Here is a 57,671-nt window from a genome sequence, read left to right as displayed (position 1 = left end):
GGCATTGGCGACGCGTTCCGCGCCGCTTCCCCGGCGCTGTCCTTGATGGACGCAAAGGAGATCCTTCCGCCCGTTCTGATAGCTCGATGACGGACCACGCGCCGCCCCGGCGCAAATTTTTGACACACGACGTCGACGCGGCCACCCACGGTCGGCCTAAACCATCCCTTGACATTGGTTTTTCGTTCGCTCTTCAATAAAACGAAAAAATTGAAAGAGGAGGGAGGGCGAAATGTTGCTCACACCGCGTCAGGATGAAATCGTCGCGCTGGCGAAAGCGAACGGGCGAGTGCTGGTCGACGAGCTGGCATCGCGGTTTTCCGTCACCCCTCAGACGATCCGCAAGGACCTGAACGACCTCTGCGATACCCGTGTTCTGACCCGCATCCACGGCGGCGCGCTTTTTCCAAGCGGCAATGAAAATGTCAAATACGAGGCTCGGCGGGCGATTGCTTCCGTGGAGAAACAGGCGATCGGGGCCGCTGCCGCCGCTCTCATTCCCAACAATTCGTCGCTTTTCATCAACATCGGCACGACCACGGAGGCGGTGGGCGAAGCGCTGGCGGATCATCACGAACTGATGGTCATCACAAATAATATAAATGTTGCCAACAGGTTACGCGTTTTCCCGGGTATTGAGGTGGTGATTGCCGGTGGTGTCGTGCGCGGCTCCGATGGCGGCATTGTCGGCGAAGCGGCCGTGGATTTCATTCGCCAGTTCAAAGTGGATTTCGCCGTCATCGGCGTGTCCGCCATCGATGAGGACGGCGCCCTGCTGGATTTCGATTTCCGCGAGGTCAAGGTTGCGCAGGCAATCATCTCCAACGCGCGCCATGTGATTCTGGTATCGGATTCGCTCAAATTCGAACGGACGGCCCCTGTCCGCATCGGCCATCTTTCGCAGGTTCATACCTTCATCACCGATCATTGTCCGATTGATTCCATCCGCGGCATCTGCGCCGATCACGATGTCCGGCTGATCGAAACGGAGGCCCGCGGCACCTGATCCACGGGCTGTCGGAATTTCGTTTGACATTCGTTTTGTCTTCGAATTAGATGGTCGTGCTTTTAATATATCGATGAGGAGAGCGTCGATGAAAGCGCGGGAGGGTGCATGTCTGACGAGGCAATTCACGATATTTTCGTGATCGGCGGCGGTATCAATGGCTGCGGCATTGCGCGCGACGCCGTCGGCAGGGGCTATTCCGTCGCACTTGCGGAAATGAACGATTTCGCCTCCGGTACGTCGTCTGCTGCAACCAAGCTCATTCATGGCGGCCTGCGTTATCTCGAACATTACGAGTTTCGCCTGGTGCGCGAAGCACTGATGGAACGCGAGGTTCTGTGGGCCATGGCGCCTCACATCATCTGGCCCATGCGTTTCGTGCTGCCCTTCCAGAAGGGCGGTGTGCGTCCGGCGTGGCTCGTGCGTCTCGGGCTCTTCCTTTACGATCATCTTGGCGGTCGCAAGCTTCTGCCCGCCACCCGCTCGCTCGATCTGCGCCGTGATCCGGCCGGAAAGCCTTTGAAACCGATTTTCGCCCGGGCTTTCGAATATTCCGACGGATGGGTCGATGACGCCCGCCTGGTTGTGCTGAACGCCCGTGATGCCGCTGACCGTGGCGCGTTGATCCTCAATCGGACGCAGGTGGTTTCCGCGCGCCGCGACGGCGCGTTCTGGCGGGTCGAGACGAGAAATGCCGCCGGAGAAACGCAGGTCCACTGGGCGCGGATGTTGGTGAATGCCGCCGGTCCATGGGTCGACAGGGTTCTGTCGGCGACCTTCGGCAAAAACAACGTTCACAATGTTCGCCTCGTCCAGGGCAGCCATATCATCGTGCGCAAGAAGTTCTCCGATCCGCGCGCCTACTTCTTTCAGAATCCGGATGGCCGCATCATTTTCGCCATCCCTTACGAACAGGATTTCACCCTGATCGGCACGACGGATCGCGACTATACCGGTGACCCCCGGGCTGTTAAGATCAGCGACGCGGAAATCAGCTATCTCTGCAGCGCGGCGAGTGAATATTTTGCCGAACCGGTGAAGCCGGCCGATATTGTCTGGACCTATTCCGGGGTGCGGCCGCTTTTTGATGACGGCGCGTCAAAAGCGCAGGAGGCGACGCGTGATTATGTCTTGAAGACCGAGGGGACCGACGGCGAGGCACCACTTCTCAATATTTTCGGCGGCAAGCTCACCACTCATCGGCGACTCGCCGAACATGCTCTTGAAAAGATCGGCGATGCGCTGGGAACAAAGGGAGCCCCATGGACAGCGGGTTCTCATCTGCCGGGCGGAAATTTCAATGTAGAAGCTTATGCTGCGAAGGTTTCTGCGCTGCTATCGCGTTATCCCTTCATGGAAAAGCGTCATGCGGAGCGGCTTGTACGCTGCTACGGCACCGATGTGGCGGCGATGATAGGCAATGCGACAGACGCGTCGGCGCTTGGGCGGCATTTCGGCGGCACGCTCTATGAAGCCGAAGTTCGCTGGCTGATGGCGCGGGAATGGGCGCTGACGGCGGAGGATATTCTGTGGCGCCGTACCAAGCAGGGGCTTTTTTTGACCCCCGACGAGGTGCGTGGGTTGGAGGACTACATCGATGACATTGCAGGTGGACGATTGAAGGCAATCTGACGATCCGGACAAAAGCGGAGGAGGCTTTGGATCACCATGCTTGAATTGCGAAATGTCTCGAAGATGGTGGGCGGTGACTATCATATTCATCCCACGGATCTGACGTTGCAGCGCGGAAGCCTGAACGTTCTGCTTGGACCGACGCTTTCGGGCAAGACGTCGCTCATGCGGCTTATGGCGGGGCTGGACAAGCCAAGCAGCGGCTCGATCCTGGTCAACGGCGAGGATGTGACCGGCTGGCCGGTCCAGAAGCGCAACGTCGCCATGGTGTACCAACAGTTCATCAACTATCCGGCGCTCAGCGTTTACGAAAACATTGCCTCGCCGATGCGGGTTGCGGGCAAGGATCAGGCAACCATCGACCGGGAAGTCAGAAAAGCCGCGGAGCTTCTGAGGCTGACGCCCTATCTCGACCGTACGCCGCTCAATCTTTCCGGCGGCCAGCAGCAGCGCACGGCACTTGCCCGCGCCATCGTCAAGAACGCCACTCTGGTGCTGCTCGATGAGCCGTTGGCCAATCTCGACTACAAGCTGCGCGAAGAATTGCGCGAGGAGCTGCCGCGCATTTTCGCGGAGTCGGGCGCGATCTTCGTTTATGCCACCACAGAGCCGTCAGAGGCGCTGCTGTTGGGCGGCAATACGGCAACACTCAACGAGGGCAGGGTAACCCAGTTCAGTCGCACCATCGAGGTTTACCGGCGCCCGGTGGATATTGTGACGGCGGAAATTTTCGCCGACCCGCCGCTCAACACCATCGAGGTCATCAAGATGGGTGGAGCCTTTACCCGTGCTGATCGCGCAGTTGTCGCGGTGCCGGCGCACCTTGCCACCATGCCGGATGGACCTTTGACCATCGCTTTCCAGCCGCATCATCTTTTCCCGCAGGCGAAGGGTGAAGCACGGCAATCCATACGGGCGCGGACGCTGATCTCGGAAATCGCCGGGTCGGAAAGCTTCGTGCACGTGGAATTTTCGGGCCGACGCTGGGTCATGCTGGCGCATGGCATCCACGACATCGAACCGGACAGGGATATCGAGCTGTTTCTCGATACAAGCCACCTGATGGCATTCGACGCAAATGGCCGCGCTATCGGCGAAGCGGCGTAAGGGGGATCGGTCATGGCACGTATCACGCTCGATCATATCCGCCACGCCTATAACGCCAAGGCGCAGGCTGCCGGCGATTATGCGCTGAAGGAGGTTCATCACGAATGGGTGGATGGCGGGGCCTATGCACTTCTCGGTCCCTCCGGTTGTGGTAAGACCACGCTGCTCAACATCATTTCTGGCCTGCTGCGCCCCTCCGAAGGCCGTATCGCGTTCGACGGAACAGACGTCACGGATTTTGCGACTGAAGATCGCAATATCGCCCAGGTGTTCCAGTTCCCGGTCGTTTACGACACGATGACAGTTTACGACAATCTTGCTTTTCCGCTGCGCAACCGGCATGTGCCGGAGGCCGAGGTCGACCGCCGCGTGCGGGAAATCCTTGAGATGACCGACCTTTCCGGTATGGCCAAACGCAGGGCCCGCGGGTTGACGGCGGACCAGAAGCAGAAGATCTCGCTGGCGCGCGGCCTCGTACGCTCCGACGTCAACGCCATTCTCTTTGATGAGCCGCTGACGGTCATCGATCCGCATATGAAATGGGTGCTGCGCTCGCAGCTGAAGCGCCTGCATCGCCAGTCCGGTTTTACCATGGTCTACGTCACCCATGACCAGACCGAAGCGCTGACCTTCGCCGACAAGGTGGTGGTGATGTATGACGGCCAGATTGTCCAGATCGGCACGCCGGCTGAGCTTTTCGAGCGGCCGGGGCATACATTTGTCGGTTATTTTATCGGCTCGCCGGGCATGAATGTTCTGCCCGCCAATATCGAGGGGACGACGGCTGTAGTCGGCGGCCTTGGTGTGCCGCTGGCAGGTGCGCCGACGATCGCATCGGGGCAGCGCATCGAAATCGGCATCCGCCCGGAATTCGTCCGGCTGGAGCGCGGCGGCATGCCCATCACTGTCGATAAGGTCGAGGACATCGGCCGGCAGAAGATCGTGCGTGCCCGGTTCGCCGGCCAGAAACTCGCGATCGTCGTTGCGGAAGACGAGGAAATCCCGGCGGAGGCCGGTGTGCGCTTCGACCCGGCCGCCATCGGTGTTTTCGCCGATTCCTGGCGTGTAAAGATGGGGGCCTGACCATGGAAAAAAGCTGGAACAACAAGGCATGGTTCATGGTGCTGCCGGTGCTGGTGCTGGTCGCCTTCTCCGCCGTCATTCCGCTGATGACCGTCGTGAATTATTCGGTGCAGGACACCTTCGGCAACAACCAGTTCTTCTGGGCGGGAACGCAATGGTTCGAGGAAATCCTGGCGTCGGACCGGTTCTGGGATGCGCTGGGGCGCAACCTGCTATTCTCCGGCATCATCCTCGCGATTGAAATTCCGCTCGGCATCTTCATCGCACTCAAAATGCCGAAATCCGGCCTCGGCGTGCCCGTTTGCCTCGTCACCATGGCACTGCCGCTGCTTGTGCCGTGGAATGTGGTCGGCACCATCTGGCAGGTCTTCGGGCGCAGCGATATCGGGCTGCTCGGTTATTATGCCAATCAGCTCGGGCTCGACTACAACTATGTCAACGATCCCGTCGATGCCTGGATTACCGTCGTCATCATGGATGTGTGGCACTGGACGAGCCTTGTCGTGCTTCTGTGTTATGCCAGCCTGGTTTCCATTCCTGACGCCTATTATCAGGCGGCAAGGATCGATGGCGCGTCGCGTTTTGCGGTGTTCCGGTTCATCCAGCTGCCGAAGATGAAACGGGTGCTGCTGATCGCCTTCCTGCTGCGCTTCATGGACAGTTTCATGATCTATACCGAACCCTTCGTCGTCACTGGCGGCGGCCCGGGCAATTCCACAACCTTCCTGTCCATAGATCTCGTGAAGATGGCACTTGGCCAGTTCGACCTCGGCCCGGCAGCGGCCATGTCGCTGATCTACTTCCTCATCATCCTGCTGTTATCGTGGGTGTTCTATACCGTGATGACCAGCCACGACGCGGAGACCTGAGTCATGAGCGCCTCCAATGTCACGACCGGCGTGGAACGTAACGGCTTGGTCTCCGGCTCGTCGGGCGTTGCCACGTCGGCAAGACCCAGCTTTGCCGCAACGGCGCGCTCACGCCGCCATCACGGGCCATCCCGGTTTTCCTGGCTGGTGCCGACCATCTACATCCTGCTTCTGCTCGTGCCGATCTACTGGCTTATCAATATGAGCTTCAAGACGAATGCGGAAATCGTCTCTTCCATGACGCTCTATCCGCATCAGCCGACGCTGCAGAACTACAGGACGATCTTCACCGATTCATCCTGGTATTCCGGCTATATCAATTCGATCATCTATGTCGTCATGAACATGGTGATCTCGGTGGCTGTCGCGCTGCCAGCGGCCTATGCCTTTTCGCGTTACCGTTTTCTCGGCGACAAGCACCTGTTCTTTTGGCTTTTGACCAACCGCATGGCGCCACCGGCGGTCTTTGCGCTGCCGTTCTTCCAGCTCTATTCCGCTTTCGGGCTGATCGACACGCATATTGCGGTGGCGCTCGCGCATTGCCTGTTCAACGTGCCGCTGGCGGTTTGGATTCTCGAAGGTTTTATGTCCGGCGTGCCGAAGGAAATCGACGAGACCGCCTATATTGACGGCTACTCCTTCCCGAAATTCTTCGTGAAGATCTTCATGCCGCTCATCGCCTCCGGCATCGGCGTGGCCTGCTTCTTCAGCTTCATGTTCTCGTGGGTCGAGCTTCTAATCGCCCGCACGCTGACCACCACGGACGCAAAACCGATCGCCGCGACGATGACGCGCACCGTTTCTGCCGCGGGCATGGACTGGGGCCTGCTTGCCGCTGCCGGCGTGTTGACGCTGATACCCGGCGCTCTGGTGATCTGGTTCGTGCGCAATTACATCGCCAAAGGCTTTGCGCTGGGAAGGGTTTGACCATGACGAAGATGCCCGATTTTACCTGGATGGCGTGGACGTGGCAGACGGCGGCCTTTTTCGGCACCATCGCGGTTTTGCTGGTCGGCATGTGGTTCTGGGAACGTCTCTCGCCCGGCGGCAATCCCCGCTTCGGCCTGTTGCGCTTCGAAACGACGCGTGGTGACAGGCTGTTCATCTCGCTGCTTGGCAGCGCCTTCATTCATCTCGCATGGCTCGGGCTGGTCGGCCCGAACCTGTGGTGGGCTCTCGCTCTATCCGTGGTCTACGCCGTTGGCGTTTTCCGTTTTGTCTAGAGCAGGAAAAGATGCGGCGGAGGAAAACCGCATCTCGCAGACTTCATGCAATCGCAACCCTTGGGAGGACTGATATGCGACGGCATCTGATGACGACGACGGCAGCCATGCTGCTGGCAATGACAGGTTCGGCTTTTGCCGGAATGGAGGAAGCAAAGCAGTTTCTGGACAAGGAAATCGGCGACATGTCGGCGCTTTCCCGTGCAGAGCAGGAAAAGGAAGTACAATGGTTCATTGATGCCGCGAAGCCTTTCGCGGGCATGGAGATCAAGGTCGTATCCGAATCCCTGACCACGCATGAATATGAATCAAAGGTTCTGGCGCCTGCATTTACCGCCATTACCGGCATCAAGGTGACGCACGACCTTATCCAGGAAGGTGACGTTGTCGAAAAGATCCAGACCCAGATGCAGACCGGCCAGAACCTTTACGATGGCTGGGTCAACGACAGCGACCTCATCGGCACCCATTGGCGTTACCAGCAGGTGCGCAACCTGACGGACTTCATGGCCAATGAAGGCAAGGATGTCACCAATCCCGGTCTCGACCTCAAGGACTTCATCGGCAGCGCGTTCACGACGGCACCGGACAAGAAGCTCTACCAGCTTCCCGACCAGCAGTTCGCGAACCTCTACTGGTTCCGTTACGACTGGTTCAACGACGACAAGAACAAAGCGGAATTCAAGGCCAAGTACGGCTACGACCTCGGCGTTCCCGTCAACTGGTCGGCCTATGAGGACATCGCCGAATTCTTCACCGGCCGCGACGTCGGCGGCAAGAAGGTCTTCGGCCATATGGACTACGGCAAGAAGGACCCCTCGCTCGGCTGGCGATTCACCGATGCCTGGCTTTCCATGGCAGGCAATGGCGACAAGGGCCTGCCAAACGGCCTGCCGGTCGATGAATGGGGCATCAAGGTCAATGACAAGTCGCAGCCGGTCGGCTCCTGCGTGGCGCGCGGTGGCGATACCAACGGTCCCGCTTCGGTCTATTCCATCGAGAAATATCTCGAATGGCTGAAGAAATATGCGCCGCCGGAAGCGCAGGGCATGACCTTCTCCGAGTCAGGACCAGTGCCGGCACAGGGCAACATCGCCCAGCAGATCTTCTGGTACACGGCCTTTACTGCCGACATGGCCAAGCCCGGCCTGCCTGTGGTGAACGAGGACGGTTCGCCGAAATGGCGCGTCGCACCCTCGCCGCACGGCGTCTACTGGAAGGACGGCATGAAGCTCGGTTATCAGGATGTGGGTTCCTGGACGTTGATGAAATCCACGCCAGACGACCGCGCCAAGGCCGCATGGCTCTATGCGCAGTTCGTGACCTCAAAGACCGTGGATGTGAAGAAGAGCCATGTCGGTCTCACCTTCATTCGTGACAGCACCATCCATCACAAGAGCTTCACGGACCGGGCCTCCAAGCTCGGTGGTCTTGTCGAGTTCTATCGCTCGCCGGCCCGCGTTCAGTGGTCGCCGACCGGCACCAACGTTCCTGATTATCCAAAGCTGGCGCAGCTCTGGTGGCAGGCAATCGGCGATGCGTCGTCGGGTGCCAAGACGGCACAGGCTGCAATGGACTCGCTCTGCGCTGAACAGGAAAAGGTCATGAGCCGCTTGGAACGTGCTGGCGTGCAGGGCGATATCGGCCCGAAGCTGGCGGAAGAGCATGATATCGAATACTGGAACAAGGACGCCGTTTCGAAGGGCAATCTCGCGCCGCAGCTAAAGATCGCCAACGAAAAGGAAAAGCCGGTCACCGTCAATTACGACGAACTGGTGAAAAGCTGGCAGAAGTGATGTCTGCATAAAATCTTAAATCGGGGCGGCTCTGCCGCCCCGTCATTGCGTTTGAAAGGGAGTGACATAATGGGCGGTTATATTCTGGCGATCGATCAAGGCACGACATCGACGAGGTCGATGGTCTTTGATCGCGACATGCGGGTCATCGGTGTCGGGCAGCGAGAATTTCCGCAGCATTTTCCTGCCTCCGGCTGGGTCGAACACGATGCCGAAGACATCTGGAAGAGTGTGCTTGAAACCATCCGACTGGCGCTTGCCGATGCCGGCATCGCCGCAACCGATATAGAGGCGATAGGCATCACCAATCAGCGGGAAACGACGGTGCTGTGGGACCGCAACACCGGCGAAGCGGTGCACCGCGCCGTGGTCTGGCAGGATCGCCGTGCCGCCCCGGTCTGCGAGGATTTGAAAAGAAGGGGGCTGGAACCGCTCTTCTCTAAAAAGACCGGACTGCTGCTCGATCCATATTTTTCCGGCACGAAGCTGAAATGGCTCTTGGACAGCGTCAGCGGTCTTCGCGAAAGGGCGGGCAAGGGAGAAATCTGCTTCGGTACCGTCGACAGTTTCCTGATCTACCGTCTCACCGGCGGCCGCCGGCACGTGACCGACGCCACCAACGCCTCGCGAACGCTGATCTATAATATCGAAGACAATGTCTGGGATGATGAGCTCCTGTCCATCCTCGACATCCCCCGCGCCATGCTGCCGGAGGTTCTGGATTGCGCCGCCGATTTCGGCGTAACTGACAAGTCGCTTCTGGGCGCGGAAATTCCGATCCTCGGCGTTGCGGGCGACCAGCAGGCGGCGGTGATCGGCAATGCCTGCTTCGAGCCGGGCATGATGAAATCGACCTACGGCACCGGCTGCTTCGCACTTCTCAATACGGGCACAGACCGGGTGGCCTCCACAAACCGGCTCCTGACGACGATTGCTTATCGTCTCGACGGCGTGACGACCTATGCGCTGGAAGGCTCTATCTTCATCGCCGGGGCGGCGGTGCAGTGGCTGCGTGACGAGCTTGGTTTCATCTCGGTTGCATCAGAAGTCAGCGCGCTTGCCGAAAAGGCCGATCCGAAGCAGCGCGTTTATCTCGTGCCTGCGTTTACCGGTCTTGGCGCGCCTTATTGGGATGCCGAAGCGCGGGGTGCGATCTTCGGCCTCACACGCGGGACGGGCCCGGCGGAATTTGCCCGCGCGGCGCTCGAAAGCGTTGCCTATCAGACGTTCGACCTGCTGGATGCGATGCGCAAGGACTGGGCAGGTGACAATGGCAAGACGGTGCTGAGGGTCGACGGCGGCATGGTCGCCTCCGATTGGACGATGCAGCGGCTGGCAGATATTCTCGCCGCGCCCGTCGATAGACCGGTGTTTCTCGAGACGACAATCCTTGGTGCCGCCTGGCTTGCGGCCTCACGTGCCGGCATCTGGCCGGACCGGAAGGCCTTCGCCGACCATTGGCGGCGCGACCGCCGCTTCAGCCCCGAGATGGAAGAGAGCGAGCGGAAGAACGCCATCGCAGGCTGGCGCGACAGCGTCGGCCGTTGCCTCTCGAAACGGGACAATTAAGGCCGGTTACACGAAACTGCCGGGTGCGATGCTCTTGCTGGAAACGAGATCGGAAAGGGCGCGCACCAGCTCCGCCTCCGCGCCCTTGCTCGGTTGAAGCACGAATTCCACGTCTTCCAGCAGCGGCAGCACGCCTGCGGCAATCTCCTTCAGACCAGCCGGCGCCATGCTGCGCGGCTGCACCAGAATGCCCATGCCTGCCCTTGCTGCGGCGGTTAGTCCACTGAGACTGCCGCAGGTGCAGACGATCCGCCAGGCGAGACCGGCCCGGTCCAGTGCCTCCTGCGCCGCCTTCCGGGTGATGCTTGGTGGCGGAAAGGCAATCAGCGGGAGCGCATCCGGCTGGTTCAGCATCCGCTCAGGATCGCGCGCCAGCCAGACGAGCGGTTCGCGATAAAGGAAATGACCAAGCTTGTCGCCGAGACGACGCTTGGCCAACACCACGTCAAGTTCGCCATTGTCCTGCATCTGGTAAAGCACACCGCTCAGCGAGACCGTTAGTTCAAGGTCAACCAGCGGGTAAAGCCGAATGAATTCCTCCAGAATGGTCGTAAGGCGACTGGCGACAAAATCTTCCGACACACCAAGCCGCAGCCGCCCACGCAGGCGGCTTTCGCTGAAGAGCGAAGAGACCTTGCTATCGATTTCAAGCATGTTGCGAGCGTAACCGAGTAATGCCTCACCCTCGCCGGTCAGTTTTACCTGATGGGTGTTGCGTGCGATCAATCGGCGGCCAAGGGAGGCTTCAAGCCTCTGAATATGCTGGCTGACAGTGGATTGGCCAATGCCGAGCCGTTCGGCAGCAAGGGTAAAACTACCGGTTTGCTGGAGCATGACGAAGCTGGCAAGATGTTGAAGGTTCAGCATTATCTCAAATCATGATAACTGTTAATCTTTGCATCCGAAATCATGATGAGCGATAGTGGCGCGCGTTTCAAGCAAAACCGCTGCCGGAAAGACCTCCCATGACCCGCTTCCTGCCCGACCGTTTTACCATGATGCTGGTGGCCACCGTAATTCTGGCTTCCATCCTGCCGATCAGCGGCGAGCCGGCAGAATATTTTGGGCTTGCGACAAAACTCGCGATCGCTCTGCTGTTCTTCCTGCACGGCGCGCGGCTTTCGCGGGATGTGGTGATTGCGGGCATTCTGCACTGGCGTCTGCATCTGGCGATCCTGCTCGTGACCTTCGGCCTTTTCCCGCTTCTCGGTGTGGCGATAGGCTTCATTCCCGAAAGCATCCTGCCGGCACCGCTCTATATGGGCGTGCTGTTTCTCTGCGTGCTGCCATCCACCGTGCAGTCATCCATCGCCTTCACGTCAATGGCGGGCGGAAACGTGCCGGCGGCGATTTGTTCAGCCTCGGCCTCGAATATTTTTGGCATGTTCCTGACGCCGTTGCTGGTTGGCCTGCTGTTCACGGTCGGCGGCCATGGCGGCGGATTTTCGCTGGATGCTTTCCTGCAAATCTTCCTGCAGCTGCTTCTGCCTTTCATCGTCGGTCAGGTCCTGCAGCCCTGGATTGGTGACTGGATCAGGGCGCGCAAGAAATTGCTTTCTCCGGTCGATCGCGGCTCCATTCTGATGGTCGTTTATCTCGCCTTTTCCGATGCGGTCATCGAGGGCATATGGCACACGTTTTCGCTCCGGGATATCGGTGTGGTCATCGTCATCAATATCCTGCTGCTGGCGCTTGTCCTATGTGTGACGATGTTCGGCAGCCGACTATTGGGTTTCGACAAGGCCGATGAAATCACCATCACCTTCTGCGGCTCGAAAAAGAGCCTCGCCAGCGGCGTGCCCATGGCCGGCGCGATCTTCGCCGGCCAGAGCATCGGTGCCATCGTTTTACCGATCATGCTCTTTCATCAGATCCAGTTGATGGTCTGCGCTGTCCTTGCCCAGCGTTATGCCCGCAAGGCCCATGAAACGGCAGCGATAGCCGAAGCGGCTGCGGCAGAAGGCGCCGCAGCTTCCGCTCGATAAAACGCGCTCCCGCCAACAAAAACGGCCCCTCAAGGGGGCCGTCTGTCTTGCATGTGGAATACTTAGTTGACCTGAGCCGGGGTAACCTGGGCTTCGATGGTCTTCGGCGCATCGGCGCTGTCGGACGAGATCGCAATGCGGCGCGGCTTCATGGCTTCCGGAATATTGCGAACGAGATCGATGTGAAGCAGGCCATTCTTCAGGGAAGCGGTCTGAACTTCTACGTGGTCGGCAAGCTGGAAGCGGCGTTCGAAGGCGCGCGTGGCGATGCCGCGATACAGAAATTCGCCTTCCGTCGTCTTCTCATCCGTGGCCTTCTCGGCTTTCACGGTCAGCGCATTGGCGCGGGATTCGATGCTGAGTTCATCTTCATCGAAACCGGCAACCGCCATGGTGATGCGATAGGTATTCTCACCGGTCCGCTCGATATTGTAGGGCGGATAGGACTGGGCCTGCTCGGGCTGGCCGAGGCCGTCAAGCATCGAAAAAAGGCGGTCGAAGCCCACGGTGGAACGATAGAGAGGGGAAAAATCAACGTGACGCATGGTGTCCTCCTTAAGAAGCGACTGTTTGCGGTTAAGTCCACCATCCCATTCTGGCGACGGTCGGACATTTGGCGCGGCCCCGCTTTGGCGACCGCATGAAGGAGATGGGAATGGCGTCGCGCGGCGTCAAGGGGGGATGCAACATGAACCATGTCTGAACATCTGGTTCCGGCATCGTTCAGTTTGAGAGCCATAAAACTCCAGTCATCGGAGACATTCTCCGTGGACAGAAGCAATAACGTCCCTTCTTCTTCTGTCTTACTCGCCGGAACCGCGACTGCTTTAACCGACGGTTCCGGCAATTTTTTCTTTGACCTTCCCGCGCCGCCGACCTATCCGAAAAGAGTTGAAAAGCCGGAAAAAGACCGATGATCGAAGCCACATTGCGCGCCAGTGAAGACAATCCGGTTCCCAACAGCCATGTGGTTGGATATTTTTCTGGCCATGGCGGCAAACAGCTCCGCTATGCGATCTTTCGAACCCATCGTCATGTTGCCCGCGGAACGGTGGTTCTGCTGCATGGCAGAAACGAATGTATCGAAAAATATTTTGAAACAGTGGCCGATCTGACGGCCATGGGCTTCTGGGTCGCGACGTTCGATACGCGCGGGCAGGGCGGTTCCGAACGGCTGCTGAAAAGGCCGGGTGCCGGGCACGTGCGGCGCTTTTCCGATTATCAGCACGACATCAGCCTTTTTCTGGAACAGGTGGTGCTTCCGGATACGAGGCTGCCGTTCTTCATGATTGCACATTCTACCGGCGCGCTTGCCGCGCTTGCCGCAGCGCCTGGGCTCGCGAACAGGATTGATCGGCTGGCGCTTTGTTCGCCCTTCATAGAACTCGACAGTCAGCAATCCGTCCCGTCATCCGTTATCCGGCTGGTCGCCACGGCTTTGAGCCTTGCCGGCCTGGGAAAAGTTCAGCTTGGCAGGGACCAGCGCGAACGGGATTTTGACGGCAATCCGCTAACCTCGGACGCAAAACGTTTCGCAAGGAATCTTTCGCTGCACAGGCAGTTTCCGGAACTGTTCATTGGCGCACCAACGGCCCGCTGGGTCTATGAGGCGTTGAAGACCATGGGCCGCGTGACCCGTCAGGATCATCTGACGAACATAACCATTCCTACCCTTATTCTGGCGCCCATGCTGGATACGATAACGCCCTATAAGGCGCAGGAAGAGCTGTCGCGCAATTTCCGGGCGGCGCAGCTTCTTCCCATCACCGGCGCGCGTCATGAACTGCTGCATGAGCGGGATGTTTTCCGCAAGCAGGCACTGGCCGCCATCGACGCGTTTTTCGCGCCGGAGTGATGGCCGCCTTGAAGGGCAGGTCTATAGTCTGGAGAGAATGGCAAGCGCCTGTTCGTGTACGGATCTGGAGCCGGCGGCCAGAATGCGGCCGCCATTTTCAGGACGTCCGCCATCCCATGTGGTGATGATGCCGCCGGCCTGCTCGATGACCGGAATAAGTGCGCCCACATCGTAGGGCTTCAGGCCGGATTCAATGACGAGATCGACATGACCCGCAGCCAGCAGGCAATAGGCGTAACAATCCACGCCGTAGCGGAAAAGGCGGACCTGATCCTGCACCTTTTCGTAGAAGGGCTTTTCCTCGGCGGTGAAAATATGGGGTGTTGTGGTAAAAAGTATTGCGTCCGATAACGAAGCGCAGTCACGCGTGCGGATGGTTCGCTCGCCCTCGGGTCCGAAATACCAGGCGGAGGTGCCGTCGGCAAAGTAACGCTCCCTGGTGAAGGGCTGGTCCATCATACCCATCGTGGCGCGGCCGGCAGACTGGAAGCCGATCAGAGTTCCCCATACGGGCACGCCGGAAATGAAGGCGCGTGTGCCGTCAATGGGGTCGATGACCCAGACATGCTCGCGGTCGAGACCGACATTGCCATGTTCTTCCCCGAGGATGCCGTGCTGGGGAAAACGAGCCTCGATGAGCGCACGAATGGCGCTTTCGGCCGCTTGATCGCCTTCCGTCACCGGATCATAGCCGCCATCCTGCTTGTTGGTAACGGCAACGCCCGTGCGAAAGCGGGGAAGCGTTTCGGCGCTGGCCGCAACAGCAAGTTCGAAGAAGAAATTCCGGTCGGGCAGCATGCGAAACCTCATTGCGTGAATTGATGGCCTCAATTGTGTGGCGAAATGCATAGACCGGAATCACATCCGCCGTCCACTCGTATGGTGACGAAGCCGCGGTTTCCATATTTTCGGCAAAAGCACAAAAAACATGCAAAAAATAAAATGATTGACAATTGTGCAATTACTGCGTAGCGTGATGCTACAGTCTTTGACTGTAAATACCCTCCTTGGGTGTTTCCTCCCTAGACTTGACCGCGCCAAGGCGCGGTTTTTTTTGCCCGGCGCACAGCCAGGCAAGGGGCGAACGATTTAATTGAGAAGCTTGGCTGTGCTATTCGGCGGCGAGCGAAGTTTCGATCGCATATTCCGACACGAAAGCCCCGAGCTGGCGCATGAATATTTCCAGCGAAGCCTGAATGGCGGGGAAATCGCCTTTCTTCAAAAGCGTTTTTTCATCGACATAAAGCGACCGGTTGACCTCTATCTGCAGCGCGTGAAGCGAGCGTATGGGACGGCCGTAATGTTCGGTAATGAAGCCGCCGGCATAGGGCTTGTTGCAGACGGCGACGAAGCCAAGTTCTTCGAGGAAATGCAGGGCCGCACGCGAGACTTCCTGGGAGGCGCTGGTGCCGTAGCGGTCGCCGATAATAACATCAGGTCTGAGGTTTGACCCGGTGACCCGGATGTTGCCGGGCATCGAATGGCAATCGATCAGCACCGCCATGCCAAAATGTGCGTGCGTGCGGGACAGCAGGCGACGCAGACAGGCGTGGTAGGGTTTGTATACGGTCTCGATACGGGAGAGGGCTTCATCCACCGGCAGGCGATGGGCATAAATATCCATGTTTTCCGCAACGATACGCGGCACGGTGCCAAGGCCGCCTGCAACCCGCATGGAGCCGATATTGGCGTAGGGCGGCAAGGTGCCCTCGAACATGCGGGGATCGAGCTCATAGGGCTCTCGATTGACGTCGAGATAGGCGCGCGGAAAATTCGCTTTCAACAGCGGCGCGCCAATCTCTGGGGCGGCGCCGAAAAGCTCGTCGACGAAGTGGTCCTCGGAGCGACGGATGTCATGCGAATCGAGCCGCGCCGATTCTAGGAAGGAGATGGGATAGCAGCGGCCGCTATGGGGGGAATTATAGACGAATGGCAGGGTTTGAACGGCAGGTTCCGTTACTTCGAACAGCTCATATTCACCTGTTACCCAGTCCATTCAGGCCATTTACCATGTCGCAAACTATCAGGAGGTTCATGTTGCCAGTTACGGTGCGGCAAGTCCATACTGTCGCCCAAGTAGCGCTATACCGATTCACGTGTTCACAGGATATTTACCGTGAAAATCCTATAATCGGGCTAGGGTATTCCAAACATTGAGCAGTTACGGTCACTTAACCATGAATCAGAAAATTCTTCTCGCTGAAGACGATAACGATATGCGCCGCTTCCTCGTCAAGGCGCTGGAAAAAGCCGGTTACAAGGTTTCTTCCTTCGACAATGGCGCAAGCGCTTACGACCGGCTGCGCGAGGAGCCCTTTTCCCTTCTGCTCACCGATATCGTCATGCCCGAAATGGACGGTATCGAGCTTGCACGACGCGCGACCGAACTCGACCCGGACCTGAAAGTCATGTTCATCACCGGCTTTGCAGCGGTTGCGCTGAATGCCGATTCGAAGGCTCCGAAGGACGCCAAGGTGCTTTCCAAGCCGTTCCATCTGCGCGATCTGGTGGATGAGGTCAACAAACTCCTTGTGGCGTAAGGCCTCTCAAAAAACCTTCACAAAACCGAAAAAAAGCAGTTGACGCATGAACCGGTTTTGTGGTCTATCCGCCGCCACGGAGGGCGTGTAGCTCAGCGGGAGAGCACTACGTTGACATCGTAGGGGTCACAGGTTCAATCCCTGTCACGCCCACCATCCGAATTCATAAAGGGGTTTCTGAGCAGTCAGGAACCCTTTTTTCGTTTCTCCTTCAGCCCAGCCCTTTTTCCTCGGAAGCGATTTCTGTCGCTGCTGGCTTTCGCCTGCGCACGAGCTTCATATCACTGCGGGCGGGGTATGTTTGCAATAAATTTCGCATTAAAAAATAAAATTCAATGCTGTTGACGTATCCGGTTTTTCCAGCTATCCCATCAGCACGCAATAAATTACAGAGACTAAAATTTATTGCGCGACAAGTCATTATCCTTGGGAGGGGAATATGTTGGCTTTTCTGAAATCGACCGTCGCTGCGGGTATATTGGCCGTGGCGCTTGCGGCTGGCGCCGGCTCGCCGGCCGCCGCCGCAGGCAAGTTTGCCTGTGAACCCGGCGAAACCTATGTGATGAATGTCATGGTTTCCAGCCATCCCTATTGGGTTCCGGTATTTGAAGGGTTCAAGCAGGCCGCCAAGGCGCTCGGCTGCGAAGCTGTTTTCACCGGCACGCCGGAATATGACATCACAAAGCAGATCGCGTCCTTCGAGCAGGAGCTGGTGAAGAAGCCGAAAGGCGTTCTCCTGCACCCGATGCAGGCCGATCCTTTCATCGAGCCGATCAACAAGGCGATCGCCTCAGGTGTATCCGTCACCACTTTTGCCGCCGATTCTCCGAAGTCGAAGCGCACCGCCTATATTACCTCGGACAATGTCGCAGAGGCGAAGTTTGCGGCTGACGAAATCGTCAAGAAGCTCGGCGAAAAAGGCGAATATGCCGTTCTGGAAAATCCGGGCCAAAGCAACCATGATCTGCGCGTTACCGCCCTCATAGACTATATGGGGCGGACTTATCCGCAGATGAAGCTCGTTGGCCGGCAAGCGACCAACCAGGATGCAAACGTCGCTTATCAGGCAACCGCCGCACTACTGCAGGCCAATCCCAATCTAGGTGCATTGTGGATCCCTGAGGCCGGTTCGGCTGAAGGTGCGACGACCGCCGTTCTCGAGGCAAAAAAGAAGGTCCTGATCCTGCATGCGGATATCACGCCGGCAACGCTGGAACACATCAAGCAGGGTAATATCTATATGGCCATCAATCCCAATCAGGGGGTTCAGGGCTTCATGGGTTTCATGAACACGTTTCTCGGTGCTCATTCGGACCTGATCGACCCGTTCAACGACTACAAGGTCTCCGGCTTCAACCCGATGCAGGTGCCTTCGATGGACAATGGTTTTGCCGTCATCACCAAGGCCAATGCCGCCTCCTTCGATCTCAACGAATATATGAAGGGGCGCTGAGGCGTCGATCTGGACCCGGCGAGGTTTACGCCTCGCCGGCCATGTGGGAAAGCCGGTTCGGGAGGGCGTTATGGGTGAGGCCATCCTCAGCATGACGAATATTCATAAGGCATTCGGGCCCGTGAAGGCGTTGCGGAGTGCTGCACTTGACCTGCGGCGCGGCGAAATCCACGCGCTGGCCGGGGAAAACGGTGCCGGAAAGTCGACGCTGATGCATATCATTGACGGCATTCTGCAGCCCGATGGAGGGGAGATCCTGCTGGATGGCAAGCCGGTCAAGATATCCTCGCCTAATGTGGCGAACCGGCTCGGCATCGGTTTCGTGCATCAGGAGATCGCTCTTTGCCCTGATATTTCGGTTGCCGAAAACATGTTTATGTCAGAGACCGGTCGAAGCCGTTCCTGGTTCATGAATTACCGCGACCTGGAAAAGCGGGCGGCAGCGGTGCTGCGGGAGATCGGCGACATCGATCCCGCCAGCCGCGCGGGCGGCCTTTCGATTTCGCAGCAGCAGATCGTTGAGATTGCCAAGGCGTTGACGCTGGATTGCCGCATTCTGATCCTCGATGAGCCAACGGCAGCGTTGACAGAGACCGAAGCCCAGACACTTTTCCGGATCATGCACCGGCTGGCCGACCGCGGCATTGCCATCATCTATATTTCGCATCGCATGGCGGAGATTTTCGAACATTGCGACCGCATCACCGTCATGCGCGACGGTTGCCATATCAGGACGGAGAATATTGCTGATATCTCCCCTGAGGAAGTCGTTAACAGCATGGTGGGACGGTTACTCGACAAGCTCTACCCGCCGAAGCTCTCGGATGATGAGAAGTCTGACGACGTCATTCTCTCTGTTCGGGGTCTGAATGAAGGAAAGCGCGTTTTCGATGTCGGTTTCGATCTGCGTCGGGGTGAAATCCTGGGGTTGGCTGGACTGATCGGTGCGGGAAGAAGCGAGATCGTGCGGGCGGTCTGCCGGCTGGAGGGCAAGCCGACAGGCGAGGTTATGTTACGTGGCCGGCGGCTTGGTCTGAAAGACTATCGTGACAGCATCCGGGAAGGGATCGTTTATCTTTCCGAGGACCGCAAGGGGGACGGGCTGTTCCTGAACATGTCCATCGCCGCCAATGTCTCCGCGCTCGACATAGGAAGGATATCGAATGGCATGGGTTTCATCGAACGGCGCAAAGAGATGAAGCGCGCAGATGAGCTGGGGCGCCGGCTGAAACTGCGGGCGAACAGCGTCGGTGATTCCGTCTCGACCCTGAGCGGCGGCAACCAGCAGAAGGTGGCGCTGGCGAAGATGCTGTCGGTTGAACCGAAGGTCATCTTTCTGGATGAGCCGACACGGGGGGTGGATGTGGGTGCCAAGGCGGAAATCCACCGCCAGATCCGGGAACTGGCGCGTGAGGGGGTTGGCGTGGTCGTCATCTCCTCCGAACTGCCGGAACTCATCGGCGTCAGCGATCGTGTGCTTGTCGTGCGCGAGGGGCGCATCACCGGCGAGGTCGAGGGGGACGACATGACGGAGGAGAAGATCATGCAGCTCGCGTCGATCAATACTGTGCAGAATGCGGCGGAAGCCTGAGGGAGCGGGAAAATGGCAACATCGGAAACACCTTCAAGCCTTGCCGGGACGGCGGCTCGCCGGACAGCGTGGTGGGAGCCGGCGCTCAAGGCGCGGGAAACCGGGCTGATCGTAATCATTCTCGCGCTTTTTGCCGTGATGTCCTTCATCTCGCCGTACTTCCTGACCGTGGACAATCTGCGGGCCATGGCCATGGTCTTCGCTATCGAAAGCATCGTCGTGGTGGGCATGACGATTCTTCTGATCTCTGGTGGCATCGATCTTTCGGTGGGATCCGTTACGGCGCTCGCGATGGTGGCAGCCGGCTGGCTTTTCCTCAACGGCGTCGACCCCTGGGTGGCGGCGGGGTTGGCAATCTGCCTGACGACATTGGTCGGCATGGTCATGGGATTTCTGACCACGGTCATCGGTCTGCATCATTTCATCGTGTCGCTGGGCGTCATGGTCATTGCGCGCGGTGTTTGCCTGCTGGCGACCGGCGGGCGGCCGCTCGGGCTCTACTCCCTGCCGCCGGAATTCAAGTTCATCGGTCAGGGTGTGATTGGCGGCATTCCGCTGGTGCTGATCATATTTATGGTGGTGGTCGTTTCTTTCGATCTGCTGCTGCGGCGCACGACTGCTTTCCGCAAGGTTTTTTACACCGGCAGCAATCCCAAGGCCGCGGCCTATTCCGGTATCCGTGTCGGCCGCGTGGTCTTCGCCACCACAACGCTTTGTTCGATGCTTTGCGGTGTTGCAGGTGTTATCTACATGGCGCGCTTCGGTTCTGCCCAGCCAAGCTTCGGCATCGGCATGGAACTCAACGTCATTGCGGCCGCGGTCATCGGCGGCGCCAGCCTTTCGGGCGGTTCGGGTACGATTCTTGGCGCGATCCTGGGAGCCATCCTTCTCTCGGTGGTTTCCAGTTCGCTTGCCTTGCTCAATGTGTCTGTCTACTGGCAGGACATCATCAGGGGCAGCATCTTGCTGGCTGCGGTACTGTTCGACCACTATCTGGTCAGGCGCCGCCGTTGAGCGCCGTCCGCTCGCCCGAAGGTAACTGGAGAAAGACGATCATGCTGGATATCAAGGACGATTTCGATCAACAGAGGCAGATGTATTCCGTCCTGGTGCTGCATTTCATCGAAGGGGTGAAACAGTCCGAAATCGCCGAGCGGCTCAACCTTTCCCACACCAAGGTGAACCGCATGATCGCGGCCGGCCGCAAGGCGGGCATGGTGAAGATCAGCATCTCCAGTCCTTATCAGCGGCTTGTGGACCTTGAAAACGAGGTCACCCGCCGGTTTGGCCTTAGACAATCCGTCGTTACGCCAACGGTATCGGATAATCCGGAAACAGCCTTGCAAATGGTCGGGCGGGTGGCCGCAAACCATTTGCTGGAAACGATCCGCGACGGCGATGTGATCGCGATTACGGGCGGCAAGGCGGTGAGTGCGGTTGTCGACAATCTGCAGGCGGAGCGCCGTTTCGATGTGCGGGTAGTGCCGCTCACCGGCGGGGTGCAGGGCAAGCATTACACCGATGTCAATCATCTCGCCACGCAACTGGCGGAAAAACTTGGCGGCAGCGCCTCGCTGCTGCACGCACCGTTATTCGCCGAAGACGAGGAACAGCGCGATCTCCTCATGAATGTTGCATCGATCCGTGAGGTTTTCGATCTGGCGCGTCAGGCGCAGGTGGCGCTGGTCGGCATTGGTTCGGTGGAGGCGCCAGGCTCTGGCTATTACGATCTTCTGCCGGATGCCGCCCGTGGCGGACAGGCGCTGGTGGATGCCGGCATTGCCGGCGAGTTCCTCGCCCACCTCACCATGGCGGACGGGCAGCTTGCCCGGATCGATCTCAACTCGCGCGTCGTGGCGCTGGACCCCGGGCAACTTGCCCGGTGCCCAAACATCATCGGTGTCGCAGCAGGCGCCATCAAGGCCGGCCCGGTGGCGGCCACGCTTGCCGGCCACTATCTGACCTCGCTGGTCGTGGATGAAGCGATAGCCGGCTACTTATTGAATCATGAAGGAGGGGAGACCTCGTGACGGACAACGCAATATTGACCCGGACGATAGGCAAAAGCGGTATCAACGCATCTGCCGTGGGGCTTGGAACCTGGGCCATCGGTGGCTGGATGTGGGGCGGCACCGACGAGCGGCAGTCCATAGCAGCCATCCAGGCCTCCATCGATGCGGGGATTTCCCTCATCGATACTGCGCCAGCCTATGGCATGGGGCTTGCCGAAACAATCGTCGGCAAGGCAATTGCCGGCAGACGTGACAAGGTGGTGCTGGTCACCAAATGCGGGCTTGTGTGGCATGTGAATGAGGGCGCTTATTTCTTCCATCAGGATGGCAAGCCGGTTCATCGTTATCTCGGCGCCGCATCCATCCGGTACGAGGTCGAAGAGAGCCTGAAACGGCTTGGGACAGATTATATCGACCACTACATCACCCATTGGCAGGATGCCACGACGCCGATTGCCGAGACAGTCGGGGCTTTGGTGCGGCTGAAGGAAGAGGGGAAGATTCGTTCCATCGGGGCAAGCAACGTTTCGCAGGCCGATCTGGAAGCCTATATCGCCACCGGGGCGCTGGATGCCATTCAGGAAGAATATTCCATGGTAAAGCGCGATATCGAGACGACGCTCCTGCCCGTTTGCCGGGAGAATGCCGTCTCGGTTCTCAGCTATTCGTCGCTGGCGCTCGGTCTCCTCTCGGGCAAGGTCGGGCCGGAGCGGGTTTTTGCGGAAGATGACCAGCGCCACGGCAATCCGCGCTTCAGCCAGGCCAACCGTGAAAAGATCGCGCGTTTGATCGGCGTGCTGAAACCGGTGGCGGCCGCCCATTCCGCCTCAGTGGCACAGGTGGTGATTGCCTGGACGATTGCCCAGCCGGGTATAACATTCTCGCTGTGTGGCGCACGCGATCCGGCTCAGGCGGTTGAAAACGCCGCCGCGGCGCGTCTTCGCCTCACAGAGAGTGAGTTGGCGCTCATCAGCACTGGTATCGCGGAGCATCTCGTGGGTCTCAATACCTGATTATGTAGCTGGAACGGGGTTTCAGGCGCACATCGCATAATTTCGTTCCCTTTCTCACGTCGCTTAACGGTCAACAACATTGGGACGCTGGTCATCGCCAGCGAACGGTATTCCTATGCCCAGTTTTCGCGAGGACGCTCTCCGTCGCATCCGGCAAGACGGTGATTTCGACGCCGTGGTCATCGGCGGCGGTATCAATGGCATCGCCGCCTATCGTGATCTTGCCCTGCAGGGGCTGAGAGTTCTTCTGGTCGAGCGCAGCGATTTCTCCTCGGGCTGCAGCGCTGCTCCCTCGCGGATGATCCATGGCGGCCTGCGTTATCTGGAAAACGGCGAATTCGGCCTGGTGGCGGAATCCCTGCGGGAGCGCGATGCACTTCTGAGGCTCGCACCGCATATGGTTCGGCCGCTGCCGACCACGATCCCGATTTTTTCGACTTTCAGCGGCCTGTTCAATGCGGCAGCAACCTTTGCCGGCTCCGGTGGGAAACCCGCAAGCCGGGGCGCGCTCGCCATCAAGGCGGGTCTGATGCTCTATGATTTCGTCACTCGCAAAAACCGCATCTTGCCCCGTCACGTCTTTCGCGGCGCGGCCGATACTTTGCAGCATTGGCCGGATCTGACACCGGAGATCAGATATTCCGCCACCTATTACGATGCTTGGATAAGCCAGCCCGAACGGCTTGCTCTGGAGCTTCTGATCGACAGCCAGTCGGATGCGCCGCAAAGCGTTGCACTGAACTATGCCGAACTCGTCCGTGTGGGTGATGGATATGGTCTGCGGACGGAGGAAGCGGACGAAATCCTGCCGATACGGCCCCGGATCATCATCAATGCAACGGGAGCCTGGATCGACGAGACGATCGGCGTATTGGCCGATGGCCCGGCGTCGGACAGGGCAAAACCCGCCGTTTCAGGCACCAAGGGATCGCATCTGATCCTTGCCAATGAGGAACTGCTCAAGGCGCTGAACGGCCACATGATTTTCTTTGAAAACACGGACAACCGGGTCTGCATCCTCTTCCCTTATCTCGACCGGGTTCTTGCGGGATCGACCGATATCAAGGTGGATCGGCCCGCGCGGGTGCGCTGCGAGCCCGAGGAACGGGACTACATTCTGGACGCGATCCGGCAGGTCTTTCCGCAGATTGCCGTCGATCGCTCCGACATCGTCTTCAGTTTCAGCGGTATACGCCCGCTGCCGCGAAGCGATGCCGCCTTCACCGGGAAAATATCCCGCAGCCATTTCATCCACCGCGTTGCGAGTGATCCGCCGCAGCTCTGCATGATCGGCGGCAAGTGGACCACTTTCAGAGCTTTTGGCGAACAGGTGACCGACGAGGTTCTGGCCTTTCTTGGACGAAAGCGGCTGACCGGCACCATGGACCGCGCAATCGGCGGCGGCAGGAATTTTCCGGCCGGTGCAGGCGGCCTGCCTGCCTTGTTGTCGGAGGAGTTTTCCATTGCCGCAGACCGGGCGGAGCATCTGGCCCTGGCTTACGGCTCCCGCGCGTTTGAGCTGATGGGTTTTTGCCGGGATCGTTCGGATGACGTGCGGCTTTCAGAAAAATCGCCGATCACGGCAGCGGAAGTGGTCTGGCTCATCCGTTGCGAACAGGTGCGGCACCTGACCGATCTCGTCCTGCGTCGCACGACGCTCGCCATCACCGGCGTCATCGATGCCGATCTGATCGACGCGATGCTCGCCGTTGCAGCGCGCGAGTTGGGCTGGCTGCCAAATCAGGCGTCAGCGGAACGTCAGCGGCTCATTCACGAGCTGGAGACCTTTTACGGGGTCACGCCGGCAATGCTTCAACACAGATGCAAGGAGAATGCATGATGATGCGGATTTCGAAGAAGGCGCGCATGAACAGGCTGTTCAGCAATGGCGGCTGTCTGGATGTGGCCATCGATCACGGGGTTTGTAACGAGCCGAGCTTCCTCGTCGGGCTGGAGGATATGTCGCAGACCGTGGACAGGCTGGTAGAGGCTCGCCCCGACGCCATCCAGATGGCCTACGGCCAGGCAGACCTGCTGCAGCAGCGGCCGGAGCGCGACAAGCCGGCGCTCGTCATGCGCATCGACATGGGCAACCCCTATAACTCAACACGCCACAGGACCATGTGGTCGCAGCTTCAGAATTATCATGACCCGATCATCGGCGCGCTGGAAATGGATGCCGCCTGCGTCGTCGTGAACCTGTTCATGCTGCCGGACGAACCCGAGCTCTTTCGTCAATGTGTTGAAAACATCAGCCGCGTGCGCGCCGATTGCCATCGTTTCGGCATGCCGCTGATGATCGAACCTTTGGTCATGCTGCCGAATGATGTGCGCGGCGGTTATCAAGTGGATGGCGATGCCGAAAAGATCGTTACGCTGGTTCGTCTTGCCTCGGAAATGGGAGCCGATATCATCAAGGCCGATCCGACCAGTAACCCGCAGGACTTTCACAGGGTGATCGAGGCGGCGCGGTGCCCGGTGCTGGTGCGGGGCGGGGGGCGTGAGGACTTGCGCAATGTATTGGCGAAATCGGCGGCTCTGGTGGCCGAAGGTGCAAACGGCATGGTTTACGGGCGCAATATTTACCAGCACGACAATCCCAAGGCCGTTGTTGCGGCGTTGATGGCCATCATCCATCAGGGTGCGGGTGGTGAGGAAGCATGGGATATCTATAATCGTGGCTGACAAAAATCACATATTGGGTCTGGATGTCGGCAACACGGTCATCAAGGCTGTGCTGTTCGACACGGCGGGCCGACAGGTTGCGCAACACGCGATCGACGGACAGTCGACATTCCCGCAGCCCGGCTATGTCGAGCGCGATCTCGAGGAATTGTGGCGCAACGGTTGCGAGGCGATCCGGCAGCTTCTGGTAAAAGCGGCTGTCGATCCTCGCAGCATCCTCGCGGTAGGCTGCGCCGGCCATGGCAATGGTCTTTATCTTCTAGACAAGAAACAACAGCCCCTGATCGGCATCCAGTCGCTCGACAGCCGCGCCGCCGATGTGGCGGCCGAGCTTGACGGGAAAAGCGGAGCGCAATTGCAGGCCCGCTGTCTGCAGCGGCCATGGCCTGCGCAAACCCCGAGCCTTTTGGCCTGGGTGAAGCGACATGTACCCGATCTCTACGCCCGGACCGGCACGGTGTTGTTCTGCAAGGATTTCGTCAATTTCCGCCTGACGGGCCGCCTTGCCAATGATATTTCCGATCTCAGCGGCGCGGGACTTTTGGCTTTGCCGGAAGCGCGGCTCGACCGCGAGCTTCTGTCTCTTTACGATATCGAGGACGCGTTCGCGTTTTTCCCCCATCGCGTGGAATCGGCCGACATCGTCGGCCGGGTGACGGGCGAGGCTGCGGCTATGACGGGGCTATCCGAAGGCACACCCGTCATCGGCGGTTTCTTCGATGTGGTCTCCAGCGCCATGGGGTCGGGCGTCATCAATGCCGGGGAAGCTTCGATCATTGCCGGCACCTGGAGCATCAACCAGGTTTTCGCAGACAGGCCGGTCATCAGTCCCGATGTCTTCATGGTTACGACCTTTGGCCGCAACCGCTATGTCAATATCGAATCCAGCGCCACCTCCGCCGCCAATCTCGAATGGTACGTGCATCGTGTTCGCGGTGACCACGGCGACCAAGCCTTCGAGCGCTGCAACGAATTGGTCGGCTCCGTTACCCCGCGCGCCGACGATCCGTTCTTTCATCCGTTCATTTTCGGCTCGCGGCTGGGTGCGGAATTTCGCGGCGGCTTTTACGGCCTCGCGGGATGGCACGGCGAAGGTCACATGTTACGCGCCCTGTTCGAGGGTGTGTGTTTTGAGCATCGCCGCCACATCGGCGTCTTGCGCGAAGCGGGCTTGCCGGTGGAAAGCGCCGTGATGTCTGGCGGCGGTTCCCGCAGCCAGCATTGGCCGCAGATCATGGCTGATGTCCTGGAAATTCCGCTACGTGTCGCGGAGGCCCGCGAGACAGGCGCGCTCGGTGCTGCCATTGGTGCGGCCGTGGCGATTGGACTTTATCCCGATTATGAGGAGGCGGTTTCGGCGATGACACGGGTTGCGAATGCCTACCAGCCGGATGCTGCGCAAGTCTCGCATTATGCGCGGCGTTATGGTCTTTATGCGGAGTTGACCGCGCAGTTGCGTGGCTTCTGGAGCGCCTTGCGGCTGGCGCGAACCTGAAAGTGCACCACGTCCAGACGATCAACCGGGCCGCCGCCGGACGAAGCGTTGCTCCAAGACCTCGCTTCCCCATTGGCTGCCCGGATATTCCTCGACGCATGTAAAACCATGGGTCTCGTAAAGGTGGCGTGCGGTCGAGAGACCGTTGAATGTCCAGAGATGGGTTGCGGCGAAGCCATTTTTGTCGACAAAGGCCAGTGCTGTTTCGAGCAGTCTGCGTCCGACAACGCTGCCACGCACACCGTCGTCGACAATAAACCAGCGCAGATGCGCAATATTCGCTCCGAGATCTTCACCGTCGATCGCGACGGAGCCGATGATTTGCTGGCTGCGCATTGCAACCCAGATCGCGTTCTTCGGGCTGTCCAGCCGGTTGAAAAAAGCCGCGAGGCCCTCTGCTACAACGGATTCGAAACGCTGGCCGAAGCCGGATGTCCGGGCGTAATAAAGCGCATGCATCTGCGTGATGCGAGCGATGAGCCCCGGCCTGTAGCCTTCGATGACCTCGACGGCCGGAGCCGTGACATCGCCCCTGTCTCCCAGCGCATCGGCATAAAGGCGTAGCCCTTCCAGAACCGTGAGAGCTTGCGCCGGGCCGATCCGTGTTAAGGCACTCGATACCTGCCGATTTGCGAAGGCGTGAATGGTTCCCACCCTATTGTGCCCGGGTTTGGTCAGGCGGAGCCGTTTGATTCGGCTATCGTCGATATCCGTCTCCTCCAGGAGGTCTCCTGAAAGGACGAGTTTGCGAAGCATTCGGCTGACGCTCGATTTCTCCAGCCTGAGCAACTTTGCCAGATCCCGAGCTGTGATGCCGGGGCACGCCTCGATCTCGATCAGCGCGTGCACGGCGGAGGGCGGCAGATCAGTGCCGGCAAAATCTCCTCCCATAAAGCCGAGTTCGCGAACAAGCCGCCGCGAGATGGAGCGGATATCGTGTATGGGAAAGGGCTGTTCAGGCATGGTTAATCCAATATGGTTGCATGATGCAACCATATACACATGCGGAACGGTCTGCCAAGGCCATCTCGGCATAAGGACTGGCTTTCTTGGCAAATATTGGCGATCCTCCTTCCATGCACCGATAAAGCGCCTCTCTGCCGCACCAGGGAGGTCAATAATCCGGTCAGGGAGCAGATATGCCCGATACGCCCCGCTTTTTCCGTTATGCCGTTTTGGTTGCGATGTTCCCCGTCGCCGCCCTCGGGCTTGTGGGAACGCCAAATGAATATCGCGCCGTCGGTATCGAGGCTATCGATTGCGACGGCCCCCTATCGGTTCTTGTCGCTGCCGTGCCGGCGTTTTTGGCCTATGCCGTCATCGGCTGGTTGTTTTTGTCTGGCGCCAGGCGCCATCGTTCGCTAATTTCCGGTGGCATTTGCGTGCTGGTATCCCTGGCGCTCACTTGGAACATCGGTCTGGCGCTTCAGGAACATCAACGAAACGCGGCTGAAATGGTCTGCGGTGGCAGTGGCAGGCTTTGACCTGCCCTGAGATCGTGGAACGCTTCCCTAGTCCCGGAACCGGAGGTTGCGGCGGGTCAGTTGCTCGACAGTTGTGCAGCCCATCAGCTTCATGCCGCGCTCGATTTCGATACGCATTGTTTCCAAGGCCCTCTCGACCCCCGCCTGGCCTGCAGCGGCAAGCGGGAAAAGATAATAGCGGCCAAGCCCCACGGCTTTTGCCCCCAGAGACAGGGCTTTTAGTACATGGGTGCCACGCTGAATGCCGCCATCCATCATCACGTCAATCCGGTCACCGACCGCATCGACGATCTCGGCCAGCTGGTCGAAAGCGCTGCGGGAACCATCAAGCTGGCGGCCGCCATGATTGGAGAGCACGATGCCGCTGCAGCCGATCTCGACGGCACGCCGGGCGTCGTCCACCGACATGATGCCTTTCAGGCAAAAAGGTCCGCCCCATTCGCGCACCATCTGCTCCACGTCCTCCCAATTCATGGAAGGATCGAGCATTTCGGTGAAATAGCGGCTGATGGAGAGCGCTCCACCGTCCATCTTGATGTGATCGTCGAGTTGCGGCAGGCTGAAGCGCTCATGGGTCAGATAATTGATGCCCCATGCCGGCTTCATGGCAAATTGCGCAATGCCGGAAAGATTGAGCTTGAAGGGAATGGCAAAGCCGGTGCGCTTGTCGCGCTCGCGGTTTCCGCCGGTGATGCTGTCCACCGTCAGCATCATGGTTTCCACACCGGCGCTTTTTGCGCGCGCCATCATATCGCGGTTGAGGCCACGGTCCTTGTGGAAATAAAACTGATAGACCTGCGGCCCGCCGCTGATGCGGCGCGCTTCCTCCAGACTTGTGGTGCCGAGCGAGGACACGCCGAACATCGTGCCGAATTTGCCGGCCGCCGCAGCAACCGCCCGTTCTCCCTGATGGTGAAAGAGGCGCTGAAGTGCCGTCGGGGAACAATAGACCGGCATTGACAGCTTCTGCCCCATGACGGTGACAGACATATCCACATCGGCAACGCCGCGCAGCACGTCCGGAACCAGATCGCATTTTTCGAAGGCGGCCGTGTTTCGTCGATACGTCACCTCGTCATCGGCAGCGCCGTCGATGTAGTTGAAGATCGGTCCGGGAAGACGCTGTTTGGCCATGCGGCGAAAATCGTGGAAATTATAGCAGTCTTTGAGTTGCATCTGTTGCCCGACCGGTCAGGTTTGAAAGCTCGAAAAAGATCGAGTGAACCTATACCGGGTCTCAGGGGCGGGCAATTGCGTCCGGGGCGAATTTTGCAGTTCTCAGGTGGTTAGCGATCCCGGCGACCTAGGTCCTCGAGACGGCATGCAGCGCCTTGCCGGTATCAAGAAAGCTCGTAATGTTGGCGACTGTCGTGTCCGCAATGTTTGTGAGTGCTTCCTGTGTGAAGAAACCCTGGTGACCGGTCACCAGAACATTGGGAAAGGTCAACAACCGCGCGAAAACGTCATCGCGCAACACGTCATTGGACAGATCCTCGAAAAAGAGATCGGCTTCCTCCTCGTAGACGTCAATGCCGAGGGAACCGATGGTGCCGTCTTTCAATCCGGCAATCGCGGCCTGCGTGTCGATGATGGCGCCGCGGCTGGTATTGATGAGCATTACGCCCTTTTTCAGCAGCGGCAGCGTTTCGCTACGAATGAGATGGCGGGTCTCCGGTGTCAGCGGGCACATCAGTGTGAGTATGTCCGACGCGCGGAACAGCTCCTCCCGCGTGACATAGGTCATGCCCAGCGCCACGCAATCCGGATTCTGCCGGATATCGTGGCCGAGCAGACGGCAGCCGAAGCCGGCCGCGATACGCGTGAAGATCGCTCCGATCTTTCCCGTGCCTACAACACCAACCGTCTTCCCGTGGAGATCGAAGCCAAGCAGCCCGTCAAGTGCGAAATTTCCCTCGCGAACGCGATTATAGGCGCGGTGAATCTTGCGGTTGAGCGACAGGATGAGCGCCATGGTGTGTTCCGCCACCGCATAGGGCGAATAGGCCGGCACGCGCGCAATGGTGAGGCCGAGCTTTTCGGCGGCCTGAAGGTCCACCTGATTGAACCCGGCGCATCGCAGGGCGACAAGTCGCACGCCCATTGCCGCAAGTTTCTCGAGCACCGGTCCGGACAGGTCGTCATTGACGAAGGCACAGATCGCCATCGCTCCCTCCGCCAACGCCACCGTTTCGGCAGACAGGCGCGCTTCGCAATATTGCATCTTCACGCCAGGGTGGGCGGCAGCGTCAAGGAACTGCCGGTCATAGGGCTTGGCGCTGTAAACCACGATCCGCATCTGCGTCTCCAGTCTCCAAAAGAAAGCTGCCGTCACAGGGCGGTGCGTTCGGCAGATGGCTCAGCCGTGAAGGCCCGGGGCTTCCTGTCCGGTGCTTTCGACATATTCGGTGTACCCGCCACCATATTGATGGATACCATCGGGCGTCAGTTCCAGAACCCGGTTCGAAAGGGCGGCCAGGAAATGACGGTCATGCGAAACGAAGAGCATCGTGCCTTCATAATCCGAAAGGGCCTTGATCAGCATTTCCTTGGTGTCGAGATCGAGATGGTTGGTCGGCTCGTCCAGCACGAGGAAATTCGGCGGATCGAACAGCATGGCAGCCATGACGAGACGGGCCTTTTCACCGCCGGAAAGAACGCGGCAACGTTTTTCCACGTCGTCGCCGGAAAAACCGAAACAGCCGGCAAGGGCGCGCAACGGCGCCTGCCCCGCCTTTGGAAAGCGCTCTTCCAGCCATTCCAGGATGGTGCTGTCACCGTCAAGAACATCCATGGCGTGCTGGGCGAAGTAACCGAGCTTGACGCTGGCGCCGAGGGTAACCTTGCCGGAATCCGGTTCCGCCGTGCCGGTCACGAGCTTCAACAGCGTTGATTTTCCTGCACCATTGACGCCCATGATGCACCAGCGTTCCTTGCGCCGCACCATGAAGTCGAGATCGCCATAAATGGTGCGGCTGCCATAGGCCTTGTTCACCTTCTTCAGCGCCACGACATCCTCACCCGAGCGGGGCGCCGGCGCGAATTCGAAAGCAACAGTCTGGCGCCGGCGTGGCGGCTCGACGCGATCAATCTTGTCGAGTTTTTTCACGCGGCTCTGCACCTGCGCGGCATGCGAGGCGCGCGCCTTGAAACGTTCGATGAACTTGATTTCCTTGGCGAGCATGGCCTGCTGGCGTTCAAACTGTGCCTGCTGCTGCTTTTCATTCTGCGCGCGCTGCTGTTCGTAAAAGCCGTAGTCGCCGGAATAGGTGGTGAGACTCCCGCCGTCGATTTCGATGATCTTGTTGACGATGCGGTTCATGAATTCCCGGTCGTGCGAGGTCATCAGCAGCGCGCCGTCATAATTCTTCAGGAAATCCTCAAGCCAGATCAGGCTTTCAAGATCGAGATGGTTGGAGGGTTCGTCGAGCAGCATCACGTCCGGCCGCATCAAAAGGATGCGGGCAAGCGCGACGCGCATCTTCCAGCCGCCGGAAAGCTTGGAAACATCGCCATCCATCATCTCCTGGCTGAAGCTCAACCCGTCCAGCACCTCACGCGCACGGCCTTCCAGCGCGTAACCATCAAGCTCTTCGTACCGCGCCTGCACTTCGCCGTAACGTTCGATGATGGCGTCCATCTCGTCCATCCGGTCGGGATCGGACATGGCGGCTTCCAGTTCCCGAAGCTCCGCCGCGACCTCGCTGACCGGGCCTGCACCCTCCATAACCTCGGCCACGGCCGAGCGGCCGGACATTTCACCGACATCCTGATCGAAATAGCCGACCGTCATGCCCTTCTCGACGACGACCTGACCCTCGTCCGGCTGCTCCTCGCCGGTGATCATCCGGAAAAGCGTGGTCTTGCCGGCACCGTTCGGACCGACAAGGCCGATCTTCTCACCGCGATTGAGCGCGGCGGAGGCCTCGATATAGAGAATGCGGTGACTGTTCGACTTGCTGATGTTTTCGATGCGGATCATGACAGGGCCTGTGAATGGGAGCGGCCCTCCTATGCCACGGGCCGCCGCCGCTGTCACCTGCCGCACATGTTCTGTCAGCCATGCAGCGGACAAGGCGCTCCGGCGCGGCGCGCCGGAAGCCGATCAGTTGGTGAGCGTGGCTATGCTGCCTGCAGCCTTGCGGGCGATTTCGCCAAAGGCTGTTACGATCTGCTCCATGTTTTCAGGGGCGTAATAATTGTCAGCGCTCGATGCGCAATATTGCAGCAGCGCCTTGCCCTTGTCCGGCGCCATGAAGGCGACGCTGAAAATCTTGATTCCATCTTTCTTGGCAGTCTCGCAGGTGGTGCGCACCGACTGGTCGATGCTGGAATTCCACGAGGCGCTGTTTCCCGTCATTTCGCCATCGGTCATCAGAACAATATAGCGCTCGAAGGATTCGTTCCCCTGCGTTTTATGTGCCTTCGCCTCGTCGGGATTGGCTTTCTTGAGTGCGTTATAGGCGGCGTTCAGGCTGCTGCGGGCATCCGTGCCGCCGGTGGGAAATTCCGGAATCTGTTTGTCCACATAGCTGACAACACTGCTCGTGCCCCAGCTGAGGGGCTGGGCGGCATAGGTCTCGTGCGTATAGACCGAGGCACCTGTCCGCACCAGTTGCGAACTGCCGTTGGCAGTGTAAGTCGGGTCGGCCTTGTTCAATGTGGCGACGAGAAATCCGACCGCGGTTTTGAGCGACGTGGCCTTGTTGACATAGCAGGGGCTGGACGTAACCTGCGCTTCGCTCTTGCCCCAGTTGCTGGCGGTATAATTCGGGCACGACTTTTTTGCGGCATTGACGGTATCCGTCTTGAACGACATCGAGCCGGAACGATCAAGTGCCAGATACATGGAGATTGGAGCACCCTTGTTGACGGTGCTCTTTGCGGTGCCGGTTACCGAAAGATCGAGTGTTTTTGCGCCAATGAACCCGAGCAGCGGATTGAGCTGAACCTGGTGGTTGATCGTGGTTTCGATCGTGTAGGTCTTGCCGCGGGCATTTTCCGTCGTCGTGATGCTGGTTGGAGAATTCTCCTCCAGTTTCTTTTTTTCTTCTTCGGTCAGGCTTTTTTCCATCTGCGCCGCAATGAACCCCTTGGCGATTTCCTTGATCTGCTCATCCGTCAGATCGCCCTTTTTCAGCCGCGCCTCGGTTGCCGCCGCAAGGGCGGCTGAATCCGCAGTGTTCTGCATGTCCGCTTTCACCTGCATCACATTCGCCAACTCCATGCCGGCACCGGCAAAACCGAGCAAGACAGGCAGCAGGATTGCCGTCATGATGCCGAAATTGCCGCTCTTATCGGTCAGGAAACGGCGCTTCAATTTGTCAGGTGCGGAGGCGGTCATAGGGGGGCTCACCGATTAGAATATTCGACTGAGCGCAGGAAACCCGCAAACGATGTAAAATCCGCTAAGGTGATCGGTTCAATTTTACGCAGTGGTCAAATTGACGCAGCTTTCAAAGTATTTTCAAGAATTGTCGTCGCGAAGGTCTGGAATAATACACGTTGTGTCATTGCTGGACGGGGATCACGTCGACCGCCTGTTTTATCTGCTGATTGCCGTAGCTCTTCAATACCCCGATAACGGGGGCGACATCGGAATAATCCCTGCCATAACCGACGACGATATGGTCGCTCCCCGCCACGATGTCGTTGGTGGGATCGAGCTCCAGATAACCGGCAGCCTCGCCGCACCAGATGCGCACCCAGGCGTGCATTGCATCGGCGCCTTCAAGCCGTTCCTTGCCGGGCGGAGGAATGGTACGCAGGAAACCGCTGACATAACCGGCGGGAATGCCGAGGCTGCGCAAGGCCATGATCATGATATGCGAAAAATCCTGGCACACGCCGCGCTTTAGTTTGAAGGCCTCCGCGGGTGTCGTATCAACGGTCGTCGCCTCGCCGTCATAGGTGAAGTCCTTATGGATCCGTTTGCACAGAGAGAGCGCAATTTCGCGAATGGTCATTCCGGGCTTCAGCACTTCCCGGGCATAGGCGGATATCGCCGTGTCCATTCCGATCCTTGGACTAGAGCCGATAAAGTGGTGCGGTGACTGGAAATCGAGCGACCACACGCCGGCGAGGTCCTGCGGCAGGCGGGAAAGCTCGGGCGAAAAATCCGCCGTCAATGCCGGGGCTTCCACCATCACCCGCGCCTGCATGCGAATATCGAGCTTTTCATGCGGTGCGCGCAGATGCACCGATGTTGCCGAGAGATGAAAGAAATCCTCGAAGACGGCCCGTTCTTCCGGCGTCGGCGAAACGTCGATGGAGCCGGCGACAAGCCGCTGTCGACCCGGGATGGAGAGCGGCAGGACGCGAATGATGTGGCGTGCGCCATGGGCCGGCGTGTCGTAGGTGTAACCCATATGCAGGGAAAGATCATAGAGCATAGGATTATCCAAGATAGGTCCGGGCCAGAACATCGGAAAGATGCTCCATGTCGGTTTCGAGCTGGCGGTAGATCGCGCCATTCATGTTTTCCGGCGTCATGACCGCCAACCCGGAATGCAGACGCATCGCCTCGCGGTAGAAGGGCGACATCTGGCCGTTGACGAAGGCGTTTGGAAGCTGCTCCACCTCGGTGCGGATCTCGTTCAGCTGAAACAGGATCGAGCGGGGATTGAGCGGGTCGAGTGCCAGAAGATCGGTCACGGTCAGACCTGCCGTATTGACGTTATACCGCCGGCGATGGGTCATGACGCTGTCGCCGATTTCAAGCAGCATGTCATAGGATCCATCTGGCGCGTCCGGGCCGGTCATATGGCCGAGAAGGCGCGTCATATGCAGTCCACGTTCGAGATAACGGCCGATCGACAGGAAACGCCAGCCGGTAAAGCGATACATGTTTTCGTGCACCAGGCCGGCAAAGCCCGCAAGCTTGCGCAAGAGGACCGTCATGGCATGGGTCGCGTCGTCGCCGGGAGCCACTTTCGCGTGGAAACGGCGGGCTGTCTTGGCAAGATCGTTCAGCGCCAGCCATCCGTCCGGTGAAAAGCGGTCACGAATGTTGCTGGCGGAATAAAGCGCGCTGTTGATGTTGGTAAGCAGGCTTTCCGGCACGGCATCGTTCATCTCCACATCAAGCGCTTCGAGATACCGCGTGACATGCGCGAGCAGCGGCTGGCGCGGATCAGCGGATTCGGCATAACGCCCATGCCAGGCGCGAAGGATGCGCAAGGCGCCTTCAGAGCGCTCGATGTAACGACCCAGCCAGAAGAGATTGTCGGCCGCGCGGCTTGGCAGGCTGCCCGGCATGTTGCGGGTGAAGCTCTCTTCCGCCGGCAGAAGCGTGGTGCGCTCCACCGGTCTGTCGCTGACGATCCAGACATCAGCCGCGCTTCCGCCCGATTGCATGGCGATGGCGGACACGTCGTCACCGCTGCCGATCCGGGCAAAGCCACCCGGCATGATCTGCCAGCCATCCTGGGTACGGGCGGCAAATACACGAAGGCTCATCGGGCGCGGCACGAGCTTGTTGTCGACATAGGCTGGGGTGGTTGAAAGCTTCACCACTTCCTGGCCCACCAGCCTGTGGCCATCGGAGGCAAGCCAGTCGCTGATCGATTCCTTTGCAGTTTCTCTCAGGGAAGAGCCGAGCACGGACTGGCCGTTATCGTCGAAGAATGGAAGCCGGGAATAGGCCGGGCCAATGACCATGCCTTCGATATTGCCGGCGACGTGACGGCGTTCAGCCTCCTGTCCGCACCACCAGGTGGCGATGGACGGCAATTTCAGTTCTTCGCCGAGAATGTGGCGGCAGATGCGCGGCATGAAGGCAAGCAGCGCCCGCGTTTCCAGAATTCCGCTGCCGAGCGCGTTGACGATGGTGAGCGCTTCATTGCGCAATGCCTGTACCATGCCCGGCGTGCCGATATGGGATTGCTGGTTGAGCTCCAGCGGATCGGAATAGGATGCGTCGAGACGCCGCCAGAGGACGCCGATCGGCTTCAACCCGGCAACCGTTCTGACCATGACGCGGCCATTGACAACGGTCAGGTCTTCGCCCTCCAGCAGCATGAAGCCAAGATAACGGGCGATATAGGCGTGTTCAAAATAGGTCTCGTTGGCCGGGCCGGGTGTTAACACGGCGATCCGGTCGTCAGGGTGTTTTCTTTGCGCCTGCAGCGTGTCGCGGAAAGCACCAAAAAACGAGGCCAGACGGTGAACATGGGTTTCGGCATAGATGTCGGAGAGCGCACGCGTGGTCGCCACCCGGTTTTCGAGCGCGAAACCCGCACCGGAGGGCGCTTGTGTCCTGTCGGCCAGCACCCACCAGTTGCCATCTGGCCCACGCCCGATCTCGAAGGAACAGAAATGCAGGTAATGACCGCTTGCCGGCTTTACGCCGACCATGGGGCGCAGATATTCGGGATTCGAGGCAATCAGCGCCGGCGGCACATAACCTTCCTTCACCAGTCGGTTTTCGCCGTAAAAATCGGCGACCATGGCTTCCAGAAGATTGGCGCGCTGCTTCAACCCCTCGGCAAGAACCGTCCATTCCCGGTCGTCGATCAGCACCGGAATATGGGAGATTGGCCAGTTTCTTTCGCTGCTGCCCTTGCCGTAATCGCGGTAGAACACGCCGGCATCGCGCAGATAGCGGTCAGTGCGGGCAAAACGCTCATGCAGCTCCCGCTCAGACATGCGCGAGAGGGCCTCGAGCAGGGTCTTCCAGACCGGTCTCACCGTGCCGTTGTTATCGAGCATTTCGTCGGCAACGCCAGGCAAAGGGGAATATTCAAGCCCGCTTGGTCGCGCGCTCGCTTCCGTCTTGCGTTCCGTTGCCGGGGCTTTGGACAATTTATACTCCGTAAGGCCGGCGCAGATCGAGCGTCAGCGGAAATTCTGGCGACACGGTTTCCGCCCGAAGCGGGTATTGCCCTGCCGTATGCCCCCATGGTTCGAAACGGGCGAGGCGGCGTGCCTCCGCCTCATTGCCGTTAACGGGAAATGTCTCGTAATTGCGCCCGCCCGGATGAGCAACATGATAGATGCATCCGCCGATCGATCGCCTCGACCATGTATCATAAATGTCAAAGGTCAAGGGTGAATTGACGGGCAGCACGGGATGCAGGCCGGAAGCGGGCTGCCATGCCTTGAAGCGGACGCCGGCAACCGCGACGCTGCGGTTTTCCGTCGGAGTCAGCGGAACGGCGCGGCCGTTGCAGGCCACCGCGTAGCGGGCGGGATTGGACGTTTCGAGCCGCACCTGCAGGCGCTCGACGGAGCTGTCGACATAACGCACGGTGCCGCCGATGGCGCCCTGTTCGCCCATCACATGCCAAGGTTCCAGCGCCTGGCGCAATTCCAGCTTTGATCCTTCATATTCCACCTCCCCGAAGAAGGGGAAACGGAACTCCTGCTGGGCGGTGAACCATTCGGGCTTCAGGTCGAAACCGTTTTCCCTGAGGTCTGCAAGCACATCCAGGAAATCCGCCCAGATATAATGCGGTAGCATGAAACGATCGGCGAGTGCCGTGCCCCAGCGCACGAATTTGCCGACGGCCGGGTTTTTCCAGAAACGCGCGATGAGAGCACGCACCAGCAACTGCTGGGCAAGCGACATGCGCGCATTCGGCGGCATTTCGAAACCGCGAAATTCCACCAGCCCGAGGCGGCCGGTCGGTCCATCAGGCGAAAACAGCTTGTCGATGCAGATTTCGGCGCGGTGGGTATTGCCCGTTACATCCGTCAGGAGATTGCGGAACAGGCGGTCAACCAGCCATGGCAAGGGCGGAACGCCTTCACCGGGCAGCGGCACCTGCGCAAGCGCGATCTCCAGTTCGTAGAGACTGTCGTGCCGGGCTTCGTCGATACGTGGCGCCTGGCTTGTCGGGCCGATGAAGAGCCCTGAGAAGAGATAGGAAAGCGAGGGGTGCCGCTGCCAGTGCAGCACAAGACTTTTCAGAAGATCGGGTCGGCGCAGGAATGGGCTGTCATTGGGATTGGCGCCGCCCACCACTACATGGTTGCCGCCGCCGGTGCCGGTATGACGGCCATCGATCATGAATTTGTCGGCACCGAGACGTGACTGGCGCGCCTCTTCGTAGACTGCGGTGGTAATGTCGACACAGTCCTTCCAGCTTGAAGCGGGGTGGATGTTGACCTCTATGACACCGGGATCGGGCGCGACGCGGATTACATTGATACGCTCATCATGCGGCGGCGCATAACCCTCTATGTGGACTGGCAATCCAAGAGCGGCGGCTGCCGCCTCCGCTGCTGCAATCAGCTCGAGATAGTCCTCGATGCGTTCCACTGGCGGCATGAAGACGCAGAGCCTGCCATCACGCGGTTCCACCGACATGGCGGTGCGCACCGCGCCGCCGATTTCACCGATCGTCTGCTCTACGCGTTCCTGCCCCGCGGCTTCGCTGGCATGGAAAGAAGCTTCGGGCATGGCGCGGCCCGATGGCGTGAAGACGTCGGGAAGCGGACCGCGAGGGATCGAGGGGTTGGCCTCGTGAATATAGGGATAGGCGGATGGCGGCACATAGGGCAGGGTGCCGAGTGGCAGGCGGTAACCCACCGGGCTGTCACCCGGAACGAGGAATATTTTACCGCGCCGCGTCTTCCATTTTTCGCTGATCCAGCGCTTGCCGGCGGCGCGCGCATTCCACGCCTGAACGGGAAGAATATAGCCGGTCGGTGTCGTCAGTCCCCGCTCGAAGACGCGGGCTATGCGGTTTCGCTCCTCCGGGTCCTTCAGCTTGGAATTTGACGGGTCAACATTGTCGGGAAGGCTTCCTTCCTTGATGATCCATTCCGCCGGATCCTCATAGGCCGGCAGCACCAGCTCCCGTTCGATGCCGAGATGGGAGGCGATGCCGCCCAGCAGTTTCTGCGCGTCTTCCGCCTTTGCGCCGGTATTCGCGCCCTCCTCGGCGACAAGCGCCGGGTTCTTCCAGATCGGCAGGCCATCCTTGCGCCAATAGAGCGAGAACGTCCAGCGCGGCAGGCTTTCGCCCGGATACCATTTTCCCTGGCCGTAATGCAAAAACCCACCCGGTGCGAAACGCTCGCGCAGGCGGCGGATCAGAAGGTCGGCCTTTTCGCGCTTTGTCGGCCCCACCGCACCGGTGTTCCACTCATCGGATTCGAAATCGTCGATGGAAACGAAGGTCGGTTCGCCGCCCATGGTCAACCGGACATCATGGGTATTCAGAACCTCATCGACCTCCTGGCCGAGCGCATTGAGTTCGTCCCAGCTTTCGTCCGAAAAAGGCTTGGTAATGCGCGGCGTCTCGGCAACCCGCCGGACCTGCATGTCGAAGGCGAATTCCGTGTTGGCATGGCCGTAATAGCCGCCGGAAATAGGCGCGGCGTTGCGGTAATGCGGTGTTGCCGCCAAAGGAATATGGCTCTCGCCGGTCAATAGACCGGACGTGGGGTCGAGGCCGATCCAGCCCGCACCCGGCATATAAACCTCGGCCCATGCGTGCAGATCGGTGAAGTCCACCTCGGTGCCGGATGGGCCGTCCAGCGCCTTGAGGTCCGGTGTCAACTGGATGAGATATCCCGACACGAAACGGGCAGCGAGGCCAAGATGCCTCAGGACCTGCACGAGCAGCCAGCTGGTATCGCGGCAGGACCCCTTGCCGGAAGCAAGCGTCTCCTCAGGTGTCTGGACGCCGGGTTCCATGCGGATGACGTAACCGATCTCCTGCTGCAGGCGGGCGTTGAGGCCGACGACCATGTCCACCGTCTGTTGACCTGGAGTGCGGTCGACAGTGGCCATGAAGGCGGCGAGCAGAGGACCGGTCGGTTCCGGCTTCATGTAGATGGAGAGATCGTCGCGCAGTTCCTGCGGATAGTCGAAGGGCCACTTTGTCGCCTCTTCCTCCACAAAGAAATCGAACGGATTATAAACCGTCATATCGGCGACAAGATCGACCTCGATCTTGAATTCACTCACCGGTTCCGGAAAAACGAAGCGGGCAAGGTAATTGCCGTAGGGATCCTGCTGAAGGTTTACGAAGTGATTGGAGGGTGAAACCTTGAGAGAGTGGCTGATGACGCTGGTTCTGGAATGTGAGGCGGGCTTCAGTCTGATGATCTGTGGTCCAAGGCGAACCGGATTGTCGTATTTATAATGCGTCAGATGATAGATGCTCGCTTTGATCGCCATTAATCTGCCTTGCCCGGTTTTCCGGCTTATGCGGTTTGTCCGCCCCTCTGAAATTACTCGGATTTTGTGCAATGCAGGAAAAGAAAGCAAGGATCATTTCCTGGGGCAATCGCATTGTTGGTCGAAGCCGCTTCATTTGCCTGCACGAAGAATTGCGCGGGCCTTCAGGTTGTCGCCGCGGAGATTTCGCCGGCATTGTGGACATGGTCGAACGGCGTGTTATTGCTTGGCATCGAAAGGCGCAGAATCGCGACCGGCTTTCTTTGCCCACTGACGTTTCGGAATGGATGAATGGCAACATCGGTAAGCGACGATCAGCGCAAGGGCGCGGCTAACCTTTCGGGCTTCGATCTCGATTTTCCGGCTCAGCTGCGCGTGATGGGGCGCGCCTTCTGGACATCGCCGGTGCGCAACCGTCTGATCTTGCTGTCGATGGCCCTTCTCACGGTGATATTGCTTACGGCCTACGGGCAGATCAGGCTCAATGAATGGAATGCGCCGTTTTATAACGCGCTGGAACGGCGCGATCTCGACGCCTTCCTTCATCAGCTCGAGGTTTTCGCGGTCATCGCCGGGCTGTTGCTGCTCCTCAACGTCATTCAGACCTGGCTCAACCAGATGACGGCGCTTAACATGCGCGAGGGTCTTGCCAAGGACATGGTGGACCAGTGGCTGAAGCCGGGTCGCGCCGCCCGCCTCGCCAGTTTCGGTACGATAGCCATCAATCCGGACCAGCGGCTCCATGACGATGTCCGCAACCTCGCCGAAAGCAGTACGGCGCTTTCGATCGGTCTTGTGAACGCGACGATCCTGCTTGTCAGCTTTATCGGCGTTCTCTGGTCGCTCTCGGCGGGCTTTGCCATTACCATCAGCGGCGATACCTATGCTATCCCCGGCTATATGGTCTGGGCGGCAATCCTTTATGCCGGTTCCGCTTCCCTGCTCAGCAACCTCGTCGGTTATCGGCTGGTGGGGCTAAACGCGGAGCGTTATTCCAAAGAGGCTGAGCTTCGCTTTTCGTTAATGCGGGCCAGCGAAAATCTTGCCGCCATTGCCCTTGCGCGTGGCGAAAAAAATGAGAGGCGGCGGATTGGCGTCGATATCGATGCCGTCCTCGGTGTCATCCGGGGACTCGCCATGGCGCTGACACATCTGACCTGGGTCTCGGCGGGATATGGCTGGCTGGCGGTGGTGGCGCCGATCCTGATCGCGGCTCCGGTCTATTTTTCCGGCAATCTCACTTTCGGCGGGCTGATGATGGCGGTCGGCGCCTTCAATCAGGTGAATACGGCGCTACGCTGGTATATCGACAATTTCGGGCCGATCGCCAGCTGGAAGGCGACGTTACAGCGTGTCTCCGTGTTCCGGAACGCTTTGATCCAGATGGACAGCGTGGAACAGCACGGCCTGACGATCGATCTGCAACGCAGTGCGGAAAATGACAGAATCCGTCTTCAGTCGGTTACGATCTGCCGCGATGCGGGCGGGCAGGATATTGAGCGCGGGTTCATGCTGCATGAGGCGGATGTCGAGGTCGGGCCGGGCGAACGGCTGATGATCAATGGCGAGCAAGGTGTGAACCGGCGGCTTTTGTTCGCAGCTATGGCGGGGCTGTGGCCCTGGGGCCAGGGCAGGATAGAGATGCCGGATCAAACCGACACGCTTTTCATTGCTCAGCACGGTTATCTGCCGGCAGGAACGCTGCGCGAAATCATGGCTTATCCGCGTGCACCCCAGCGCTTTGCGGATGAGGATTATGTTTCGGCGCTCGCCGCATCGGGTCTCGGCGAGATGGCCTCTCGTCTTGATGAAAACATCCGTTGGGACAAAAAACTGGATTCGGACGAACAGGCCAGCATCCGGGTTGCCAATGCGCTATTGCTGAAACCGAAATTCATCGTCATTGACGATCTGCTGGAAGGCTTGGAAAAACAGACGCAGGACACGCTGGCCGGGGTTTTGAACGGGATCGAGGGCGCGGCGATTGTTTATATCGGCCGGTCCGAGACTTTTCTGTCGATTCTTTCTCCGGCGGTCGCCCATCTAGACCACGTCTCCCAGAAGGACGGGACCGACAGGCGCGATGGCGGCGCCTCGCAATAGCTCAATGGTCGTGCTGCCGGGTGTGCCGATCGAGGCGTATCAGAGCCGCAAATGCCATTTTTCAGAGTTGAGCCGCTGTTGTTTGGCGATACTTATGGTGTTGTTCGGCTCCACCTGTGAGCGGAAAGCCAGTGTACCTGTTGCCAGGCTGATGGCGACAACGCTAGCGACCGCCAGAACTATACGATCGTAACGCTGCTGTATCGTGTTGTTTCCACTCCAGTCATAGGCCATTTGTACGCCCCCGCGCTTTTTTGGAATCGTGCCCCATCATGGTTAACCGAAGCTTACGATGACCCTGTGATTCCTTGCGGTTTTGGAAGGGCTGCCGCGACAAATCGGCTATTGGCGGAAGGGGTGCGGTTGTTTAAGTCCGGCAGCGGCAGGTTTGTGAAAGGAATTTGACAGATGGATCAGCAGCCGCCCGCCGATATGGAACTGACGCTCAGAACGCTTGCCATGCCTGCCGATGCCAATCCGGCCGGCGATATTTTCGGCGGCTGGGTCATGTCGCAGATGGACCTTGCCGCTTTCGTCCGCGCCAATGATGTGGCCGGGGGCCGAACCGTCACCGTCGCAGTCAACGAGATCGTCTTCAAGAAGCCGGTCAAGATCGGTGATACATTGTGCGTCTATACGCGCATCGAAAAGATTGGCCGCACCTCCGTCACGCTGAAGATCGAAGCCTGGACGCGCCGGCACTATCGGGATTCGCGTGAAAAGGTGACGGAGGCCGTCTTCATCATGGTCGCCGTCGATGAGAACGGTGAGCCGCGCCCGGTTCGGAAAGACGTATGAGGCGTTGATTTTCCCTCCGGATGCTGTCCGGAACGCATCGTGGAGAGACTGGCAGCGCAAGCGCCTTGGCCTTGCCGCGATCCCCATATTTCGGAAATATCGAATTTATTTATCAATTTTTGCGATCAAGATATGGAGTAGGACGGGGATCAGGCTTTGACCATTCCAGGTGTTGTTATTGTCGGCGGCGCTCATGGCACGCTCGCCCTCGCGCGCAGCCTCGGGGCCCTGAATGTGCCTGTTTATTACCTCACCCATGACTCACCCCTGCCTAGCTGGTCGCGTTTCGTGCGGGAGACAATACGCTGGGCCGGTCCGCACGACGCAGGGGCAATGTCTTTCCTGCGGCAGATGGCCGACAGGCATCATCTCAAGGGTTCGCTGCTGGTCCCATCCGGCGATGGTGAGGTTCAGCTCGTTTCGCAGCATCACGATGAACTTTCGGCTCTCTACAAGATCGTTCTGCCGGACTGGGCGGCGCTGCAATGGCTGTGTGAAAAACCGCTGCTATACAGGCGTGCGGCGGAACTCGGCGTCAGAATTCCCAGGACCTATGCGCTGGCATCAGCTGCTGATATCGATGCGCTTGACGTGCTGTTTCCCGTCATTCTCAAGCCAAATATGGGCGGCGGCGATACCGCGATCGCCCGCGCCAAGGTCGTCCGCGCCGAAGATCGGCAGGCCCTGAAAGCCGCCTTTGCCGAGGCCAGCGAAGAGATCGGCGCCGGCAATGTGGTGGTGCAGGAACTCATTCCAGGTGGCGGACGAAACCAGTTCTCCTATGCTGCCCTGTGGCTGAACGGAGAACCAGTGGCGGAATTCACCGCCCGGCGCATCCGTCAATATCCCGTCGATTTCGGTTACACCAGCACTCGGGTCGAGATTGTCGACAACCCGTCGGCGATCGATGCCGCCCGGACAATATTGAGGTCCGCCGGTCATAGCGGACTGGTCGAGGTGGAATTCAAGTTCGATGACCGGGACGGGACGCTGAAACTTCTCGATGTGAATCCGCGTCCTTGGTCGTGGTTCGGCCTCTGTTCTGCTGCCGGCATTGATCTTGGCGCATTGTTATGGCGTGCCGCCAACGAAGAGCCGACCGGCGAGCCGGTCAAGGCCCGCAACGGCACGTCGTGGTCCTATCTTGTCCGTGATCTTGTCGCTGCATTTACCCTGGGGCGGAGAGGGGAGGTGCGGGCTGCCGACTATCTTGCGTCCCTCGCCAAAGTCCGCAGTTGGGCTGCATTTGCGCTGAATGACCCGCTGCCGGGCCTGATCGACCTGCCGCTCACAGCCTTCAGGGTGTTGAAAAAGCGGATATTACCCGGCCTGTCCTCGCGACAACCGGCGGGACTTTTTCTGCAGCCGGTAAAACGCCTTGTGAAATACACCGTCATAAGGGCCGGGTTGGAGGTGAGTTCCCTTCCGGCTGTCCACTCGGCATTCCCTTCGCTTGCCGGGCGAGGTGTCATCTTCACGCTTCACCACGTGCGCCCGGGCGGCGCTGTTTCGGCTTTCGCGCCCAATGTACAATTGTCCGTCACGCCGGAGTTCCTCGAAGAGGCCGTACAGGCGGCGCTCGAATCGGGTCTCGTTCCCGTTCACCTGCATGATCTTCCGGCACTGCTTGCCGGCAGCGGAGAAGACCGGTCGTTTTGTGCCTTCACGCTTGATGATGGCTATCGCAACAACGCAGACTACGCCGCGCCGATCTTTCGCAAATATAACGTTCCCTACACGATCTTCATCACGCCCGGTTTTGTCGAGCGTACACGCGGCTTGTGGTGGGAGACCGCCGCCGCCTTGACGCAGAAGGCGGCGTCGTTCGATTTCGATTTCGGGGCAGGGCCGGAGCACGTGACGTGCGGAACGCCCCTGCAAAAAGCGGATGCATTCGCGCGGCTGGAAAATTTTGTCCAAAGTGCCGCCGAAGATGAAGCGGTGGAGAGGATCGATCGCGCCGCTCGACAGTGTGGAATCGATCCGGTTGCCATCGTGGACGAGCTCGTCATGGATGCGGCAGAACTCAGGGCGCTGTCGGAGGATCCTCTAGTGCATCTCGGCGCCCATACCATGACCCATGTGAATATGCGCAAGATCGACGCTGAGCGCCTGGCTTACGAGATTGTGGAATCGAAGCGCCGGGTAAAGGAATATGCGGGCCATACACCGCGCTCCTTTTCTTATCCCTATGGTTGGACGAAGGCGGTGGGCGAGCGCGAGGCGAAGGCGGTATCGGACGCAGGGTTTTCCGCGGCAGTCACCACACAGGCGGGGGTTCTCGGCCTCGGCAGTCTCGAAAAGCCCACACTCTTGCCGCGTGTTTCACTGAACGGCCGCTTTCAGAAAAAGCGCTTCGTCAAAGCCCTTATCTCCGGTCTGCCTTTCCGCTTCGTTTAGCGACGCGAGGGTTCGTCATCCTTGCTGGCACCCCGCTACCGGTGGGCATGGCTGATCTTGCTTTCCATTTCTCTCCGGCGACTTGAAAGGTCCGTGCGATCAATTTTGTTATTCACATCTCTTTATCTATTGAATATAAATAAATTTATCGACGTAAAACCTTACAACTTTTTGAAGGCGATGCCGTGCTGTTGATTTTTGCCGATGATCTGACCGGCGCGCTCGACGCGGCCGCCCCCTTTGCCGGGCGCGGAATGGTGACAGAGGTGGCAACGGGGCTGGAAGGCGTGCATGCGGCGCTGGCCGCTGCCCCTGCCGTTCTCAGCGTCAATCTTGGATGCCGCGATGGGAAGGCGGACGAGGCCCGACGTCGCACACAGGAACTACTGGCACTGGTTCCAGCCGACACGATCCTGTTCAAAAAGATCGATTCCCGCCTGAAGGGACATATTGCGGCTGAAATGGATGCAATTTCTTTCCGGCGCGCTCTTGTCGTGCCGGCAATTCCGGATTTCGGACGTATCGTCAGCGGCGGCGCCGTCTCGGGCTTTGGGGTTGAAACCGCCATCGCGATTGATGAAAAACTGGGAAGACATGCCCTGCGTTGTTCAATACCCGATACGCGAACGACTGAGGATATCAGGCAGGCCCTTTCTGCCGCGCAGGCTGAAGGGGTTGATCTTTTCATTGGCGCGCGTGGTCTTGCAGAGACGCTGGCTTCGGTGATGGCGGCGCGCGTCCTGCCCGATGTTGCAACCGTTCCACCTGGCAAGGGGATCTTTGTCATCGGTTCCCGCGATCCGATTACATTGGAGCAGATTGACGTCCTCAAGAGCGCGAATCTGGTGTCGATCATTGAAGCGCCCAACGGTGCCGTTCCTCGGGACGCGGATGAAGACGTCGACCTTTCCCTCATTCAGGCAACCCAGGGGGATCAGTATCTTTCTTCGCTTGAAGTTTCAGACCGGCTGGCGGAAGGGGTCGTTCCGCACTTCACGGCCGGCGCGGGCAGGCTGCTTCTGTCGGGCGGGGCAACGGCCGAGGCGGTGCTGCGCGCGATGGGCATTTTGCGGCTGCGTCTTGCCGGCGAGTGCCTGCCGGGCCTCGGTGTCGGCTGGGCGGGAAACCAATGCATCATTGCGAAATCGGGCGGTTTTGGGCAAGCTGACACACTGAAACGTATCGCGAAAATGATGCTTGGCGCGACAGATGCTGGAGAGAGCTGACCAGATGGGGCTGATGAAAGAAACGGCGCGCAAGGCACTTCCGGACATTATTTTCGAAAGGATGCACCGGGCGATAAAATCCGGCGCCTACAAGCCGGATGAAAGATTGCCGACCGAACATGAACTCGCCATGGAATTCGAAGTGTCCCGGCCGGTCGTTCGCGAGGCACTACGGCGATTACGCGAGCAGGGTTTCATTTACTCCCGCAGGGGTTCCGGCAGCTATGTCCGGGCCTTCGGTTTGCGTGAACCGCTTGGCTTCGGACAGCTGGAAAACGTTGCGGACCTTCTGAATTGCTACGAATTCAGGCTGACGCTCGAGCCCGCGGCGGCCGCTGCCGCGGCATTACGGCATGACGCCGAGAGACTTGCGGCCATCAGGAAGGCGCTTGAGCTGATGCGGGATGCGACCAACCGCCAGTCCCACCGCGAGGATGCCGACTATCAGTTCCACCTTGCCATCGCGCGGGCGGCGCGGAACAGCTATTTCTCCACCGCGATGGAGGCTCTCAAGGATCATATCGCGGTCGGGATGAAATTCCACGGCATGTCCGTAAAGCGCGAGGCCTCAGGCCTGACCCGCGTTTTTGCCGAGCACGAGGCCATCGCAAAGGCGATCGCGGATGGAGATGCCGATTCAGCCCGCCAATTGATGCTGCAGCACCTGACAGGATCGCGCGACCGGCTCTTCGAATCATCGCACGGAGATTAGGCGGCTCAAGTAAACGGCCCGAGAGCCGATGCGCGGTCACGCGCATCGGTTCTGCTTCAGTAGGCGTGACGGTAAATTCCCAGCACGTCCTGCAGGGTCATGTCGACGGGGTTGTTATCCATCAACCTGCGGATGGCATGGGCATCCTCGGCATAGCGGGCCAGATCGGCCTCGGCTGCTCCGTGTTTGGCAAGCGACATTTCGATGCCGAGCGCCGCGCAGAAATCGGTTGCTGCCTTGCGCAGATCACCGGGCGAGAGATGGTCACGAAGCCCCAGTGCTCCAGCCACTTCCGCCGTCTTCGCGGAAACCGCAGGCTGATTGAAGGCCAGCACATGTGGAAAGACGATGGCGTTGGCGAGCCCGTGCGGCAGGCTGAGACGCGTGCCGAGCGGATAGGCGATGGCGTGGCCGGCCGCCGTGTTGACCGGGCCGAGGCAAATGCCGCCATAATAGGAGGCGAGCATCATGCCTTCCCGCGCTTCCGTATCCGAACCGTCGCGAACGGCGCGGGCGAGATATTTCCCGACCAGCGTGAAGCCCATGCGGGCAAAGCCGTCAATCATTGGATGGGCCTTGCGGTTGGTAAAGGCTTCGACGCAATGGGCCATGGCGTCGATGCCTGTTGCCGCAGTTACGGCCGATGGTACGGAGTAGGTGAGTTCCGGATCGAGAATAGCGAAATCCGCGATCAGATATGGGCTTTCGACGGCGATCTTGCTGCCCTTGAGGGGATCGGTGATCAGCGAGCGGATGCCTGCTTCCGAGCCGGTGCCGGCCGTGGTGGCTATCTGCACGAGGCGCGTATCGCGACGGGCGACCTTGTTAGGTCCGGCGACGTCCTCAAGCGTCTGATCTGAATTCCACAATGCGGCGACAAGCTTTGCCACATCCATCACCGAACCGCCGCCGAGGCCGATGATGAGATCGGGCCTGGCAGTGCGCGCCGCGTTGAGAGCGGCGTCCAGTGTCGTCGTATCCGGCTCACCCGGAATGGCGTCGAAGACGGCAAAGGGCCCTTGCAGTTGCAGACGTTCGGCGAATTTTGCCGTCAGCGGCGTCGCGATTACCAGTGTTGAGGCGGTTTTGCCGGCCCAGTCACCAACCTGCGTGACGGTGCCTGCGCCAACCGCGAGCCTGCGCGGCTGGTGGATGAGAATGGGAGCCGTGGACATGGTGCTCATCCCTTTCCACCCTTGCCTGCCACGAGCTTGCGCGCATAGGCGATGGCCGCATTCATGTTGCCGTGATTGGCGATGCCCTTGCCGGCTATGTCGAAGGCGGTGCCGTGATCGACGGAGGTACGGTCTATCGGCAGGTCGACGGAGACATTGACGGCAGTGTCAAAGGCGACGAGTTTGATGGGGATATGCCCCTGGTCATGATATTGCGCGACGACGAGATCGAAAGCGCCTGAATAGGCGCGATGAAATACGGTATCGGCGGAAACAGGCCCCTGTACCTCGATGCCTTCGGCGCGTGCGGCCGCAACCGCCGGCGCGATCTGATCGTCATCCTCGGTGCCGAAAAGACCGTTTTCGCCGCAATGCGGATTGATGCCCGCCACCGCGATGCGGGGTCGTTCGTAGCCGATGCGCTTCAAGTGGGCGTTGCCGGCGCGAATGGTGGCCAGCACCCGCTCCGTCGTCGCCCGGCGTATGGCCTCCTGTAGCGAGACGTGGGTCGAAACATGAATGACCTTCAGCCGCTCGGACGCGAGCAGCATATAAGCGGCCGAGGCACCTGTCAGGCTGCGCAGCATGCCGGTGTGGCCGTCATAATGATGGCCCGCAAGGTTCAACGCTTCCTTATTGATCGGCGCGGTGACGATGCAGCCGATCCGCCCTGCCTCGGCGTCCCGCACAGCCGTTTCGATGAAGCGGAATGCGGCGTCGCCGGCCACCGGTGAAAGCGTGCCCCAGGGCAAAGGCGCACCCTCAACGGGCAAGTCTGCCACGTGCGGGGCAAGATCGATATCGAGACCGAGCGCCTGCCGTGCTGCCTCCAGCGTTGCGAGGTTTCCGTAAATCCGCGTTGCGGCCTGGTCGGAAGCGGACATTTCAGCAAATGCCCGGACAGTGATCTCGGGACCAACCCCGCAAGGATCGCCCATCGTGATGCCGATAATATTGCTCATCTTTTTCTCCCGTCCGCAGTTTCGGCCCAGCCGGGCTCCAGCCGCACATATTTGATGGCGCGACGATGATAGGTGTAGCTTGCGTGCAGCGCACCGTCAGGTGTCTCCAGAAGCCATGGATAGGACATTTCCAGGTTTCGGCCATCTGTCGAATCGTTCGACAGACACGTGCCCGGCCCGTCCTCGATCAGGATACGGGTCGGAAAGCTGCGCCCATCGTCATCGGAAAGGCAGATTGTGACGGGTGCGCGCGGCACACCCCAGACGGGCACGCATCCGCCGCTTGGATCAGCATCCGGCCTGCCATCGTCCTCTCCGAGTTCGTCATAAAGCGAGGCGCGGCGGTCGCTCGACTGGGCGGCATTGACGGGATTGCAAATCATTGCCAGCCGGCCGCTACCGAGCCTTGTCACGGCGATGGAAGAATTGTTGTTCGGCACATCGGTCGGATGCGGCCTTGACCATGAGCGACCGCCATCCTTGCTTTCGGTGCGGTAGACAAAATCGGCTTGGCGGCGGCGGAAAAAAGCGGAGTGTTGCCCGTCCGTTCCCGCCACCGGGCTCATATGCACGCAGCCGATCGAGTCCGGCAATTCCTGCAATGTCCATGTCTCGCCATCGTCCGTGGAAATGCCGAGCGCTGCCGTATCGTGGCTGCCGTTCCATTTCTGTCCGGGTCGCTGAACGCAACGGAAGATCGGCAACAGCCACGCTCCATCATCGCGGATGCGCAGCGGCGCGCGGATGAAACAGCCCTTGGGAAGATCGAGAAATCGCCCGTCCTCTGAAATGAGCTTCTCCGGTTCCGACCGATTACGATGGATTTTCGCCATGCGGATGCGGCACTCATCTTGATTGCCGGAGGGCTGGGCGGTGTGAAACAGCCAGAGCGCGCCATCCGGCGAAGTGAAAAAAACAGGATTCTGTTCGGAGTGGGCCGTATCATGACTGAGGCGCTGCGGCGCTCCCCAGCGTCCGGCTCCGGGCGTTAGCACGGATGCGACGATGGAAATATCCGACTTTCCCTCGAGCGTTCCCCCGAACCATGCGCAGAGCAGCGCGCCATCGTCCAGAAGATGCAGGAAGCTCGCATGGTTCTGGATCATGGGCGATGGCAGAAAGGCTTCACGCCGTTTTTCTGACGTGACGTGGATATCTCCGGTCATGGCCTGAGCGATGTCATCAGGGGTCATCTTGATCTCCTCTTGGGCAGATCAAAATGGCATATTCGAAAAGTTGTCAAGTTTATTATGTAGAAAATATCGTGATATTCATTCGGAGTTTTATATCTAATATGTTGATTTACAACAATAAAAATTATAAACCGAGACTGATCTGAAATCGGTAAGGAAAAATAAATTGACAAAAAATGCGATAGCGTCGATGCTTTGATGACGGGTGGAGGAGACGATCATCCGCACGCCATGCTCCCCGATGCGGGAGACGGGGCCTTCAACTGCCTCTTGCGGTCCACCGCCATGTTGCTGAATTTCTGATCTGGGAGGAGAACGGAATCAAGAAGTCATTGATTGCGGGCGCCCTTGTTTTGGGTTCCCTCAGCGCCGCCGGCTCGCCGGCGTTTGCAGCTTCGGGGCCGATCAAGATCGTGCTGGCGGAAGAAGCGGACCTGCTTGAGCCCTGCATGGCCACGCGCTCCAACATTGGCCGTATCATTATGGAAAATGTCAGTGAGACCCTGACCGAGCTTGATGTGCGCGGCAAGAACGGCGTTCAGCCGCGCCTTGCTGAAAAATGGGAGCAGAACTCCGATGGCAGCTGGCGCTTCCACCTGCGCCAGGGCGTGAAATTTTCCGACGGTACGGATTTTGACGCCAAGGATGTGAAGCACAGCTTCGAGCGCATCATGAGCGACAAGAACGCCTGCGAGTCCCGTCGCTATTTCGGCGGCATGACGGTGACGCCCACGGTTGTCGACGACCATACGATCGATTTCAAGACGGATCCGGCCCAGCCGATCCTGCCGCTGCTGATGTCGCTCGTGACCATCGTTCCCGAAGAAACCAAGATGGAATTCATCCGCGAGCCTGTCGGCACCGGGCCCTACAAGCTGACCAACTGGACTCCCGGCCAGCAGATCGTACTGACGTCGCGTGATGATTATTGGGGCAAGAAGCCGCAGGTCACGGAAGCGACCTATCTCTTTCGCGCCGATCCCTCGGTGCGGGCCGCCATGGTGCAGACTGGCGAGGCGGATCTCTCCCCCTCCATTTCACAGCTAGACGCGACAAATCCGAAGACCGATTTTTCCTATCTCGACAGTGAAACGGTCTATATGCGCCTCGATCATAATATCGCGCCGCTGAACGATGTCAGGGTGCGCCGCGCGCTTAACCTTGCCATCGACAGGCAGGCATTTCTCGGCACGCTGGTTCCCGAAGGAGCGGTCCTGGCAACGGCGCTGGTTCCGCCGACCACGCTCGGCTGGAATCCCGACGTCAAGGTCTTCCCCTATGACCCTGAGGGTGCAAAAAAGCTGCTCGAAGAGGCAAAGGCCGCCGGCGTAAAGGTGGATACACCGATCACCGTCATCGCGCGCACGGCGAATTTCCCGAACGTTACCGAGATCATGGAAGCGATCCAGCAGCAATTGCAGGAAGTCGGCTTCAAGATCGACCTGAAATTCGTGGAAGTGGCCGAGCACGAAAGCTATTATTCGAAGCCATTCAAGGAAGGCCGTGGACCGCAGATCGTCGCCGCCATGCATGACAATTCCAAGGGCGACCCGTCCTTCACGATGTTCTTCAAATATGCCACCAAGGGTACCCAGTCCGGCTTTTCTGACAAGAAGGTGGATGATCTGATCGAACGCGCCTCCGCAGCCGTGGGTGACGAGCGCGCCAAGCTCTGGTCCGAACTCATCGCCTATCTGCATGATGACGTGGTAGCGGATGTGTTGCTGTTCCACATGGTCGGTTTCTCCCGTGTCTCCGAGCGGTTGGACTTCAAGCCGACCATTGCCACCAACTCGATGCTGCAGCTTTCGGAAATCGGCATCAAATAAGGTCCCGTGTCCTGTCAATGAAGAAGCGGCGGCGCGGCGGAAGCTTCGCCGCCGCATTGAAAAACCGGAGGCAACAATGCTGAGCTTCATCCGAAAACGTTCCTTTGCGAGCCTGATCTCCCTGATCGGCCTCATCGTGATGGTTTTCTTCCTGTCCCGTCTGACGGGGGACCCTGCGGCGCTGTTTCTGCCGGTGGAAGCGTCCGAGGAATTGAAGCAGCAGTTTCGCGCCTTGCACGGTTTGAACGACCCGCTGATGGTGCAGTTTCTGCGCTATGCCGGCGATGTGATGACGGGTGACCTGGGTGAATCTCTCCGAAAGGCGCGCCCGGCGCTGGATGTGGTGCTGGAGGCTTTCGTCTGGACGCTTTGGCTTGCCGTTATCACCATGTCGCTGGTCACCACGGCTGCCATCATCATCGGCTCGCTCGCGGCGTTCCGTTCCGGCGGCTTTTTTGACCGCGTCGCTTCGAGTATCTCACTCATCGGGGCATCCGTGCCGGATTTCTGGCTGGCGATCGTTGCGATCGTGGTTTTTTCCGTCAACCTGGCCTGGCTTCCCACGTCCGGCACAGGGTCCGTGCTGCACTGGATATTGCCTATCGCGGTTCTGTTTGTGCGCCCCTTCGGCATTATCGTGCAGGTGGTGCGCGGCTCGATGATCGGCGCGCTGTCCTCGGCCTATGTCAAAACGGCGCGCGCCAAGGGTGTGAAATCGGGTCCGATCATCTTCATCCACGCCTTGCGCAACGCCATGTTGCCCGTGATCACCGTTATCGGCGATCAGGCGGCGAGCCTTCTCAACGGCGCCGTCGTGGTTGAAACCATCTTTGGTTTCCCCGGCGTCGGCAAGCTGATGATCGATTCCATCCTTCAGCGGGATTTCAATGTCGTTCTGGCCGCCATCCTCGTCACGGCCTTGGCCATCTTCCTGATGAACCTTCTGATCGATATCGCCTATGCGCTGCTCGATCCGCGCATCCGGCACTGAGGAGGTCGTCCAGCCATGAGCCTTATGAACGCCGATACTGAGATCATCGATGAACCGTCTTTCGCAACCCGCATGCTGCGCATGTTGTGGGCGGACAAGTTTGCGCTCTGCGCGGTCATCTTTCTTATCATTGTCGTCATTCTCGCTTTTGTCGGCCCGGCCTGGCTCGGCGATCTCGCGACAAAACAGAACCTGCGCGGGCGCAACCTGGCACCGTTCGACTGGCAGCGCGAGTGGTATTTCTGGCTGGGGGCGGATGCACTCGGCCGCCCGCTTCTCGCGCGCATCGTCGCCGCTACACAAAACACGATGATGATCGCCGCCGGCGCGGTTTTTCTCTCCGCCGTCACCGGAACTGTACTCGGCCTCATCGCCGGTTTTTCCTCCAGCCGCACCGGCCAGATCATCATGCGGCTTGCGGATGTGATCATGTCCTTTCCATCGCTGCTGATTGCGGTCATCGTGCTTTATCTGCTGGGCTCCTCCATCCTCAACCTGATGCTGGTGCTCGCCATCACACGGATTCCCGTTTATATCCGCACCACCCGGGCGGAGGTGCTGGAGGTGCGCGAACGGATGTTCGTGCAGGCGGCAAGGGTCATGGGCGCTTCGGGAAAACGCATCCTCTTCCGCCACATCCTGCCCGTGGTGCTGCCGACACTGACGACCTTGGCAACGCTTGATTTCGCTTATGTCATGCTCGCGGAAAGCGCGCTGTCCTTCCTCGGCACCGGCATTCAGCCTCCGGAAATCACCTGGGGCCTGATGATTTCGCAGGGGCGGCAATATCTCACCAATGCCTGGTGGCTGTCCTTCTGGCCGGGGCTCGCCATCATTCTCACCACCCTGTCGCTCAACCTGCTGTCCAACTGGCTGCGCATCGCGCTCGACCCGGTGCAGCGCTGGCGACTGGAAATGAAGGGCCGTAAAAATGGCTGATCATCTTCTCGAGGTACGCAATCTTTCGGTGGAATTCCACACCGTAAGCGGTGTCGTGCATGCGGTGAAGGATGTCTCCTACCATATCGACCGAGGTGAGACGCTGGCGATCCTTGGCGAAAGCGGTTCCGGCAAGTCGGTGTCCTCCTCGGCCATCATGAACCTCATCGACATGCCGCCCGGCCGCATCGGCGGTGGAAAAATATTGCTCGACGGCAAGGACCTGCTGACCATGCCGACCGAGGCGCGCCGCGAGATCAACGGCCGGCGCATCGCCATAATCTTTCAGGATCCGCTCAGCCATCTCAACCCGGTTTACACTGTTGGCTGGCAGATCCGGGAGGCAATGACCACGCATGGCATGGGCAAGGCCGCGGCAGAAGCGGAAGCGAGGCGGCTTATAGCGCGTGTGGGCATTCCCGATCCTGACAGGGCGCTGACGAAATACCCGCATGAATTTTCCGGCGGCCAGCGCCAGCGCGTGATGATCGCCATGGCGCTGGCGTTGCGCCCCGATCTTCTGATCGCCGACGAACCCACCACCGCGCTCGACGTGACGGTGCAGGCGGAAGTGCTTTCGCTGCTCAGGGAACTGCAGCGGGAAACGGGCATGGCAGTGCTCATCATTACCCATGATCTCGGCGTAGTCGCCGAAATTGCCGACCGGGTCTTGGTGATGGAGAAGGGCGTTCTGGTAGAGGCCGGCACCGTTCGCGAGGTTTACAGCAATCCGCAGCACCCCTACACCCGCAAGCTGATCAACGCCGCCCCCGGCCGGGGCGAGATGCATGAGCCGAAAGCAACGGGTGAGCCATTGCTCAGCGTGCGCAATGTGCGCAAGCGTTACGGCGCCTTCGAGGCGTTGAAAGGTGTCTCTTTCGACCTGATGGCCGGAGAAACCATCGCCGTCGTCGGCGAAAGCGGTTCCGGCAAGTCGACGCTCGCCCGCATCCTGCTGCGGCTCGATGAGCCGGATGCCGGCAGCGCCGTCTGGAAGGGGCGTGACCTGTTCAGGCTGTCGCCAGCGGAGCTTTATGCGCTTCGGCGCGATCTGCAGATGGTGTTTCAGGACCCTACCCAGTCGCTCAATCCCCGCATGACGGTGTTCCAGCTGATTTCCGAAGCCTGGGTCATTCATCCGGACATAGTGCCGAGGGCGAAATGGCGTGAACGGGTTGGCGAGTTGCTGCAGCAGGTGGGTCTTTCACCGGATCATATGCGCCGGTATCCGCACCAGTTTTCCGGCGGCCAGCGGCAGCGCATCGCCATTGCCCGGGCGCTGGCGCTGGAGCCGAAGCTCATCATCTGCGACGAAGCGGTTTCTGCACTCGACGTTTCGGTTCAGGCGCAGGTCATTGCGCTGCTGGACAAGCTGCGCCGCGAAATGGGCCTCTCTTTCATCTTCATCGCTCACGACCTGCCGGTGGTGCGGGATTTTGCCGATCACGTCATGGTCATGCAGCGCGGGGAGGTGGTGGAATTCGGCACCGTCCGCCAGATTTTCGAAGCGCCGGGCGAGGCTTACACGCGCGCGCTTCTTTCAGCCAGTCTCGACCCCGACCCCGAAAGGGAGGCCGGACATAACGCTGCGTCGCCTGTCCAGGCCACCGGAAATTCAAGCGGAGTTCTTTCATGAGCAAACAAGCCTTCGTTGCGCTCGTCACCTGTTTTAATGAAGACGAAACCATCAATTATGAGGCGACGCGTGCGCAGGTGCGCCGCCAGGTGGCCGCCGGCAACAACATCATGTGCGCCGGTACCAACGGCGATTTTACCGCGCTGACGCATGATGAAAAGATCCGGCTGACGGAGGAGGTGGTGGATGAGGTGGCCGGCCGCGCCAGGGTCATCGTGAATGCGGGCATGCCGGCCACCTTCGAAACCCTGCAGCTCGCGAGATCCTTCGACCGTATCGGTGTCGACGGCATCGCCGTCATCACGCCCTTCTTCATCTCCTGTACGCAGGATGGCCTGATCCGCCACTTCTCGACGGTGGCCGACGCTGTCGACACGCCGGTCTATCTCTATGACATTCCCGCCCGCACCCAGAACCACATAGAACCGGAAACCGCCCGCAAACTCGCCACTCACGGCAATATCGCCGGCATCAAGGATTCCGGCGGTGCACAGCAGACGCTCGAAGCCTATCTTCGGGTGGCGAAGGATGTGCCCGGCTTCGAGGTCTATTCCGGCCCGGACCATCTCGTTCTGTGGTCGCTGCAGAACGGTGCGGCAGGCTGCATTTCCGGTCTCGGCAACGCGCTTCCGGATGTGCTCGCCGGCATTCTCGATGCTTTCAACGCCGGCGACATCGCCGAAGCCGAACGCCAGCAGGCCATTTATGCGGCTTTCCGCACAGATCTTTATGCCCTCGGTTTCGCGCCGGCCATGGTAAAACGTTCGCTTTATCTCCAGGACCCTTCCGTCGGCGCCAGCCGACAGCCGGCGCTCCTGCCGGATCCTGATCAGGATGACCGGATCATTGACATCCTCCGGCGTTATCAGCGCCTGTAGACCCTGATCGATCAATCACACGCGCCTGGCAAAATCCGAGGCGTGTCATCAGTAAATATCGGCAAAAACAATCAAACTCCAACCCCATTCCGTGAGCTCGTTCAAGACGAATAATTTGTGACACAAACGCGAAATTCCGCTTGTCAGCCCGGCCATTGATGTTTAATAGGAGCGCGCAACGCAAGCGTTCGCGCATGCGGAGAGGTGGCAGAGTGGTCGAATGCACCGCACTCGAAATGCGGCATACCTGCAAGGGTATCGTGGGTTCGAATCCCACCCTCTCCGCCAGGTTGTATTTACTCTC

50 protein-coding genes and 2 tRNA genes (1 of these 52 running past the window's edge) are annotated in these 57,671 nt (G+C 59.3%); 36 read left to right on the top strand and 16 right to left on the bottom strand.

Features of this window, described 5'->3' with window-relative positions; genetic code table 11:
* The 10 genes from cysG to glpK all read left to right on the top strand — a co-directional run.
* A protein-coding gene (gene cysG / locus DOU54_RS04190) for a siroheme synthase CysG (RefSeq protein ID WP_193603297.1) crosses the window boundary here: on the top strand, nucleotides 1–90 show its final stretch. Its footprint begins 1,377 nt before the window's first position; only the last 90 of its 1,467 coding nucleotides appear in the window; its start codon lies off the left edge, out of view; it ends in the stop codon at nucleotides 88–90.
* A gap of 142 nt (nucleotides 91–232) precedes the next feature.
* Nucleotides 233–1,006, top strand: coding sequence for a DeoR/GlpR family DNA-binding transcription regulator (locus DOU54_RS04185; protein WP_006699927.1), 774 nt, complete (start codon nucleotides 233–235; stop codon nucleotides 1,004–1,006).
* A 108-nt stretch (nucleotides 1,007–1,114) separates the two neighbouring features.
* Complete coding sequence (locus DOU54_RS04180; protein WP_113730816.1) at nucleotides 1,115–2,638, top strand: glycerol-3-phosphate dehydrogenase; 1,524 nt, start codon at nucleotides 1,115–1,117, stop codon at nucleotides 2,636–2,638.
* 36 nt (nucleotides 2,639–2,674) lie between these two features.
* Nucleotides 2,675–3,745, top strand: coding sequence for an ABC transporter ATP-binding protein (locus DOU54_RS04175; RefSeq protein WP_113730815.1), 1,071 nt, complete (start codon nucleotides 2,675–2,677; stop codon nucleotides 3,743–3,745).
* A gap of 12 nt (nucleotides 3,746–3,757) precedes the next feature.
* Nucleotides 3,758–4,828 carry an ABC transporter ATP-binding protein gene (locus tag DOU54_RS04170; protein ID WP_113730813.1) on the top strand — a complete coding sequence of 357 codons (1,071 nt, stop codon included), beginning with the start codon at nucleotides 3,758–3,760 and terminating at the stop codon, nucleotides 4,826–4,828.
* 2 nt (nucleotides 4,829–4,830) lie between these two features.
* Entirely contained in the window at nucleotides 4,831–5,697 is an 867-nt protein-coding gene (locus tag DOU54_RS04165; protein WP_113730811.1) for a carbohydrate ABC transporter permease, read from the top strand.
* Between the two features lie 3 nt (nucleotides 5,698–5,700).
* Nucleotides 5,701–6,624 carry a carbohydrate ABC transporter permease gene (locus DOU54_RS04160; RefSeq protein ID WP_004437272.1) on the top strand — a complete coding sequence of 308 codons (924 nt, stop codon included), beginning with the start codon at nucleotides 5,701–5,703 and terminating at the stop codon, nucleotides 6,622–6,624.
* Between the two features lie 2 nt (nucleotides 6,625–6,626).
* Nucleotides 6,627–6,920, top strand: a complete 294-nt coding sequence (locus DOU54_RS04155; protein WP_004437276.1) for a DUF2160 domain-containing protein — start codon at nucleotides 6,627–6,629, stop codon at nucleotides 6,918–6,920.
* A gap of 74 nt (nucleotides 6,921–6,994) precedes the next feature.
* Complete coding sequence (locus DOU54_RS04150; RefSeq protein ID WP_113730809.1) at nucleotides 6,995–8,716, top strand: ABC transporter substrate-binding protein; 1,722 nt, start codon at nucleotides 6,995–6,997, stop codon at nucleotides 8,714–8,716.
* Between the two features lie 69 nt (nucleotides 8,717–8,785).
* Complete coding sequence (glpK, locus tag DOU54_RS04145; protein WP_004437281.1) at nucleotides 8,786–10,285, top strand: glycerol kinase GlpK; 1,500 nt, start codon at nucleotides 8,786–8,788, stop codon at nucleotides 10,283–10,285.
* 6 nt (nucleotides 10,286–10,291) lie between these two features.
* Here glpK and DOU54_RS04140 read toward each other — a convergent pair whose 3' ends face one another.
* A complete protein-coding gene (locus DOU54_RS04140) occupies nucleotides 10,292–11,152 on the bottom strand; it encodes a LysR family transcriptional regulator (protein WP_044459571.1) in 861 nt (286 codons plus the stop codon).
* 98 nt (nucleotides 11,153–11,250) lie between these two features.
* Here DOU54_RS04140 and DOU54_RS04135 point away from each other — a divergent pair, with 98 nt between their 5' ends.
* The gene (locus tag DOU54_RS04135; RefSeq protein ID WP_113730808.1) at nucleotides 11,251–12,270 is read left to right on the top strand and encodes a bile acid:sodium symporter family protein; all 1,020 of its coding nucleotides are present in this window, start codon (nucleotides 11,251–11,253) and stop codon (nucleotides 12,268–12,270) included.
* Between the two features lie 62 nt (nucleotides 12,271–12,332).
* On the opposite strand, the gene hspL is transcribed toward DOU54_RS04135, so the two are convergent.
* The gene (gene hspL, locus DOU54_RS04130) at nucleotides 12,333–12,815 is read right to left on the bottom strand and encodes a heat shock protein HspL (protein ID WP_113730806.1); all 483 of its coding nucleotides are present in this window, start codon (nucleotides 12,813–12,815) and stop codon (nucleotides 12,333–12,335) included.
* A 150-nt stretch (nucleotides 12,816–12,965) separates the two neighbouring features.
* Here hspL and DOU54_RS27330 point away from each other — a divergent pair, with 150 nt between their 5' ends.
* Together DOU54_RS27330 and DOU54_RS04125 are read left to right on the top strand one after the other, a co-directional pair.
* A complete protein-coding gene (locus DOU54_RS27330) occupies nucleotides 12,966–13,187 on the top strand; it encodes a hypothetical protein (protein WP_167497225.1) in 222 nt (73 codons plus the stop codon).
* Nucleotides 13,184–14,125, top strand: coding sequence for an alpha/beta fold hydrolase (locus DOU54_RS04125; RefSeq protein ID WP_113730804.1), 942 nt, complete (start codon nucleotides 13,184–13,186; stop codon nucleotides 14,123–14,125). The genes DOU54_RS27330 and DOU54_RS04125 overlap by 4 nt, the downstream gene beginning before the upstream one ends.
* 21 nt (nucleotides 14,126–14,146) lie before the next feature.
* Here the strand turns inward: DOU54_RS04125 and hisN are convergent, their stop codons facing one another.
* Together hisN and DOU54_RS04115 are read right to left on the bottom strand one after the other, a co-directional pair.
* Nucleotides 14,147–14,923, bottom strand: coding sequence for a histidinol-phosphatase (hisN, locus tag DOU54_RS04120; protein ID WP_113730802.1), 777 nt, complete (start codon nucleotides 14,921–14,923; stop codon nucleotides 14,147–14,149).
* Nucleotides 14,924–15,236: 313 nt separating this feature from the next.
* The gene (locus tag DOU54_RS04115) at nucleotides 15,237–16,121 is read right to left on the bottom strand and encodes an N-formylglutamate amidohydrolase (protein WP_113730800.1); all 885 of its coding nucleotides are present in this window, start codon (nucleotides 16,119–16,121) and stop codon (nucleotides 15,237–15,239) included.
* 181 nt (nucleotides 16,122–16,302) lie between these two features.
* Here DOU54_RS04115 and cpdR point away from each other — a divergent pair, with 181 nt between their 5' ends.
* From cpdR to DOU54_RS04065, 10 genes are all read left to right on the top strand, one after another.
* A complete protein-coding gene (cpdR, locus tag DOU54_RS04110) occupies nucleotides 16,303–16,665 on the top strand; it encodes a cell cycle two-component system response regulator CpdR (protein ID WP_003497910.1) in 363 nt (120 codons plus the stop codon).
* A gap of 81 nt (nucleotides 16,666–16,746) precedes the next feature.
* Nucleotides 16,747–16,821 (top strand) — tRNA-Val (locus DOU54_RS04105).
* A gap of 283 nt (nucleotides 16,822–17,104) precedes the next feature.
* Nucleotides 17,105–18,118, top strand: a complete 1,014-nt coding sequence (locus DOU54_RS04100; RefSeq protein WP_113730799.1) for a substrate-binding domain-containing protein — start codon at nucleotides 17,105–17,107, stop codon at nucleotides 18,116–18,118.
* A 70-nt stretch (nucleotides 18,119–18,188) separates the two neighbouring features.
* A complete protein-coding gene (locus DOU54_RS04095; protein ID WP_113730797.1) occupies nucleotides 18,189–19,709 on the top strand; it encodes a sugar ABC transporter ATP-binding protein in 1,521 nt (506 codons plus the stop codon).
* A 12-nt stretch (nucleotides 19,710–19,721) separates the two neighbouring features.
* A complete protein-coding gene (locus DOU54_RS04090; protein WP_111813673.1) occupies nucleotides 19,722–20,723 on the top strand; it encodes an ABC transporter permease in 1,002 nt (333 codons plus the stop codon).
* A 41-nt stretch (nucleotides 20,724–20,764) separates the two neighbouring features.
* Nucleotides 20,765–21,739 (top strand): sugar-binding transcriptional regulator, encoded by a 975-nt coding sequence (locus DOU54_RS04085; protein ID WP_169692138.1) that lies wholly within the window; start codon nucleotides 20,765–20,767, stop codon nucleotides 21,737–21,739.
* Complete coding sequence (locus DOU54_RS04080; RefSeq protein WP_113730795.1) at nucleotides 21,736–22,734, top strand: aldo/keto reductase; 999 nt, start codon at nucleotides 21,736–21,738, stop codon at nucleotides 22,732–22,734. The genes DOU54_RS04085 and DOU54_RS04080 overlap by 4 nt, the downstream gene beginning before the upstream one ends.
* Before the next feature lie 115 nt (nucleotides 22,735–22,849).
* Complete coding sequence (locus DOU54_RS04075; protein ID WP_113730793.1) at nucleotides 22,850–24,574, top strand: glycerol-3-phosphate dehydrogenase/oxidase; 1,725 nt, start codon at nucleotides 22,850–22,852, stop codon at nucleotides 24,572–24,574.
* 2 nt (nucleotides 24,575–24,576) lie between these two features.
* The gene (locus DOU54_RS04070) at nucleotides 24,577–25,419 is read left to right on the top strand and encodes a class I fructose-bisphosphate aldolase (protein WP_113730857.1); all 843 of its coding nucleotides are present in this window, start codon (nucleotides 24,577–24,579) and stop codon (nucleotides 25,417–25,419) included.
* Complete coding sequence (locus DOU54_RS04065; protein WP_193603296.1) at nucleotides 25,412–26,914, top strand: FGGY-family carbohydrate kinase; 1,503 nt, start codon at nucleotides 25,412–25,414, stop codon at nucleotides 26,912–26,914. The genes DOU54_RS04070 and DOU54_RS04065 overlap by 8 nt, the downstream gene beginning before the upstream one ends.
* A gap of 21 nt (nucleotides 26,915–26,935) precedes the next feature.
* On the opposite strand, the gene DOU54_RS04060 is transcribed toward DOU54_RS04065, so the two are convergent.
* Entirely contained in the window at nucleotides 26,936–27,877 is a 942-nt protein-coding gene (locus DOU54_RS04060) for a bifunctional helix-turn-helix transcriptional regulator/GNAT family N-acetyltransferase (RefSeq protein ID WP_193603295.1), read from the bottom strand.
* Between the two features lie 176 nt (nucleotides 27,878–28,053).
* On the opposite strand from DOU54_RS04060, the gene DOU54_RS04055 reads away from it, so the two are divergent.
* Nucleotides 28,054–28,398 (top strand): hypothetical protein, encoded by a 345-nt coding sequence (locus DOU54_RS04055; protein ID WP_006699943.1) that lies wholly within the window; start codon nucleotides 28,054–28,056, stop codon nucleotides 28,396–28,398.
* Nucleotides 28,399–28,425: 27 nt separating this feature from the next.
* On the opposite strand, the gene DOU54_RS04050 is transcribed toward DOU54_RS04055, so the two are convergent.
* From DOU54_RS04050 to DOU54_RS04020, 7 genes are all read right to left on the bottom strand, one after another.
* Complete coding sequence (locus DOU54_RS04050) at nucleotides 28,426–29,574, bottom strand: alpha-hydroxy acid oxidase (RefSeq protein WP_022563314.1); 1,149 nt, start codon at nucleotides 29,572–29,574, stop codon at nucleotides 28,426–28,428.
* Nucleotides 29,575–29,701: 127 nt separating this feature from the next.
* Nucleotides 29,702–30,694 carry a 2-hydroxyacid dehydrogenase gene (locus tag DOU54_RS04045; RefSeq protein WP_113730792.1) on the bottom strand — a complete coding sequence of 331 codons (993 nt, stop codon included), beginning with the start codon at nucleotides 30,692–30,694 and terminating at the stop codon, nucleotides 29,702–29,704.
* Nucleotides 30,695–30,754: 60 nt separating this feature from the next.
* Complete coding sequence (locus tag DOU54_RS04040; RefSeq protein WP_113730790.1) at nucleotides 30,755–32,377, bottom strand: ABC-F family ATP-binding cassette domain-containing protein; 1,623 nt, start codon at nucleotides 32,375–32,377, stop codon at nucleotides 30,755–30,757.
* A 123-nt stretch (nucleotides 32,378–32,500) separates the two neighbouring features.
* Nucleotides 32,501–33,739 (bottom strand): vWA domain-containing protein, encoded by a 1,239-nt coding sequence (locus tag DOU54_RS04035; RefSeq protein WP_022563317.1) that lies wholly within the window; start codon nucleotides 33,737–33,739, stop codon nucleotides 32,501–32,503.
* Nucleotides 33,740–33,905: 166 nt separating this feature from the next.
* The gene (locus DOU54_RS04030) at nucleotides 33,906–34,787 is read right to left on the bottom strand and encodes a transglutaminase family protein (protein WP_113730788.1); all 882 of its coding nucleotides are present in this window, start codon (nucleotides 34,785–34,787) and stop codon (nucleotides 33,906–33,908) included.
* 4 nt (nucleotides 34,788–34,791) lie between these two features.
* Nucleotides 34,792–37,197, bottom strand: coding sequence for a circularly permuted type 2 ATP-grasp protein (locus DOU54_RS04025; protein WP_113730786.1), 2,406 nt, complete (start codon nucleotides 37,195–37,197; stop codon nucleotides 34,792–34,794).
* A 1-nt stretch (nucleotide 37,198) separates the two neighbouring features.
* Nucleotides 37,199–40,525, bottom strand: a complete 3,327-nt coding sequence (locus DOU54_RS04020) for a transglutaminase family protein (protein ID WP_113730785.1) — start codon at nucleotides 40,523–40,525, stop codon at nucleotides 37,199–37,201.
* A gap of 71 nt (nucleotides 40,526–40,596) precedes the next feature.
* On the opposite strand from DOU54_RS04020, the gene DOU54_RS04015 reads away from it, so the two are divergent.
* On the top strand, nucleotides 40,597–40,860 hold the full coding sequence (locus DOU54_RS04015; RefSeq protein WP_112637445.1) for a hypothetical protein: 264 nt from the start codon (nucleotides 40,597–40,599) through the stop codon (nucleotides 40,858–40,860).
* Complete coding sequence (locus tag DOU54_RS04010; protein WP_004437338.1) at nucleotides 40,817–42,628, top strand: ABC transporter ATP-binding protein/permease; 1,812 nt, start codon at nucleotides 40,817–40,819, stop codon at nucleotides 42,626–42,628. Before DOU54_RS04015 ends, DOU54_RS04010 begins: the two co-directional genes overlap by 44 nt.
* Nucleotides 42,629–42,667: 39 nt before the next feature.
* Here DOU54_RS04010 and DOU54_RS04005 read toward each other — a convergent pair whose 3' ends face one another.
* A complete protein-coding gene (locus tag DOU54_RS04005; protein WP_004437341.1) occupies nucleotides 42,668–42,862 on the bottom strand; it encodes a hypothetical protein in 195 nt (64 codons plus the stop codon).
* A 174-nt stretch (nucleotides 42,863–43,036) separates the two neighbouring features.
* On the opposite strand from DOU54_RS04005, the gene DOU54_RS04000 reads away from it, so the two are divergent.
* The 4 genes from DOU54_RS04000 (at nucleotide 43,037) to DOU54_RS03985 (ending at nucleotide 47,764) form a co-directional block, all read left to right on the top strand.
* The gene (locus tag DOU54_RS04000) at nucleotides 43,037–43,426 is read left to right on the top strand and encodes an acyl-CoA thioesterase (protein ID WP_004437343.1); all 390 of its coding nucleotides are present in this window, start codon (nucleotides 43,037–43,039) and stop codon (nucleotides 43,424–43,426) included.
* 156 nt (nucleotides 43,427–43,582) lie between these two features.
* Nucleotides 43,583–45,826 carry a polysaccharide deacetylase family protein gene (locus DOU54_RS03995; RefSeq protein ID WP_113730783.1) on the top strand — a complete coding sequence of 748 codons (2,244 nt, stop codon included), beginning with the start codon at nucleotides 43,583–43,585 and terminating at the stop codon, nucleotides 45,824–45,826.
* Nucleotides 45,827–46,011: 185 nt separating this feature from the next.
* The gene (locus tag DOU54_RS03990) at nucleotides 46,012–47,052 is read left to right on the top strand and encodes a four-carbon acid sugar kinase family protein (protein WP_113730781.1); all 1,041 of its coding nucleotides are present in this window, start codon (nucleotides 46,012–46,014) and stop codon (nucleotides 47,050–47,052) included.
* A 4-nt stretch (nucleotides 47,053–47,056) separates the two neighbouring features.
* Nucleotides 47,057–47,764: a FadR/GntR family transcriptional regulator gene (locus DOU54_RS03985; protein ID WP_004437348.1), complete on the top strand. Its 708-nt coding sequence runs from the start codon at nucleotides 47,057–47,059 to the stop codon at nucleotides 47,762–47,764.
* A gap of 56 nt (nucleotides 47,765–47,820) precedes the next feature.
* On the opposite strand, the gene DOU54_RS03980 is transcribed toward DOU54_RS03985, so the two are convergent.
* From DOU54_RS03980 to DOU54_RS03970, 3 genes are read right to left on the bottom strand one after another with little or no spacing between them, the layout of a single operon-like run.
* Nucleotides 47,821–48,948 carry an iron-containing alcohol dehydrogenase gene (locus DOU54_RS03980; RefSeq protein ID WP_113730778.1) on the bottom strand — a complete coding sequence of 376 codons (1,128 nt, stop codon included), beginning with the start codon at nucleotides 48,946–48,948 and terminating at the stop codon, nucleotides 47,821–47,823.
* Entirely contained in the window at nucleotides 48,945–49,901 is a 957-nt protein-coding gene (gene pdxA, locus DOU54_RS03975; RefSeq protein ID WP_044459553.1) for a 4-hydroxythreonine-4-phosphate dehydrogenase PdxA, read from the bottom strand. The genes DOU54_RS03980 and pdxA overlap by 4 nt, the downstream gene beginning before the upstream one ends.
* Entirely contained in the window at nucleotides 49,898–51,094 is a 1,197-nt protein-coding gene (locus tag DOU54_RS03970) for a sialidase family protein (protein WP_113730776.1), read from the bottom strand. Before DOU54_RS03970 ends, pdxA begins: the two co-directional genes overlap by 4 nt.
* A 320-nt stretch (nucleotides 51,095–51,414) precedes the next feature.
* Between DOU54_RS03970 and DOU54_RS03960 the strand changes: the two genes are divergently transcribed.
* From DOU54_RS03960 to DOU54_RS03935, 6 genes are all read left to right on the top strand, one after another.
* Nucleotides 51,415–52,923, top strand: coding sequence for an ABC transporter substrate-binding protein (locus DOU54_RS03960; RefSeq protein ID WP_004437354.1), 1,509 nt, complete (start codon nucleotides 51,415–51,417; stop codon nucleotides 52,921–52,923).
* Nucleotides 52,924–52,999: 76 nt separating this feature from the next.
* Entirely contained in the window at nucleotides 53,000–53,914 is a 915-nt protein-coding gene (locus DOU54_RS03955; protein ID WP_037090457.1) for an ABC transporter permease, read from the top strand.
* A gap of 15 nt (nucleotides 53,915–53,929) precedes the next feature.
* Nucleotides 53,930–54,853 carry an ABC transporter permease gene (locus DOU54_RS03950; RefSeq protein ID WP_113730772.1) on the top strand — a complete coding sequence of 308 codons (924 nt, stop codon included), beginning with the start codon at nucleotides 53,930–53,932 and terminating at the stop codon, nucleotides 54,851–54,853.
* Nucleotides 54,846–56,489: an ABC transporter ATP-binding protein gene (locus DOU54_RS03945; RefSeq protein ID WP_113730770.1), complete on the top strand. Its 1,644-nt coding sequence runs from the start codon at nucleotides 54,846–54,848 to the stop codon at nucleotides 56,487–56,489. The genes DOU54_RS03950 and DOU54_RS03945 overlap by 8 nt, the downstream gene beginning before the upstream one ends.
* Nucleotides 56,486–57,367, top strand: coding sequence for a dihydrodipicolinate synthase family protein (locus tag DOU54_RS03940; protein ID WP_113730768.1), 882 nt, complete (start codon nucleotides 56,486–56,488; stop codon nucleotides 57,365–57,367). Before DOU54_RS03945 ends, DOU54_RS03940 begins: the two co-directional genes overlap by 4 nt.
* Before the next feature lie 198 nt (nucleotides 57,368–57,565).
* A tRNA-Ser gene (locus DOU54_RS03935) sits at nucleotides 57,566–57,655 on the top strand.
* Nucleotides 57,656–57,671: the final 16 nt, after the last annotated feature.

Source organism: Agrobacterium sp. MS2 (assembly GCF_003261015.1).
GTDB classification, from domain to species: Bacteria; Pseudomonadota; Alphaproteobacteria; order Rhizobiales; family Rhizobiaceae; genus Agrobacterium; species Agrobacterium pusense.
Note: the sequence above shows the minus strand (reverse complement) of the source record. Positions and strands in the feature narration are given on the sequence as shown.

Coding starts and splice junctions, on each gene's coding strand:
- DOU54_RS04170 (WP_113730813.1), top strand. CDS start 3,758: ATGGCACGTATCACGCTCGATCATATCCGCCACGCCTATAACGCCAAG.
- DOU54_RS04175 (WP_113730815.1), top strand. CDS start 2,675: ATGCTTGAATTGCGAAATGTCTCGAAGATGGTGGGCGGTGACTATCAT.
- DOU54_RS27330 (WP_167497225.1), top strand. CDS start 12,966: ATGTCTGAACATCTGGTTCCGGCATCGTTCAGTTTGAGAGCCATAAAA.
- DOU54_RS04050 (WP_022563314.1), bottom strand. CDS start 29,574: ATGCAACTCAAAGACTGCTATAATTTCCACGATTTTCGCCGCATGGCC.
- DOU54_RS04140 (WP_044459571.1), bottom strand. CDS start 11,152: ATGCTGAACCTTCAACATCTTGCCAGCTTCGTCATGCTCCAGCAAACC.
- DOU54_RS04005 (WP_004437341.1), bottom strand. CDS start 42,862: ATGGCCTATGACTGGAGTGGAAACAACACGATACAGCAGCGTTACGAT.
- DOU54_RS04000 (WP_004437343.1), top strand. CDS start 43,037: ATGGATCAGCAGCCGCCCGCCGATATGGAACTGACGCTCAGAACGCTT.
- DOU54_RS04045 (WP_113730792.1), bottom strand. CDS start 30,694: ATGCGGATCGTGGTTTACAGCGCCAAGCCCTATGACCGGCAGTTCCTT.
- DOU54_RS04100 (WP_113730799.1), top strand. CDS start 17,105: ATGTTGGCTTTTCTGAAATCGACCGTCGCTGCGGGTATATTGGCCGTG.
- pdxA (WP_044459553.1), bottom strand. CDS start 49,901: ATGAGCAATATTATCGGCATCACGATGGGCGATCCTTGCGGGGTTGGT.
- DOU54_RS04090 (WP_111813673.1), top strand. CDS start 19,722: ATGGCAACATCGGAAACACCTTCAAGCCTTGCCGGGACGGCGGCTCGC.
- DOU54_RS04125 (WP_113730804.1), top strand. CDS start 13,184: ATGATCGAAGCCACATTGCGCGCCAGTGAAGACAATCCGGTTCCCAAC.
- DOU54_RS04095 (WP_113730797.1), top strand. CDS start 18,189: ATGGGTGAGGCCATCCTCAGCATGACGAATATTCATAAGGCATTCGGG.
- DOU54_RS04060 (WP_193603295.1), bottom strand. CDS start 27,877: ATGCCTGAACAGCCCTTTCCCATACACGATATCCGCTCCATCTCGCGG.
- DOU54_RS04180 (WP_113730816.1), top strand. CDS start 1,115: ATGTCTGACGAGGCAATTCACGATATTTTCGTGATCGGCGGCGGTATC.
- cpdR (WP_003497910.1), top strand. CDS start 16,303: ATGAATCAGAAAATTCTTCTCGCTGAAGACGATAACGATATGCGCCGC.
- DOU54_RS04150 (WP_113730809.1), top strand. CDS start 6,995: ATGCGACGGCATCTGATGACGACGACGGCAGCCATGCTGCTGGCAATG.
- DOU54_RS03945 (WP_113730770.1), top strand. CDS start 54,846: ATGGCTGATCATCTTCTCGAGGTACGCAATCTTTCGGTGGAATTCCAC.
- DOU54_RS04010 (WP_004437338.1), top strand. CDS start 40,817: ATGGCAACATCGGTAAGCGACGATCAGCGCAAGGGCGCGGCTAACCTT.
- DOU54_RS03955 (WP_037090457.1), top strand. CDS start 53,000: ATGCTGAGCTTCATCCGAAAACGTTCCTTTGCGAGCCTGATCTCCCTG.
- DOU54_RS04160 (WP_004437272.1), top strand. CDS start 5,701: ATGAGCGCCTCCAATGTCACGACCGGCGTGGAACGTAACGGCTTGGTC.
- DOU54_RS03980 (WP_113730778.1), bottom strand. CDS start 48,948: ATGAGCACCATGTCCACGGCTCCCATTCTCATCCACCAGCCGCGCAGG.
- DOU54_RS04155 (WP_004437276.1), top strand. CDS start 6,627: ATGACGAAGATGCCCGATTTTACCTGGATGGCGTGGACGTGGCAGACG.
- DOU54_RS04185 (WP_006699927.1), top strand. CDS start 233: ATGTTGCTCACACCGCGTCAGGATGAAATCGTCGCGCTGGCGAAAGCG.
- DOU54_RS04015 (WP_112637445.1), top strand. CDS start 40,597: ATGCAGGAAAAGAAAGCAAGGATCATTTCCTGGGGCAATCGCATTGTT.
- DOU54_RS03950 (WP_113730772.1), top strand. CDS start 53,930: ATGAGCCTTATGAACGCCGATACTGAGATCATCGATGAACCGTCTTTC.
- DOU54_RS04075 (WP_113730793.1), top strand. CDS start 22,850: ATGCCCAGTTTTCGCGAGGACGCTCTCCGTCGCATCCGGCAAGACGGT.
- glpK (WP_004437281.1), top strand. CDS start 8,786: ATGGGCGGTTATATTCTGGCGATCGATCAAGGCACGACATCGACGAGG.
- hspL (WP_113730806.1), bottom strand. CDS start 12,815: ATGCGTCACGTTGATTTTTCCCCTCTCTATCGTTCCACCGTGGGCTTC.
- DOU54_RS04135 (WP_113730808.1), top strand. CDS start 11,251: ATGACCCGCTTCCTGCCCGACCGTTTTACCATGATGCTGGTGGCCACC.
- hisN (WP_113730802.1), bottom strand. CDS start 14,923: ATGCTGCCCGACCGGAATTTCTTCTTCGAACTTGCTGTTGCGGCCAGC.
- DOU54_RS03985 (WP_004437348.1), top strand. CDS start 47,057: ATGGGGCTGATGAAAGAAACGGCGCGCAAGGCACTTCCGGACATTATT.
- DOU54_RS03940 (WP_113730768.1), top strand. CDS start 56,486: ATGAGCAAACAAGCCTTCGTTGCGCTCGTCACCTGTTTTAATGAAGAC.
- DOU54_RS04030 (WP_113730788.1), bottom strand. CDS start 34,787: ATGCTCTATGATCTTTCCCTGCATATGGGTTACACCTACGACACGCCG.
- DOU54_RS04070 (WP_113730857.1), top strand. CDS start 24,577: ATGCGGATTTCGAAGAAGGCGCGCATGAACAGGCTGTTCAGCAATGGC.
- DOU54_RS04115 (WP_113730800.1), bottom strand. CDS start 16,121: ATGGACTGGGTAACAGGTGAATATGAGCTGTTCGAAGTAACGGAACCT.
- DOU54_RS04165 (WP_113730811.1), top strand. CDS start 4,831: ATGGAAAAAAGCTGGAACAACAAGGCATGGTTCATGGTGCTGCCGGTG.
- DOU54_RS04085 (WP_169692138.1), top strand. CDS start 20,765: ATGCTGGATATCAAGGACGATTTCGATCAACAGAGGCAGATGTATTCC.
- DOU54_RS04035 (WP_022563317.1), bottom strand. CDS start 33,739: ATGACCGCCTCCGCACCTGACAAATTGAAGCGCCGTTTCCTGACCGAT.
- DOU54_RS03970 (WP_113730776.1), bottom strand. CDS start 51,094: ATGACCCCTGATGACATCGCTCAGGCCATGACCGGAGATATCCACGTC.
- DOU54_RS04055 (WP_006699943.1), top strand. CDS start 28,054: ATGCCCGATACGCCCCGCTTTTTCCGTTATGCCGTTTTGGTTGCGATG.
- DOU54_RS04020 (WP_113730785.1), bottom strand. CDS start 40,525: ATGGCGATCAAAGCGAGCATCTATCATCTGACGCATTATAAATACGAC.
- DOU54_RS04040 (WP_113730790.1), bottom strand. CDS start 32,377: ATGATCCGCATCGAAAACATCAGCAAGTCGAACAGTCACCGCATTCTC.